Below are 55,659 nucleotides of genomic sequence, written 5' to 3'. Positions count from 1 at the left end.
TCGCCAACTTCATGTGCACGCGCCGAAACCTTCATGCCGAAATCCAGCATCACCCTTTGCCGAGGAGTGATGTCTGCCTTGCGATAATTGACAGCGACTTGATCCGCAATGAAAGGATTTTTCGCTCGAATGCGCAAGATGGCACCGTGGGCAACAACGCAGTATTGGCACTGGTTCACGCTGCTGGTCGCAACGATGATCATCTCTCGCTCGGCTTTTGTGAGGTTGCCCTCCTTTTCCATTAACGCGTCGTGGTAGGCGAAGAACGCACGGAATTCACTGGGGCGGTAAGCAAGCACCAAGAAAACATTGGGGACAAACCCTGCTTTTTCTTGAACCGCAACAATCCGATCGCGGATATCTTGTGGCAGATTGTCGAGTTCAGGAATAGGAAAACGCCCGATGGGGTTCATTGCAGTCATGTAAAAGCTCCTATGCACAGTAAATTGACAAGCTATTTATTCTGGGGAAGCGATTCGTACGACCAGTCGACCGCGAACCTGACCTGCTAGCAGATCGGCCGCGACATTTTGAACATCGTCGAGGCCAACCTCCTGGATCAAGGTTTCAAGTAGCGCAGGATCAAGGTCGACTGCCAGGCGTCGCCAAGCCTCTAAGCGCTCGGCTAGCGGGGCCATCACGCTGTCAATGCCTACCAGCGTGACGCCACGCAGAATGAACGGTGCCACTGTGGCGGGTAGCTCCATGCCGGAGGTCAGGCCACATGCAGCAACGACTCCGCGGTACTGCAATGACGCGCAAAGGTTGGCCAGAATCTGTCCTCCCGCGACATCAATGGCAGCAGCCCAGCGCTCTTTCTCCAAAGGACGGCCAGGCTGCTCCAGCTCTTCGCGGTGAATCACTTCGCTTGCGCCCAACGCCATCAGGAATTCACGCTCTTCTAACCTTCCGGTGACCGCCACTACCGAGTAACCGCGCTTGGCGAGCATCGCTACTGCCACACTGCCTACCCCGCCAGCCGCGCCGGTGACTACGACTGGCCCGTTGTCCGGAGCAATACCGTGACGCTCCAAGGCCATAACGCACAGCGCAGCTGTGTAACCTGCGGTGCCAACTCCCATTGCCTGGCGCGCATCAAAAGCCTGGTGCATCGGTATGAGCATGTGGCTTTTTACACGCGCGAACTCCGCCAGCCCACCCCAATGCACTTCGCCGACGCCCCAACCATTAAGCACAACTCGATCGCCAATTTTGAAATCTGGGCTATGAGAAGCTTCGACCGTGCCAGCAAAGTCGATGCCCGGGATCATAGGGAAACGTCGGACAACAGGCGAGCGTCCGGTGATCGCCAAAGCATCCTTGTAATTCAAAGTTGAGTAAGCGATACGGACGGTAACATCGCCGTCCGGCAGATCAGCCTTCGACATCTGTTGCAGCGTAACAGAGTGTTGGCCGTCTTTCTTATCAATGAGCAAACCTTGAAACATTAATTTTCTCCCTGCTCGATAGAATCGATCCGCGGGCGCGGCCGCTCGTTGGCGTTTATGGATCTATGGCTTCATTACGTCACCGTCATACAGCATTTGGTAATGCTGTTGGTTACTCGCTTTAAAGGGAGCGAAACCGTTTTGCAAAAATGCGGATAGTAGGTTTGCCACTCCTACTACGAAAAAGAGTGCAATTGCCAATCGTCTCAGCCTACCGGCTGATTCATTCCTCGATTGCTCCCCGGACCCGTTGGACGTCAACGCAAGGGCCAACATACAATAAGCGATAGCACCCGTAAAAAATATGAACGTCCAACTGTACATATGCAAACCCAAAATGGCAGACCCTGTTGGTGGCGTGCCCGGTGGCGCTTTTACGAATAAGAACAGCAAACTGATCAGGCTACCAATGAGGGCGCCTGATAAAATGTAGTTCCAAGGATTAGTAACGAAGCGGATATTTAGGAATAGCCCGGCACCGAATACCAACAAGGCCGCACGTATAAGATTACACAGGGCACAAGGCAGCTCGCCAAGAACTATCTGAAAATAGAAGGCGCCCAAAAGCATGCCGCCTACTGCAAACAGCCCTGTCAAATCCGTGCATTGAAGAAAATCTTTACGTTCAAGCTTGATCACCATGAACTCAGCTCCTGCAATTGGGCCAGATGATGGCTACCATGCCATGTAGCCCAAACGACTACCAATAGAGCACACACAGCCCATAGTAAACGCGCACGAACTGCGCTATTGCGTCCAAGCACCATCGCCACGACGGCGAACAGCACCGGAATGAATCCATAAAACATGAGCACTCTCCGTGTTGGTTTCGAGTAAGAGAGCGTTTCACATTGTGAAAGATAATACTATGGACGACGCGCCAACTTGCGTTGACGACTGGCCAGATACCCTTGCACAAGTAACAATCATCGGCACTTCACATTCCGCTCCTCGAAACCAGTTTACCCCCATTCGAAATGGTTGTTTCCAGCATGACGCCCAGCTGTAGCATTTGCAAAAAAATATTGCCCACGCGGAGCCTGCGCTGCAAGGCCACCACACCGTTGTGGCCGGTAACCGCCTAAACGTTAATACGCCAGGGCTGGGCGACTTGCAAATTCAGCCAACATAAATAATATTTTAGATAACCCGTCTAATGCACAGACGACAAGAACAACCGCCACAGGCCCTGGTGCTAGACATATAATCTAATCAGGACTTTGACCACCCTGCAAGTATCCGGCCCGCTCAGTTCGATGGGAATCAGAGTTACGTTGCTTAACTATACATATTGCGACAGCCGCTATAACCCCGGCGAAGCTGATCACCATGAAATTTTGCTGGAATGGGAGGCTCATGGAAACCACCCAACCAATGACTACGGGTGAAATGATGGCCCCAACGCGACCCACGCCCGATGCGAACCCCACACCGGACGATCTAATATGAGACGGATAGAAATCACTAGCATATGCATAGGCTAACAGCTGGCTTCCTAAAGTCGACGCCCCCACTGCGTACACCATCACGTACAAGTATTTCTCTGAAGAATTAAAGGGCAAGGCGGTCAACGCGAGAGCGCCCAATGAGTAACTAGCAATTAACACGAACTTTATATTGATTTTCGAAGACAACCAGCCGCCTATTGAACCAGTAATGGCGCCAAGATTGTATATTACAACGAAGTTCAATGCTGAGCCCAAGCTATATCCAGCCATGGCCATTAGCTTGGTTAACCACGAGCTAAGCGCGTACACCATGAAGAGCCCTGCGGTAAATGCCACCCAGATCATTGCTGTGCTCAAACCACGACCATCATTGAACAATTCTTTTGCAACTGTTGTACCTTCTGAACGCTTTTTACGATCGCTTTCGAAAATGGTGCTGGACCTGCATTCATGCCAGGAGCCAAACGCCGCAATAATGAAACCATCTTTTTATGATCGCCTGACTTGACAATTTAAGCGATGGAATCGGGCATTTTACGTAGCACGAGCGGGCTTAGAATCAACGGCACAATTGAAGAAAAGAAGACGGTCTGCCAGCCGTACTTTTCAATCAATGCCTTAGATGTGAGAGCAACGAGAATACCTCCTACTGAATACCCTGCAAACACGATAGTTATCAGCCGGGTCCGTAACCTCGCCGGAGAAAACTCGGCGACTTGCGCCGCACAGATAGGAAGCACTCCACCGATTCCTAGGCCAGAGATGAAACGACATACACTAAATAAAATTGGCCCCTCAGCAAGTCCAGCTGCGGCTGTAAAAACGCTAAACAGTACAATGCAAAAAGCTATAACTTTTGGACGTCCAATGCGGTCAGCGCTCGCGCCTAAAAATATAGCTCCCAGCATCGTTCCAAACAACGCAGAACTCGCCATAAAGCCAGCCATTTTCGCATCAACGCTCATGTCATTCATAATTGCGGGTAAAGCCGCGCCCGTAATGGCTAAATCATAGCCATCAATAACTGAAATCAGAACGCACCAGGCTAATGTCTGCGCATGAAATCTATTGAACGTCGACGTGGCTGCAACAGCATGCAGATTGATAGTATTCATGACTTCCGCTTCCTTTATTTTATTTTATTTTATTTTAAAAAGTACATTAAAATCACGTCACCCACCCAACGTACATATCAAGGAACTTTAAAATCTATATTCTGCAGGGTCAATTTCCACTACGGCAAAAGAAGCAAACGGGAAATTCTTACTTAATGGTAAAAAAGCCTGGGTCACTAATGGATCCCATGCCGACTTCTTACTCACGTTCTGTCAAGTGAATGAAGATGCGGGTAACAAAGGAATCGCAGGGTTTGTGGTCGATCGGGACCAAGCAGGTATTCAGGCGTACCGTGAGTTGAAGAAGATGATACGTGCCATACACCGCCCCCTTAGACTTATTTTTGGCGGGCGCTTTTAAGCAGAGCCCGAGCAACGATCATATTTTGTATTTCAGTGGTCCCATCCATGAATTCGCAGGCGCGCGCTGCTGACATTTGTCTGTGGATGCCGTAGCTGTCTTTCAGGCCATTCGCTCCCATAACTTGCAGGCAGGCACTTATTGACTGGAATGCGTGCTTTGTGGCGAACTTTTTAGCGTGGCTTGCGGCCAAGGTTGCATCTTGGCCGTAATCAATGAGCTGAGCGGCTTTTTGAGTCAGGTTTCTACTCGCTTCAAGGTACGTAGACACATCTGCTAGTGAGAAACTAGTACCTTGATTGTCGAAAATCTTGCTTCCAAAAGCGGTTCTTGAGTTTGCATATTCGATGGCGGCGCGTAACGCTCCCTCTACTGCGCCATTACACATTGCGGCCACGCCAGTGCGGGCCACATTCAAGCCTGCCATAGCCGCTGCAAAGCCAACTCCCTTGGGAAAGCAGGGCGTATCAACTATGACGTTCATTAACTCGAGGTCTGTTGTACCCATTGCGTGGGACCCTAACAGTGACAGCTGCGCGGTAAAGTGCACACACACGCGTCCGCTAAGGGTAATGATTCAATTTACTTTGAAAGCTGCCATGCTTGCCATAGCCCCTCCTTTAGTCTCCTTCGTATGGGCAGATCGTTAAGATAAGAAGATGGATATTGTTTATCATACGCAGGTTTTCGTGTCGGTGGCTAACGCTGGCAGTTTTACCGAAGCCTCGAAAACCCTCAGCACTAGCCCCGCTAACATTTCTAGAGCCGTACGCAATTTAGAGCATTTTCTCAAAACCAAGCTGATTAATAGAACAACTCGAAATTCTTCATTAACCGAAGCTGGCCATCGCTATCTCGAAAGATGCGTCAAGATCTTAGACGCGATAAGTGCTGCTCAGGAGGAAGCCACAGCTAATCAGTCCAAGCCGGGCGGAAAATTACGAGTTCACGCCATGACCAGCATTGTCCAGTACTTCCTCATCGATGCCGCTGCTAAGTATCACACCCTCTTTCCAGACGTACAACTTGAACTCAGCTTGAGCAATACCGTTCCAGACACTACGAAATATGGTTACGACGTGTCAATTATCGTCGCCGACAGCTTGAGAAGTCAGGGTGCTTTGCGACAAAACTAGGCATTACATACAGTGTCCTTTGCGCATCTCCGCACTATATTCGGAAGCACGGCATCCCCATCCATCCAAGCGATTTGATTGAACATAGTTGCTTGCGCTTATCTACTCCCGCCTGCGCCCTTGAGAAGTGGCGTTTCAAAGCCCCCGACGGCGAACAGGTCATCCATATACCCGACCCCGTCTTAGAACTCAGCCGACGCCATGATTGCAGCGATAAAAACCGGTATAGGCGTTGGCGCTGTCCCGGTTTACGCAGCCCAAGAAGCGCTCAGTAATGGCGCGCTTACCCGTCTCCTACCAGAATTCAAGCTGCAAGAGCTAAGCATATACGCTATCTACTCTTCTCGCAGGTATTTGCACACCAAAACACGAAAATGGATAGAGCTATTGAAAGCATTTCTGCCCGAAATCATTGTCGCTGAAGACCCTACAACCGAAAGCATACCCAGTGCGACACCCTTGTGAAAACCGTCTGACCCTTAAGAAATAGTTGCTGGTGATAGCTTAAATCTATGTGCACCGACAGTGTTGATTATAGCATCCGCCTAACGACACAGCCGTCATACTGTTGCATCAACATGACTGGCCAGAAGACTTCGGGGGAGATTATTTAAATCTAGCATGCGAACGCAAAGCAGCGGAATGGGCGGAGGTATTAAAAATTTCCAAACGAGCGCTGACACTCCATTTCGAGCGAGGTACGGGATTACTCATGGGAGTTTGAGCACAGCCTAGGACTGCTGCTAATACTTTCCCCTCTCGCACACGGCCACTAATAACCCTCGCGCGCCCTTATTGTCTTCCGTCAACCGTCTCGAGTTGACGGTGATGCAAAGACCATTTTAGGCAAAGCGCCAACCACGCTGACGCTTTGCCTAGGTCTTCATGGCATCAGACGTATTGATTCAACCGATCGAAGCCATTTTCCAGGTCATTGATCAGGTCTTGGACGTCCTCAAGGCCGATCTGCAGACGCAGCGTATAACCACCCGGCTGCCACCTGGTTGCAGTACGATAATCAGTACAATTGAACGGAATGATGAGGCTTTCATATCCGCCCCACGAGAAGCCCATGCCGAAGATCGACATATTGTCGAGCATCCTAGCGACATCTGCCTTGGCAAAGTTTCCCTTGAGTACGATGGAAAATAGTCCTGACGAGCCAGTAAAGTCCCGCTTCCAATATTCATGACCTGGGCAGCTAGGAAAAGCCGGATGCAGCAAACGCGCAACCTCTGGACGAGACTCCAGCCATGTTGCAATTTGGAGTGCGCGCGCCTCTGCCTCTTTCAATCGAAGGTGCATTGTTCGCAACCCTCGCAATGCAAGAAAGCAATCTTCAGGGCCTGGCAGCATCGCCATGGCATCGTATGCTTGGCGCAAGGCAGGCCATGTTTCAGCATTGGCTGAAATCATACCTAGCAGCAAATCGGAATGACCGCCGAGGTACTTAGTGCCTGCTTCGAGGGAGATATCTACATGATGGGCATGGGCCTGGAAGAACAGCGGAGTTGCCCAGGTATTATCAATTATCGTCTTGATGTTGTGCTTGCGTGCAACGGCCACAATCGCGGGAACGTCCTGCACCTCGAAGCTCTGGGAGCCCGGCGCCTCCATAAAGATAACGCTGGTGTTGTCCTTGATCAGCAATTCAATATCGGCGCCAAGCATTGGATCGTAATAGCTGATTTCAATACCGTAGCGGGCCAATAAGTTGTTGCAGAAGTTTCGCGCCGGTCGGTAAGCGCAGTCGGCGATCAGTACATGATCACCTGCCTTGGTAGTTGCAAAAAAAGCTAACGCAATCGCCCCTAGACCCGATGGAGCCATCACTGTACCCGCCGCCCCCGCGAGCTCCGTCCAGGCATTCTCCATATTTTCTATGGTCGGCGAACCTGCTGTCCCATAAGAGAAGCGCGCCCTCTTATTTTCAATATCGTCGACAGAGCCATACACAATAGTTGACCCCCGATAGACAGGTGCATTAACGAATCCGGCTTGTTCATTGGGATTACGTCCAAGCATCGTAAGTTTAGTACTGATATGGTGACGATCTAAATTCATACTCATAACAACCACCTAAAAACTAAAAACCAAATATCATTTTTCGAGAAGCTTGAGAAATGGAGCAATACATAACATAACACCAAACAGCCCAATGTAGTATATCTTCCAACTCTTATAAACTCTCAATACTGGAACCTTGAACACCAAATAGCAAGGTATTAGGCATGACACCACTCCATAGACTGGAGCTCCGATTTGCTGAAGAAGCAAAATTGAAAACTTTGTCATCACCCAGCACCACAGCAGCGCAATAATAAAAACTGCAACGCCGAGTGTGATAAAACGCGGAGAAACTGCATCAACATTCATGAATCGCCCCATTACATTCAATGCCATGCCCTTTAAGGCCTCCTGAAACCCCAGGTAGATACCAAAGAATGCTGTCACTATCGCAAAAATGTTGAGCATGATTGACATCGTTGCCACGACCCTTCCTGGCAGCACCTTGGAAGCGATTGCTAGTGCAGAGATGTTGTTTTTTGCCGCCTCCACTGCCTGCTCATGGGTCAATGCAAAGGTGAAAGAAAGCGCGAAAAAAATGACTGTTACCGCCAAAATCACGTAGGCAATCCGATTGGCCCTAATAGCTTTAAAGGTAGCCACGCGACTATCGGCTTCTCTCTTCCTGTAAGCAATGTTCATCGGACTCAAAATCTGCACAAACAAAATTGAGAATAGCGTGAAGGGAAGCGTCAAGATCGCATCTCGTATGAGTGTAGAAATATCCGGAAGAATTCCTATATTCGAGATAGTCCACTTGGGAATCATTACAAACCCCAGAATTACAACTATCAACAACTTGACTGCCACCATCGGCCCGGAGATTTTGAACAGCACCTTCTCGCCTTGGGCGGCGATTGCCACCAGTACAATCAGCACCAACAACGCATACCAGGGCGCGCTTGCTAGGTTTTCACTGGATACACCATAGCTTTGCAGATATGACGCACTGTCAAAAGTCACAGCCAAGGAATAGGTCAGCATACCTTTCAACAGCATCAGGAAATAGGCGACGCTCAGCAAAAAACCCCAATTCGAGCCCAAATAGTGAGTGATAACTCCCGTATAATCATCACACTGCTCACTTTTTGAGAGAGTTTTCAAATAAAGCTCTTGAAGCATATAAAGCGCCGGATAAGCGAGCGCCAGGGAGAGCAAGAAAACCCACAATCCCTTGAGACCAATTTGCACCGGAAGAAAAACAATGCCTCCCCCGATCGCCATACCAATGCACAGAATTACCCATCCAGCATCATATCGGGTGAACGGTATGGGCGACTTGTCGACCACCTGAGTGCTCTCTGTTGTCATCACAGACATAGATATATCCATTGTTATTGTTTGATTTATTCATCCCTGGAAGCTTGCAGATAAATCCGCTCACTTGTTGGCCTCACTCCTGATAAACCTTATAATTTGTTCACATCTCAAAGGCCAGTGACATCATTTCATTTCAGTTTTGAGGATCAGTCAAAAATGCTTCCAAACAATCTCACGCTCAAGCAAATGACTATTTTTGTGAGGGTCGTGGAAAGTGGTGGGCTCACCGAAGCCGCTCAAAAAATAAATTTAACGCCATCGGCGGTTAGCAAAAGCCTGACATTACTCGAGGAAAGCTTGGGGTTAAAATTACTTCAACGAACGACTAGAAGTTTATTCCTCACAGACGAGGGAAAAATAATTTATCAACGTTTTAGCGAGATCATCAACTCCCTCGAATCCATGCTCGATAGCGTTTCATCTGCTCGATCGGAGCCGAAGGGGCTACTTAGAGTTTCAAGCCCAATGGCGCTGGGCGTGCGTCATTTGATGACGATATTTTCTGCCTACCGCGAGCGCTACCCAAAAATCAATCTGCAACTGGATATCAGCGATCAGCCGGTCAACCTGAACGATGGCACGTGCGATGTTGCACTAAGAATCGCGAGGCTCCCACCAGAAAATTACACTGCCAAAGAAATCTCGCTGATACCGTGGTTTTTTTGCGCCTCACCGCACTATCTCGAACTTGCGGGTACACCTAAGTGCATAGCGGACTTAAGAATGCATACATGCTTACTCTATCCAGATATTGACGAAGTATGGCACCACTACACAGAAGACGGTGAAAAGTCGTTGATCACCTACGGAGAGATCCTTATCAAAGCCAATAGCAGCTCGGTGTTACTGGAAGCAGCCTTGAAAGGAATGGGCGTGGCTTATTTGCCTTCGTACCTGATGGACGCCCATGTAAAAAAGCATGAATTAGTTCCGCTATTTGGAAATGTGACCAAAAACCTTTCGCGAAAACTGTTCGCATTACACCTTCCGGATCGAGGCAATAATCCAACCATCAGCTCGTTTGTGAATTTTCTGTTCGAATGGGCTTCCCCCGTAGCGCCATGGGACGAATGGATGGAAGACTATCCACGCCTGCTAATTCATTGAGCGTGCGGCGTAATCAATCAGAGGTTCACGCCAAGGCCCTTGAAGGTTTTTGCTCTCGTGTTAAACGTAATACAAATAGCAGAAATGTACCCACTGTTAACGCGATGGCTGTCAGCACCAGCGAGTCGCTATAACCACCATACTTCGCGGCCAAATATCCCGCCGCGGCAGGTGCGATGATCTGTGCAACACCATAGCTTATCGTAAGCTTGGCCATGGCTTTTGCAGGGTTCTCCGGAAAACTTCTGCCCACTAAAGCCAGCGTCAGGCTCACAATCCCGACAAACGTGCTACCGAACATAATCGCGCCTACAATATTGATCAGCGTATCCTCCGTAAGGCGCGGAATAATGATGGATACGGTTTCAAGTACATTAGCTATAATCAACACAGTAATAGTATTGGCTGATTTAGCAATTTTGTCCCAAAGAAAGCTGGAAGGAATAGCTGCCAAGCCCACCACGATCCAGACTAGGCTGCCGATGCCAGAAAAAAACTCAAATTTTGCCAGAATTGCAACGATGAACGTTGCACCGATTGCATAACCGAATCCGGTACAGAAGTAGAAGGCTATGAGTAGTTTCATCCAGGTAGCAGAAGGCTTAACGCCATTCGCCTGCAGTGCAACGTTACTATGCTTCGCCTTCAAAGGCTCAGGCATCCACAACCAGGCCGCAGGAAAAAACACTAGCCCGAGTGTGGCTAGCCAATACCAGTGCTGCGCCCAATTTAGGTAGTTAGCCATAACCAAGATTGCGACCCCGGACACCACGATTCCCGCGCCAATCCCGGTAAAGTGCAATCCCAGTTCCTGCTGTAAGCCCTTACGCATTGACCAGTTCAACACGAGCCCCGATGCAATGAGCATACCTGCGACACTGGTTATTCCACTAACAACCCTGAGCACCGACCACATGACAAAATCAGTGGTAGAACCCATCCCAGCGGTACTTGCTATACTTACGATCAAGCATATTTTGTAAAACTTATATTTTACACTTAAGTCGCTTAAACTGGCTGCAATCAAAGCCCCAACGATATAACCAATATAATTAAATGTTGCCAACCATCCGCCAGCGAAGAGAGATAGTCCCGCCTCCTTATTCATAATTGGCAAAAGTGGGGTGTAGGCAAATCGCGCTAAACCAACGGTTATTATCAACGCACACACTCCCGCCATAACGACCTGATATTTCTCCAGTGAGAGTGATTCATCCGAATTCTGCATTCAATAATTCCACGACAATTAATGAGTTTTCTGTGACAGCTAACCGGAGACCGAAAAAATTATAGTGACAGGCTGCTTGATTTATTTTAAGTTGCAAGGCCCGTGTCAATCTCTAGAGGTTTAGCCATATTATGTCGACGACACGCCATCCCATGCCTAAATTTTCGGAAAGCTGGCAGCTTCTGCCTCGCCTAGGGGTAGCTGTAGATGACACACCTGCACCCGTGCGACTGCGTTCTCAAACGATGCCTGCGCGAAGCAAGTTTGTGCCTCATACCCATGACTGGCACCAGCTTACCTATGCGACTGAGGGTGTTCTGAGCGTGATGATCGGGAACGATTGTTATGTTATCGCCCCCGGTCAAGCGTTATGGATACCAAAAGGAGTCTTACATACTACAGGGTCTGCATTGGGAGCGACTTTATCAAGCCTCTACGTCGATGACATAATCGCCCCCGCAACAATCAAGGCATTCCTAGTTTCTAATCTTTTACGGGCACTCATAGTCGAAGTGAGCAGTTTCGACGAAAACACAGAAAAAGATTATTCAAACCTGGTGACCGAACTAATAATCAAGCAATTGAAAAGAATGACACCAATTCAAACCGCCCTTCCTTGGCCGAACGATGGCGTCACACTAAAGATATGTGAAGAGCTGTACCAAAACCCAACACTAGAACGGGATGCAGAATCTTGGGCTGAACAATTCAGAATGTCAAAAAGAACTTTGGCACGTCATTTTGAACGTGAAACAGGATTATCAATGCGAGTTTGGACACAGAAATTACGTTCAATTAAAGCGCTGGAGCTTTTGGCTGATGGATGCAATATCACTCAAACATCCTTATCCCTCGGATACTCTTCCACCTCAGCATTCACCTATATGTTTAGATCTGAATTCGGACTAAGCCCTAGCGCATACATCAAAAGACCCTAGATAGCAATAAAACTCAAAAAACAGCATTTCACAAACAGAAAAAGCGTTTAATAAAAAAGAGGATTTACAATGCTAGCCATACAAGACCTTTACCCTACGGAATTTGCTCACTGCTACGGTTGCGGCACAAAAAACCCTAATGGCCACAAACTTAAAAGTTATCTTATCGATGACCGTGTAGAAGCTCGATTTACCGCAGATCCGACTTACACCGGAGGTTTCCCAAAACATGTTTATGGCGGTCTACTGGCCTCGCTGTTGGATTGCCACGGAGCCGCAAGCGCTGCTGCTTTCGCTTATCAAGCCAGAGGAAGAACACAAAGCGACGGGATAGGTGTATTACGCTTCGTCACCGGAACCCTCACAATCGTATTCCATAAGCCGACACCACTCGGTACCGAGCTTTTCCTGCAGGGCAAGCTCAAATCTCTCGATAATCGAAAGGCTATCATTGACCTTTCACTTAGTGCTGGCGATGTGGTTTGTGTCAGCGCTGAAATGATTGCAATCCAGCTACCAGAGGACATTTAATCAAACATCAACCACTCACATCTTAAATTTTATACTTTATCAAATTTGCGCTAATTGAGTAAGTGTTCGCACAACCCAATTAGCGGTGCGCATATCTTTATGCTCGACACTAATGACCACCACGCTTCGTCATTATTTATGATGTGCCGCTTCATACTCCGCTTTAATCAGCCTTTTCATTAGCTTTCCCGTAGGTTCTCGTTGGAGGTCAAAAACGTTCCAAAAAGCGCCTCCCTTATGATCAATAGAGGGAGCTTGGCCTCAGTTTGCCCTTTCAGCAATTAAGGCTTATCCCTTTATGGCCGACAGTCATCCCGCATGAATACAGCATGTCTGAGCCAGCGGTGATGCGTCGCTGGGTCGTCGCTACACGTTCTTACTCATAAACGCTTCGGGTGCCTCCACCGGCGTCCTTCCCCAATGCAGAGATCGCTCCCGAAGGGACTGCTTTCCCAAGGCCTCATTTAGCGTACGGGAAAGCATCAATGGAGCACGCGGAGCAATACTAGCCGGGATGAATCTCGCATTCTGATGATGTCAAATTTTCGAAGAGTATTAGAATGGCTGAACCAGACGGTCGTCGATTTTGGCCGGGTCTGGCAAAATCGACAGTATAACTTCACTGAACAGTCTTGACCCATATGTCATTACGCGCGCTTCGTACCCTGCTTGCAATCGCTCAACACGGCTCGTTTGTGCAAGCTGCGCAGAGTATTCATCTCACGCAATCGGCGGTCAGCCTTCACATTAAGTCACTCGAAGAAGAGTTTAATGCTTCGTTATTCGACCGTTCACGCCGGCTGCCCGTACTGACGGACGCAGGTCATGTCGCAGTGGAGCGAGCGCGCGAGATTGTCGCGCTTTACGACAGCATCGCTTCGGAAATTGGCGGCGATAATGAACTGCGCGGCCGGCTAAAAATTGGAGTAATCCAAACGGCACTAGCAAGCGTCTTGCCCCAGGCTCTTGCTGCTCTGGGCTTAAAACATCCCCATCTTCGCATAACAGTAACTTCCGGCATGTCCGCGGATTTGGCGATACGGTTGGAAGCCGGCGAGTTGGATGTGGCGATTACTACCGAGCCTGTCAAACCTCATCCCTACGGTCTCGTCAGTACACCATTGTACGAAGAAGGGTTTTGGATAATCGCTCCTGCCGCATGCGCCGGGATAGAAGTAAGGCAATTGCTGGAGCAGCAGCCTTTCATTCGTTTTGACCGTAGAGCCTGGGCGGGACGCACCATAGAGCGGGAGCTTCGACGGATGCGACTGCGCGTGCAGACCAACATGGAGCTGGATAGCCAGGAAGCCATTATCCAAATGGTCACCCAGGGGCTGGGCGTGTCAGTGATACCTCTCTCGAGCCGAAACCTCGAACAACTGAGTCACCTTGAGCTCCATCCGTTTGGTTCGCCGCAAAGAATACGTCGCGTCGTGCTGCTGGAACGTGAAGATCGTCCACGCGGTAGACTTGCAGTTGCCCTAGCCAATGTTATTCAGATGCAGGCGCCAGGCTACTGATCAATGAGAAATACTTGTTGATCACTGAATTTTTTATCGTTTTTATTATAACGTTCCAGTAATTATCGTAGCGCCCATCCAAACGCTTTCCGGAGGGTGCCATGTTCGCTTCGAAAAACCTAAACAGCTTTCAATTGTCGTTGATGATCGAATTTTCAAAGCGGATCAGGTGGGTCGATAGCTTGATACACGCCATAGGGGCATCCTCGTGACTGCGGAGCTTCTACTCGCCCTCGTGCCCATAGCAATCTTAATCGGTATCGGTGCTTGGCTAAGGCACAGCAAGTTTCTGGCAGACTCGTTTTGGGCTCAAGCCGAGCGTTTGGGCTATTACGTTCTCTTGCCCGCGTTGTTTCTGCATGGGCTAGCAACTGCCAAATTAGGTAACGTGCCCGTCCAGAGCATGATCGCTGCACTTGTGTTTTCGACTGTCACCGTTGCAGTGCTGCTCGTCGGCGCACGCCCAATACTCAAAGGTAACGACCAGGCTTTCACCTCCGTTTTTCAAGGGGGGGTGCGCTTCAACAACTATGTAGGGGTTTCAGCTGCGGTTGGTCTGTTCGGCGCTCAAGGAGTCGCGTTAGCTGCGGTGGCCAATGCTGCAATAGTGCCGACAGTGAATATCTTATGTGTATTGATATTTGCGCGTTATGGCGCAGGCGGCAGGATGTCTGTTGGAAAGGTTGCCAAGCAACTGGCACTGAACCCATTGGTTCTCGCTTGTTTCGGGGGAATACTGTTTCAGGCGCTAAAATTGGGTCTACCCATCGGAATTGAACCTGTGATCAAGGTGCTGGGTCAGGCATCTTTACCGCTGGGATTGCTCTGCGTGGGAGCCGCCCTGGAGCTAGGTTCGGTGCGTAGCTGGGCGCGACCGGTGGCCTACTCATCCCTATTCAAATTCTTGATCATGCCTGTTGTAACGTTGGCCGCATGTAATATAGCTGGACTGGAGGGCAAAGCGGCAATCGCCGCATTGCTTTTTCAAGCACTCCCCACAGCGTCATCATCTTACATAATGGCGCGACAGCTAGGCGGCGATGCCCCTCTAATGGCGGGCATAATTGCATGCCAAACCTTACTGGCTGCTGTCGCGCTACCAGTTGCCGTTGTAGTTTTGACTCCGTGGCTCTGATGCCTTTATCCCGCCAAGTGGCTTCAAATATAGAGATCAGACGGTCGCGGTAGGGACGGCAGTTATCTGCCGCCCCCCCGCCCCCCCCCACCCGCACATACATGGACGCCCCCGGGTTGCCAAGCTTTCAATCTGTGACGGCTCGATGGTAGAGATTGCACTCATACATCTGGACTTTCGGTGCGGCGTTGCCGCTGTCCCTGATGGAATCCGCTGGCCGAGTTCTCAATAGATCCGTGTGCTCATGGCACGCTGTGCGGGTCAGATTTTCTTGGCCACGGTCTTACCAGTTTTGCCATCAATTCATGATCACCTGAGCAATCATTTGAGTTAGTCCGCTACAGGGTTGCGTTGACGTCGTCAAGCCGCTTCGATTACGCGACGACGGTCGTGTAATCGGAGCGGAACTCGCGGTCACCGGCCAACAAGGCCCATATAATTCGGGCGATTTTATTCGCCAGTGCAACGGCTGCCACATTGGCGTTACGCCGCTTGAGTAGCCGGCCGAGCCAGCTATCAGAGATCTCTTTTCGCTGTGCTGCGCAGATCATCGACCGTGCCCCCTGGATCAGTAGAGTCCGTAAATAGGAGTCCCCCCGCTTACTCATCCCCAACAGCACCGTCTTACCTCCAGTGGAATTCTGCTTCGGCACCAGCCCAAGCCAAGCACTCACCTGTCGGTCATTCTTGAAACTCTTGGCATCGTCAAGAGAGGCTACCATCGCACTCGCCGTGATCGGCCCGATGCCTGGCATCTTGGCCAGCTTGCGGCTGCTTTCGTTCGCGCGATGCCAGGCGACAATTTGATTCTCGATCTCATGAACCTGATGATCGAACCCCTTCAATTGTTCCAGTAGACGCCGCACAAGCAGACGAAACGAGCCCGGCAACTCGTTGCGCTCATCCTCAATAAACTCCGGTACGCGCTTGGCGATATGTGCGATGCCCTGTGGGATTACAAGACCAAACTCGGCTAGCAGCCCACGGATCTGATTAGCCTGCGCTGTCCGAGCCTTCACGACTCCTTGACGAACCCGATGCAGCGACAGCACGGCCTGTTGCTCAATGTCCTTGATCGGCACAAAACGCATGTTTGGCCGACCCACCGCTTCGCAGATAGCCTCAGCATTAGCTACATCGTTTTTGTTCGTTTTCACGTATGGCTTTACGAATTGCGGGGCCATCAGCCTCACATCGTGACCCAAGCTGCGCAACTTGCGAGCCCAATGGTGGGCGCTTCCACAGGCCTCCATACCGATCAGGCATCGCGGCATGATGGCAAATTGAAGTAACCGCTCACCACCCAAGTGAGCCATTGCCCTTGAGCCCGGATGGGTTCATGACGTCGACGTTTCAGCTCATCCCGAATGGCCCGCAGCGTCGCACACATTCGCTTCTTGACCGTCAGGCGCAGTATTTGAAACCCCACCGCGGTTTCCACGGTAGAAAAGTACGCGTCTGAGATAGAAATCTTTACCTTCGGCAGAGGCTACCGGGCTTGGATTTCACGTAGCAGCGTGCAGAATAGGCGTTTCCACCGATCAATAAGCGGCCAGTCCATCCCCGGTGAAGACCGAATCATTCTTGAACGTCTATGCCGACAACCGAGTTGGGATACGGTGTGACCAACTTATCGGATGTAACTACCGCCGTTGACGTCGAGCGTCGCTCCGTTGAGAGACACTTGGGAAGGCCTCAAGGTGAAAGCAACCAGTTCGGCGATTTCGGATGGGCTGGCCATGCGCCCTATAGGTATATCGGCCACTGCCGCTGCCTCACCGTGCTGGACGACAAACTGTTCGGCCATGTCTGTCCGGACCCAGCCAGGCGCAATCGCTACCGCCACTATGCCGTCGCCCGCCACACTGCGGGCCAAAGACTTGGTGAGATTGATCAATGCTGCCTTGCTTGACCCGTAGGGCAAAGCGTCAGCTGCATACCCTCGTTGAGCGGCACGGCTTGCCATGTTGATAATGCGCCCACCCCCGTTGGCGCGAAAATGCGCGACAGCTTCACGACACAGGTCGGTGGCAGCGAAGAAGTTCACCTGGAACTCACGACGCCAGGCTGCGCGCCACTGTGAAGTGGGCGTCTCCAGCGGGATCTCTGTACGGATACCAGCGTTGTTAACCAAGCCGTGGATGTGTCCACCCGCCAGTTCCAACGCGTTTCGCCACAGCTGTTCAGGCCCGGTGTCTTCACTCAGGTCGCCCTGAACGATCCAGCCTTGACCACCCATGCGATCCAGCAAGCGCTGCGCGCCCTGAGCATCACGACTGTAATGGATCAGCGTTCTGGCACCTTCGGCGACAAGCTGCTCAACGATGGCAGCGCCGATGCCACCCGAGCCCCCCGTTACCAAAACGACCTTTCCGGCGAGGGGACGCGTGAAGTCACTCATCAATGAACACCTTTCTTTGTTGAGATTAGAGAAAGGCAGCCTGTTTGGACTCAAACAGGCTGCAGACATGCGACAGGCCGCTACTTCGTAGCGTTGGCCGCGAGAGACGCTTTGTCGACCAGTTGTTGGATTTCACCCGTGTCCCGACGTTGCGTCAGGTAAATATTCAGCACTTGCAGATCCGCCGTCGAGATGTCCCTACGCACGCCGAATGAAACACCCTGCTTGGCCAATGCTGGCTTGGGCAGGATCTCGCGGGTCCAGCCCGGGTTGGCAAGGGCAAACAAGTGGTTGGTATCGCTGGCGTCGACCAGGATATCGGCGCGCTTGGACATGACCGCCAGGCGGGCTTCGTCCATACCTGGAAGGCGCATGATCTTGCCGTTGTGAACCACCGACGAGATGGCCTTGTCCTGCGCTGTGCCCGACATGACGGCATAGGTAACATCTGGCTTGTCCAGCGCGGCTATATCGTCCTTCACCTCAGCGAACTTGGGGTTCTCCTTGCTCACCAGCAGCGACACCTGATAGTCCGTCGCGGGCACGGTGAAAGCGACCGCCAACGCACGCTCCGGTGTCTGATTGAGGGCCATGGCTAGATCCCACTTATTGCTCTGCAATCCGGCCACAAGGTTGTCCCAGTTGGTATCAACAAAGGTCACCTTGACCTTGAGCACCTTCTCGCCGAAATCGCGGCACAGGTCGACGAAGTAGCCGCTGTAGTCACCGGATTTGGCATCACGCATCACATAAGGCGCTGCAACGGCGGCTCCGCAGCGCAGCACGCCAGCTTTTTGCACGTCTTGCCAGACTGAGGTTTCAGCCGCCTGGGCAGTGGATTGAGCCAGTAAGGCACCACAGAGACTGGCACCCACGAAAAGAGCTTTAAGGGAAGACGGGACTGGGAGAACCATTTTTGACCTCACTGATATCGTTGTTTTTGGCAGGAAGGTAAAACTCTCATCTGCATGCTTTATTGTGTGCATGACTGCATTCAAAATAAGAAGTCAGCGGAATACTGTCAACAGCCATTTGACGCAGTTGATCACCGGGCAAAAAAATTCGATGTGTGCTTGGCATTGAGCGGGCGTTGCAGGCACGTTGATGCACGAACCTCTGCTGCGTTACGCAACTAAAAACAAAACCTAATGCAGGTATATATGGCTGTAACTCATCAATTGTTTCGACTGAAGCTGTCTGGATCAGTGATAACCGGGCGGATAGAAGGAAGTCGAAATGAGCCTGAAAGACGATCTGGCACTATTGATTCACCAGGAAGAGACCCTTCAATTTCTGCGCTTTGACGAACAGACGGCCTGGCAAATGGGTTCTTGTTTGTATGAGCGGGCGGCAGCCGAGTCGTGGCCACTTGTGATCGACGTGAGGCGCTTTGACCGCCCCTGCTTTTCGCTGCCCACCCCGGCATAACGTCCGGCAACCACGATTGGGTGAGGCGCAAGACGAATACAGTCCAGCGCTTTCTGCGCAGCTCTTATCGGATCAGGTACCAACTCGCCCTGGAAAACCAGGATATCACCCAGCGCTATTACCTCTCCCCCGCTGACTACGCCGGTGTGGGGGGAGGCTTTCCGATCATCGTGAAGGGTGCCGGCGTGATCGGCTCCGTTACGGTTTCCGGCCTGCCGGATCGGCAAGACCACCAGATCATTGTCGACGCACTCTGCCAATTGCTCGGCCATGACCGCGATGCACTCGCGCTTGCCCTTCCAGGCATGAAGCAAGCGCCCTCGGCCTGCTTCCTGTAGGCCCCAGCGACGCCCTTCCCTTATGAAGCAATTTGATTGGCCAGAACCGGCACGAAAAAAAGGCCGCCAGTGTGGTAGCGGCCAGGTCTAAGCCAGAGCTTTAGACGAAGGGGGTACATGTGAGGAGCCCGCCAACCTGAATGGTTAGCGGGTAAACCGCAGCAACGCTACGGGTGCGAGCGACAGCGCCATCGGGGATCCCAGTCTGACCAACGGATGACGCTGCCACTCGAACAGGGTGCCTTTAGCTATTGCTTGGGAAGGCGAATTGGGCAGCTTCGTGGCTGGTGCGCTTCGGCCAGCGCTGGGTGATGGCTTTCTTGCGGGTATAGAAGCGCACGCCGTCAGGGCCGTAGGCATGCAGGTCGCCGAACAGGGAGCGCTTCCAGCCGCCGAAGCTGTGGTAGCTCACCGGCACCGGCAGCGGCACGTTGACGCCGACCATGCCCACTTCAATTTCGTCGCAGAACAGGCGTGCCGCTTCACCGTCTCGGGTGAAGATGCATGTGCCGTTACCGTACTCATGATCGTTGATCAATTGCATGGCTTCTTCCAGGCTGCTGACACGCACGATGCACAGAACAGGGCCGAAGATCTCTTCCTTATACATGCGCATTTGTGGAGTGACGCGGTCGAACAAGGTGCCACCGACGAAGTAACCCTCTTCGTTGCCAGCTACTTTGAAGCCGCGGCCATCAACGACCACTTTGGCACCTGCGGCGACGCCGTCTTCGATGTAGCCAAGCACCTTGTCGCGCGCCGCAGCGGTGACCAATGGACCCATGTCCAGGCCGCACGAAGTACCGGCACCGATCTTCAGCGCCTTGATCTGCGGCTCCAGTTTCGCGACCAGTGTGTCGGCGACCTGGTCACCGACACAAACGGCCACGGAGATCGCCATGCAACGTTCGCCACAAGATCCGTAAGCAGCTCCCATCAAGGCATTAACCGCGTTGTCCAGATCGGCGTCGGGCATCAGTACGGCATGGTTTTTTGCCCCGCCCAATGCCTGTACGCGCTTGCCGCGCTTGGTGCCTTCGCTATAGATGTACTCCGCGATCGGGGTGGAGCCGACAAAACTTAGGGCTTTGACTTCAGGTGCCTCAATCAGTGCATCCACTGCTTCCTTGTCACCGTGTACCACGTTCATCACGCCCTTGGGCAAGCCAGCCTCGTGCAGCAACTCGGCGATCAGCAATGTCGAGCTTGGGTCGCGCTCGGATGGTTTGAGGATGAAGCAGTTACCGCAGGCAATCGCCAGCGGGTACATCCACAGCGGCACCATGGCCGGGAAGTTGAACGGGGTGATGCCGGCAACGACACCGATGGGTTGCAGGTCGCTCCAGGCGTCGATGTTCGGGCCGACGTTGCGGCTGTATTCGCCCTTGAGAATTTCGGGGGCTGCCGAAGCAAATTCGACGTTCTCGATACCGCGCTTGAGTTCACCCACTGCGTCTTCAAGGGTCTTGCCGTGCTCTTCACTGATCAGTTGGGCGATGCGTTGCTCATTGGCTTCGAGCAACTGCTTGAAGCGGAACATCACCTGGGCACGCTTGGCCGGTGGCGTGTTGCGCCAGGCCGGGAATGCGGCCTTGGCGGCGTCGATGGCCCGTTGCACGGTCGCCCGGCTGGCGAGGCTCAATTTATGGATGGCCTGTCCGGTGGACGGGTTGAAGACATCCGTGGTGCTGGCATCGTCGGTAATGTACTCACCGTTGATCAAGTGTTTGATGGTCGTCATCGTGGTTCCTCGAGCGGTAAACGGATGCCGTCTAGCTTGTGCTGAAGGGTTATGTACGATAAATCTATATTTTCTTGACATCAGTTATCGGAACTCTCACCTATGGCAAAAAAGACGCCCCTGAACCAAGTCAGTGATTTCGATCTGCGGCTACTGCGCGTGTTCAAGACGGTCACAGAATGCGGAAGCTTTTCAGCCGCCGAGAGCGTCCTTGGCATTACCCGATCGGCCATCAGCCTGCACATGAGCGATTTGGAAAAACGCTTGGGCATGCGCCTCTGCCAGCGGGGGCGTGCAGGGTTCGCATTGACGGACGAAGGCAGTGAGGTGCTGCGTGCTAGTGAAACCGTATTGGTCGCCATCGAGGGATTTCGCAGTGAAGTCAATCAGATGCACCAACAACTGCGTGGCGACCTCAACGTGGCCATTGTGAACAACCTGGTCACTCAGCCGAAAATGCGCATCACCCACGCGCTCAAGGCGGTGCGGGCCGAGGGGGCCGGTGTGCGCATCAACCTGAGCATGAGCACACCCGGTGAAATCGAGCGCGGCCTGCTGGACGGACGGCTGCATGTGGGCGCCGTGCCACTGATCTCACCCTTGTCAGGGCTCGACTACAGCCTGCTTTACGAAGAACGCTCGAACCTTTACTGCAGTCACGAACATCCTCTGTTCGCCAATGCATCCAACGTCAGCGACGAAAGCCTGAGCTTGGCCGATGCCGTGGTACCTACATACAGGATGACGGCGGAAGCCATCGGACTGCACCAACTACTGAACTTCGCCGCCTCCGCGACAGACAGGGAAGGCATTGCCTTTCTGATCCTGACAGGCAGCTACATTGGCTTCCTGCCGGATCATTACGCCGCCACGTGGGTAGAAAAAGGACTGATGGCGCCCCTGAACCCCGACAGGCTGTACTTCGATTCCAAATTGGCGATCGCGACCCGAAAAGGACGTCGCCAGAACCTGATCCTCGAACGTTTTCTCAACGAATTGCAGCTCAACCACAGCCCCCGCTAACGTCCGCGCACCACCCTCCCCGCTTGAATGCCGCCTCACCCACTTTGCTGGGTGAGCGTTCGTCTGCGCGCCAAAAAGTAATTTCTCCTGTGTGTTGACAGAAGTCGGAAGCCGGGAATAGTCTGAATGCATTGCTGCACACAATGCAGCATCCATAAAAGTTCAATGTTGGTTTTTTGCTTGCTCTTCTGCCTACAAAAACAAATTACCGGAGAGATTCAAAATGGCTCGTTTCCTTTCCCGCAACGCCTGTACTGGCATCGCCTGCCTCACCGCAGCGGTAGCCTTGCTCACTCAGACTCCCGCCCAGGCTGACGTGCAAAACTGGCAAACCATTCAGAAGGCCGGCGTATTGCGCTGTGGCGCCGCGGTTGCAGCGCCTTATGTCATGCGCGACGCCGCTTCCGGGCAGTACAGCGGCTACTTCGTCGACCTGTGCCGCGACTTCGCCGAGAAGGTGCTCAAGATCAAGGCGCAGTTCGTCGACACAAGCTGGGATAACCAGGTTGCCGGCCTGCAGAGTGGCAAGTGGGACATGGCCATGGCCCTCAACCAGACGCCGGAACGTGCCCTGGCGGTGGCCTTCTCGGTGCCCGCCACCGACTACCAGATCTCCTTGCTGGTCAATAAGGAAAACCCCAAGTTCAACGGCGCCGGTAACAGCCTCGCCGATTACGACAAGCCCGGCGTGACCATCGCGGTGATTTCCGGTACTGCCGCCGACAAGGCCGTTTCCACCGTCATCAAGAACGCCACGCTGATGCGCCTGCCAGGTTCCGACGAGACTCGCATGGCCCTGATGTCGCGCCGTGCTGACGTGCTCGCCGACGCCAGTGACACCAACCACTTGTTCGCCCTCGCTAACGACTGGACCAAGGAAGTGCTGCCAAAACCTGCCCTGGCCAAGCAAGGCGTCTCTTTTGCCGTACCGCGCGATATCTCCGCTGCAGACCTGGCGGTGCTCAATGTCTACCTGACCCAACGCCGCGAGTCGGGTGAGATCGACAAATTGGTGGACAAGGCGTCCACCGAGATCAACGCGGGCAAAAGCGCTCAGTAACCCCTGCTGACATGCCGAGGGCACCTGCACTGGACGCCCTCGTGGAGAGAACTGCAATGAACACCCCTCATTTGGTGGCTTCTCAGCCACAGGCTTCGCTCATCCCGGATTCCGCCTGCGGTGGCGATTTCATCCAGCTGCGCGACGTGCGCAAGGCCTATGGCGAGCAGCTGGTGGTGATGGACAAGATGAACCTGGACATGCGCGCAGACGACCGCCTGGTCATCATCGGTCCGTCCGGCAGCGGCAAAAGCTCGCTGCTGCGCGTGCTGATGGGGCTGGAAGGTATCCAGGGCGGCACCATCGCGTTTCAAGGCAAGCCCTACATCGATGGCAGCCGCAAGCAGGGCAAACCCCTGGATGAAGCCCTGCACAAACAGATCGGTATGGTGTTCCAGCACTACACCCTGTTCCCCCACCTGTCGGTGCTGGGCAACCTGATCCTTGCACCGGTCAAGGTGCATGGCTTGAGCAAGGCCGAGGCCACCGAAAAGGCCCGCGCCTATCTCGCCCGCCTGGGCCTGGAAAGCAAGCTGCACGCCTACCCCAGCCAGCTCTCCGGCGGACAGAAACAGCGCGTAGCGATCGCCCGGGCCCTGATGCTCGAACCGCGCCTGATGCTGTTCGATGAAGTCACCTCGGCCCTCGACCCGGAAATGGTCATCGAAGTACAGAACGTGATGCTGCAGCTGGCGGAACAGAAAATGGCCATGGTCATTGTCACCCACGACATGCACTTCGCCCGCCACATCGCCACCCGCGTGGTGTTCTGTGCCAACGGCAAGGTGGTCGAGCAAGGCCATCCCGACCAGCTCTTTACCAGCCCACGCGAACCGCGTACCCGCGAGTTCCTGGAAAAGGTTCTGCACCTGGATTGAGGGCGAGACGATGAACTACCAATTTGATTTTCACTTTCTGAGCGGCACCCTGCCGGCGTTGTTCGACGGGCTCAAGGTCACGCTGGAGCTTGCTCTGGTGTCCAACCTGATCGGCCTGACCTGCGGCTTCGTGCTGTGCCTGATGACCCTGAGCCGCTGGTTCTTCATCCGCTGGCCGGCGCAGTTGTTCATTGAGTTCTTCCGCTGCACCCCGGCGTTGCTGCAGATCGTCTGGTTCTTCTACTGCGTGCCGATGCTGTTCAACGTGTTCATCGACCCGATCGCCATGGGCTTCCTGGCGCTGGGCCTGAACCTCACAGCGTTCAACGCCGAAGCCTACCGCGCCGGAGTCCAGGCGGTACCGCGCGAACACCTGGATGCTTGCGTGGCGCTGAGCCTCAAAGCCTGGCAGCGCACCCTGTACGTGGTGTTGCCGCAGTCGTTGCGCAGCGCCCTGCCGGTACTGATCACCAACGGCATTGGCACCCTGCAACAGAGCGCGCTGGTGGCGATTGTCGCCGTTGCCGACCTGATGTACGTGGGCAAAAGCCTGGCCACTGAGGCCTACCGTCCGCTGGAAACCTACACCCTGATCGCCCTGATCTACTTCGCCCTGTCGCTGCCCATCGCGCAGCTGGTGCAGTGGTTCGAACGCCGTCAGGACCTGGCCGGCCAGCGCTGAGGAGATAGCCATGCCACTCGATTTCTCGGTTGTTCTGAACTACTGGCCGGTGCTGCTCAAAGGCCTGGCCCTGACCCTGGCGTTCACCGGTATCTGCGCCGTGCTCGGCAGCCTGTTCGGCTTCGTGGTCAGCCTGCTGCGCCAGGTCAAGACCCCGCTGCTGCGCCTGCCCCTGACGCTGTACGTGGAGTTCTTCCGCGGCACGCCGCTGCTGATCCAGCTGTTCTGGGTGTTCTTCTGCTTCCCGGTGGTGTTCGGCCTGGACATCCCGCCCTACGTCTCGGTGCTGATTGCCCTGACCCTGTACATGGCGGCGATCACCAGCGAAACCTTCCGCGGCGCACTCAAGTCCATCGCCAGCGAACAGCACGACGCCTGTACCGCACTGGGTCTGACCCCGCGGGTCAAGGTGCTCTATGTGGTGTTCCCGCAGGCCTTGCTGCGGGCTGTACCGCCACTGCTGTCGAACGTGGTCAGCCTGTTCAAGGAGAGCGCGCTGATCTCTTCGGTCGGGGTCGCCGACCTGATGTTCGTCGGCCAGAACATTTCCAACAGCACCGCGCGCCCGGTCGAGTTCCTCTCGGCGGTCGCGGTCATCTACTTCCTCGTGGCCTTCCCGCTGACCCGCCTGGTCGGCGTGGTCGAAGGGCGCCTGCTGCGCCGCTACGCCTACTGAACGCAAACCACCCCTCGGAGACATCATCATGCAATTGAAAGGCATTCTTCCCGCACTGGTCACCCCGTTCGACGCCGCAGGCAAGGTCGATCACGACACCCTGGCCTCGATTCTCGAGCACCAACTGGCTGCGGGTGTCAGCGGTTTCGTGCCGCTGGGCTCGACCGGCGAATACTATGCGCTGGCCAACGACGAGCGCCGCCAGATCCTGGCCACCGTCAAGGAAGTGGTTGGCGAGCGCGGTACCCTGATCGCCGGTGCCAACGGCTCCTGCACCCGTGAAGTGCTGGAGCAGATCAAGCAGACCGTCGACGCCGGTTACACCAACCTGCTGATCGCCCCGCCGTACTACGCCCTGCCTTCCCAGGAAGAGTTGCTGGCCCACTACAACACCATTCTCGAGACCTTCCCCGAGATCAACGTGGTGCTCTACAACTACCCGATCCGCACCAACGTCGAAGTGGGCATGGACGTGATCGCCGCGCTCAACGACCACCCACGCGTCATCGGCATCAAGGAAAGCAGCGGCAACCTGCTGCGCGCCATCGAGATCGGTGAGAAATACAAGGGCATCCAGCTGTCCTGTGGCTCGGACGACCAGGCGCTGGACTTCTACCTGTGGGGCGCCAACAGCTGGATCTGCGGCCCGGCCAACATCTTCCCGGAGAAGGTCGTGGCCTTCCACAAGGCCTTCACCAGCGGCGACATCCACGGTGCTCAGCAAGTGATGCGCAGCTTGTTCCCGGCCATGGCCAACCTGGAAAGCGGCAAGTTCGTGCAGAAGGTCAAGTACGGCGCCGAGCTGGCGGGCTTCAAGGTCGGCAATGCGCGTGCACCGCTGCTGCCACTGACCGATGATGAAAAGGCCGAGTTCCGCAAGGTATTCGAAGCATCGCAGGCCTGACACGGTAGCTCTTCGGAGTACCTTGTAGTGGGGGGCGCGGCTCCATGAGTCTGCCCTCCCACATTTGCGCCTCATCCCGTCTACCTATTTATTGAGCATCGCAACCATGAACAACCCGCAAACGTCATCGCAACAGGCTGTGGTCATCGGCGGCGGCATCGTCGGCGTGTGCTGCGCGCTTTACCTGCAACGCGACGGCCACCGGGTCACGCTCATCGACCCCGCTGCCCCAGGCGACAGTACCGCCAAGTGGAGCTGCGGTCAGATGGCGGTGAGCGAGGTCATCCCGCTGTCCAAGCCCGGCATCCTGATGAAGATCCCTGGCTGGCTGCTCGATCAAAAAGGCCCCTTGGCCCTGCGTCCCAGTGCGCTGCCGGGGATCCTGCCCTGGTTCATGCGTTTCTTGGCCTGTGCGCGACCGTCGAAGATCAAAGAGATCGCCCAGGACATGGCACGCCTGACCCAGCACGTCTACGAAGACTATGCCCCGCTGCTCGACGCCTGCCCGGACAAGACCCTGCTCGGCGACCGGCCAATCCTGGAGGTATTCGACTCCCCTGCTGGCCTGGCCCATGAGCGGCCACATCTGGAGTTGCGCAAACAACTGGGCTTTCGCTCCGAAGAGTTGGATGGCGCGGCAATCGCCGACCTCGAACCGGCCCTGGCTGGCAAGTTCCAGCATGGCCTGATGTTCCCCGACTGGCGCGCGGTGAACGACACCGAAGGTTTTATCGCCGCCCTGACCGAAAGCTTCATCGCCCAGGGCGGCAAGCGAGTGCGCCAGCGCGTGTTGAAGATCGATGAAAGCCACGACAAGGCGACCGGCGTGACCCTTGCCGACGGTGCGCGCGTGTCGGCTGACCTGCTGGTGGTTGCCGCCGGCACCGGCTCGCGCCCCTTCTTCGATGCACTCGGCGTGAACATCCCGCTGGCGGGCATCGCCGGTTACCAGGCTGTGCTGCCGCAACCGGGCGTAGAGATCCGCCACTCGGTGATCTATGCCGACGGTGGCTTCTGCTTCGCCCCCATGACCCGCGGCCTGCAGATTGGCGGCACCATCGAGTTCGCCGGCCCCAATGCCGAACCGAACTTCAAGCGCGCCGAAATCATCATGGAAAAAGCCCGTCGAGTGCTGCCGCAACTCAATACCCAGGGCATGGAATTCGGCGTCGGTTACCGCCCCTTCCTGCCCGATACCAAACCGGTGATCGACCGCTCACCGCGACTGAAGAACGCCATCCTGGCCTTCGGTCACGGCCAGCTCGGTCTCACCCTGGGCGCCACCACCGGCCGTCTGGTCAGCGAACTCGCCGCCCAGCGCACCCCAACCCAGAATCTATCCGCATTCAGTGCCCGACGCTTCGCCGTCTCAGGAGGAAACGCATGAACCGCTACGACCAGTTCTACATCAATGGCCAGTGGGTCACCCCCGTCAACGGCGGTACTTTCGAGTCCTTCGACCCGAGTGACGAAAGCCTGATCGCCACGGTAGCGTCCGGAACGGCCGAAGACATCGACGCCGCCGTAAAAGCTGCCCGCGCCGCCTTCGACGAGGGGCCCTGGCCACGCCTGAGCGGTGCCGAACGTGGCGCGTACCTGCGCAAGATCGCCGATGGCATCCGCGCCCGCCAGGAAGAGCTGGCAACCCTTGAAGTGCGCGATAACGGCAAGCCGTTCCCGGAAGCCATGTGGGACATCGGCGACACCGCCGGCTGCTTCGATTTCTACGCCAACCTGGCCGAAGAACTGGATGAGAAGCGCGAGAAACCCGTAGCGCTCTCCGACGACCGCTTCAGCTCCCTGGCGCGCAAGGAGCCGATCGGTGTGGCCGGGGCCATCGTGCCCTGGAACTTCCCGATGCTGATGGCTTCGTGGAAGATCGCTCCGGCGCTGGCCGCAGGCTGCTGCATCATCCTCAAGCCTGCGGAGCAAACCTCGCTGACCGCGCTGGAACTGGCGCGCATTGCCGATGAGGCGGGCCTGCCGGCCGGCGTGCTGAACATCGTCACCGGACCAGGCACCGTCGTTGGCGCCGCACTGACCGCACACCCGGGCGTAGACAAACTGGCCTTCACCGGCAGCGTGCCGGTGGGCAGCCGCATCATGCAGGCCGCCGCACAGGACATCAAAAATGTCACCCTGGAACTGGGCGGCAAGTCGCCCTTCGTGATCTTCGCCGACAGCGATATCGAAGCCGCCGTCGAGTGGATCATGTTCGGGATTTTCTGGAACAAGGGCGAAGTCTGCTCGGCTACGTCAAGGGTATTGGTAGAACGTTCGGCGTACGAACCCCTGCTGGCTCGTCTGGCCGAGGAAGCGCGCAAGATCAAGATCGGCAATGGCATGGAAGAAGGCGTGCTGCTCGGCCCGCTGGTCAACCGCAACCAGTACGACGGTACCCTGCGCGCCATCTCCCGCGGCCTGGAGGAAGGTGCGCGCCTGGTCTCGGGCGGCGAGCGCCCGGCACACCTGGACAAAGGCTTCTATCTGCAACCGACGGTGTTTGCCGACGTGCCGGAAGACAGCTGGATCTGGAATGAAGAAATCTTCGGCCCTGTGGTCTGCATCCGTCCGTTCGATACTGAAGAAGAAGCCGTAAAATCGGCCAACAACTCGCGCTTCGGCCTTGGCGCGGCGGTCATGTCGGCCGACCTTGAGCGCTGCGACCGCGTCGCGCGTAAATTCCGTGCCGGCATCGTCTGGATCAACTGCTCGCAACCGACCTTTACCGAAGCGCCATGGGGCGGTTACAAGCAGAGCGGGATCGGTCGTGAACTGGGTGAATGGGGCCTGAACAACTACCTGGAAACCAAGCAGATCACCCGCTACAACAGCGAGCAGCCTTGGGGCTGGTACATCAAGTGAGGTAACACCCATGCGTTGGAAACAGACCCTGCAATTGGCTGAAGTGCACTGCGAGGGCGAGATCGGCAAGGTTATCACCGGCGGCGTGCTGGGCATCCCCGGCGCGACCATGCTGGACAAGATGAACCACATCAACGAAGTCGACGACAGCCTGCGCCGCCTGGTGACCCTGGAACCCCGTGGCTGCCTGCAGATGTCCGTCAACCTGCTGCTGCCGCCCACGCGGCCCGAGGCGCATGCCGGCTTCATCGTGCTACAGGCGGACAAGGCGCATCCGATGTCCGGCAGCAATTGCATCTGCGTCGTCACCGCGTTGCTCGAGCTGGGCATGGTGCCGATGCAGGAGCCGCAAACCACCGTGGTCCTCGACACCCCGGCCGGACTGGTCACCGCCCGTGCCCAGTGCGCGGACGGGCGCTGCCTGAGCGTGTCGCTGGACATGGTGCCGGCATTCGTCGAACACCTGGATCTGGCGATCGAGACCGAGGCGTTCGGCACGCTCAAGGTCGATGTGGCCTTTGGTGGCGTGTACTACGCACTGATCGACGTGGCGCAGACCGGCCTGTCGATTGTTCCGGAAAATGCCCGCGCGCTCGCCGATGCCGGTGTTGCGCTCAAGGACGTGATCAACAGTCAGTTGAACATCCAGCACCCGTTGCTGCCGTCGGTCAACGAAGTGGCCTACGTGATGTTCCGCAATCGGCTGGATGATCGCACCTATCAGACCTGCACCACCCTGCCTCCCGGCCGGGTGGACCGTTCACCCTGCGGTACCGGCAGTTCGGCCAACCTCGCGACCCTCGCGGCGCGCGGCCTGGTGCAGCCGGGTGATCGGCTGGTGTCACGTTCGACCATCGGCGGGCAGTTCCAGGTCGACCTGCTCGGCCACGCCGAAGTCGCGGGCCGGCCGGCGGTGTTGCCTCGGGTCACGGGCCGGGCCTGGCTGTACGGGTTGCAGCAGATGGGCATCGACCCGGACGATCCGCTGGCGACCGGGTTCATGCTCAGTGATACCTGGGGTGCGGGTTTGCGCCAGTGACCTCCCTTGCACCGTGCCTGGAGCGATTCCGGGCGCGGCGCACTCGGTTGCAGCAAAGTTTGACGTAATAGCGATCCCCGCCCCATGCTGCCGGTTACACAGTCGGCCACGACTGCAATAAATGTGGGGCTGAGCTGTATGATACGGACCAGACCAACCGAGACCTGATGATGGCTAAAGATAACGACAAAGAAAGCGGCGTTCGTCGCCATAGCGGTCGCTACATTTACGAAGAGCTGCGTAAACAGATACTGACCCTCAAACTGAAGCCGGGCGAGCAACTCGATGAAGTTTCCCTTGCCGCACAGTTCGGCCTGTCCCGCTCGCCGGTGCGTGATGCCCTGGCGCGCCTGATCACTGAAGGCCTGGTGGTGATTCTTCCCAATCGCACCACGCTGGTCACTCCGTTCGAGATCGAGGAGTTCCCCAACTACATCTCCGCCCTGGATCTGATTCAGCGCGCCGTCACCCGTCTGGCAGCGACCCAGCACCGCCCGGAAGACCTCGAGGCGATCCGCAAGGCAGACGCGGCTTACCTCCAGGCGGTGACCAGTGGGGACTTTCAGGCCATGTCCGAATTGAACAAGGCGTTCCACATGGCAATCGCCCATGCCGGGCGCAACCCCTACTTCATCAATTACTACGAACGCCTGTTGGGTGAAGGCCAGCGCCTGTTGCACCTGCACTTCGACCACATCGTCAGCACGGCCAGCACCCATCGGCTGGGACGCGACCACGACGAAATGATCGAGGCCATCGCCGCGCGTAATGCCGATGCTGCCGAAGCGGCGGCCCATGAACACACCATGCTGTTCCAGCGTCGATTCCTCGACTACATGCAACAGAACCTCACCGCCAGAATGTCGGTGGCTTGACGCCCATCATGGGCTGTCTTTCATCTCGCCATACCGACCGGACACAACAACGGGGCCTGCGCATTCGTGGACGCAGGCCCCATCGTTCGATGGTCGAACTACACAGGCAAACTCAGGCGGACGACCTCCGAAAAATAGCGCGCCCCGATGGGCAGGATCGCGTCGTTGAAGTCATAACCGGCGTTGTGCAACGGGGTCGCTCCCTCCTGCCCTTGCGATCCATTGCCGATGAACACGAAATTGCCCGGCACCTTCTGAATGAAAGCGCCGAAATCCTCCGAGATCATCATCGGCGACACTTCAGGGTCGACGGCTTGTTCGCCCACGATATTTCGCGCCGCGGCAATGGCGATCCGGGTATTGGCGGCCCAGTTCACCGTGGGTGCAAACTCGTGGCTGTACTCGAACTCGCAGACCGCGCCATGCATGCGGCAGATGCCTTCACTGATGTCGCGCATACGCGTCTCGAGCAAGCGCTGGACATCAGGGCTGTAACTGCGGGTGTCGCCCTTGATCGTGACATTGCTCGCAATCGCATTGCGGATGCCGTCGGTAATGAACTCGGTGCATGAAATCACCGCCGGCAAACCAGGGTCCAGATTTCGCGAAACGATGGTCTGCAAGGCCAGAACGATTTCGGCGCCGATCACCATGGGGTCAATCCCCATGTGCGGTCGAGCGGCATGCGTGCCCTTGCCCCGGATGCGGATGACGAAGTTGTCTTCGCTGGCCATGATGGGACCTGCAGCCGTGGCAATGTGACCGGCGGGCATACCCGGCATGTTGTGCGCGCCATAAATGGCATCGACCGGGAAACGCTCGAACAGACCGTCGGCCATCATCGCCTTAGCGCCGCGACCATGCTCCTCCGCAGGCTGGAAGATGAATCGCACGGTACCGTTGAAGTTGCGCTGCTCGCACAGCAGCTGCGCCGCCCCCAGGACCATGGCCATGTGTCCGTCATGACCGCACGCATGCATCTTGCCGGGCGTGCAGGAAGCATGATGCCGTCCATGTGCCTGCTCGGTGATGTCCAGCGCATCCATGTCGGCACGCAGCCCGATCACGCCTTGGCCATCGCCGACCGTCAGGCTCGCCATCAGACCGGTGCCGCCAATCCCTCTATGAACCTCCAGGCCAAGACTTTCGAGAATCCTGGCAACTTCATCCGAGGTATCGAACTCTTCGAATCCGGTTTCCGGGTGGCGGTGAAAGGTATGGCGCCATTGGGTCAGACGTTGTTCGAAACCGGGTTTATCGATCACGGTTCATTGCTCCTTTGAGATGGCCTGGGACGGCGACGGGTGTGAAATCGGGTTCGGCGGGTTCGGCGCTCTGCCATACAACGCTTTCCCCCAGGTAGGGTGTTCGGTAGCCACTGCGCACGCCCATTCGGTAGAACATGAAGGCGACCGCTGCAACCACGGCCATGTCCACACCCTCGGGCAGGATGCCGATGCCGCCAAAAGCCTCGCTCCCGACCCACGAAATGAGCGCCATCGCGGGCAGGTAGCCGATCAGCCAGAGCGCCGCGCGAAGCTCCTGCGCAAACCCCGACCAGCCGCTTTTCGCCTGATAGTAGAAATAGATGGGCAACGCACCGATCACCAGGAGAATGACCTGGCCGGTCAACGGCCAACGTGCCCAGTACAACACCAGCGACGCGCAGATGAAGGCGAAGGGTGCGACCACGCCCATGCCCCTGAGTCGTAGTGGGCGACGGACGTCGGCCGCATGGATGCGCAAGGACATCAGGCTGATGGGGCCGGTCAGGAACGAAATGATCACGGCAACCGAGATCACGGCCGCCAGCGTGCCCCAGCCCCGGAAGAAGAACAGGAAGACAAAGCTCACTGCCAGGTTCAACCACATGGCTTGGCGAGGTACGCTATACAGTGGGTGGAGGTTGCCGAAGATCCTCGGAAGCGTGTTGTTTTTCTCCATGGCGTAGATCATGCGTGCAGTGGTCGCGGTATAGATCGACCCTGTACCCGATGGGCTTACAAACGCATCCAGGTAAAGCAGCATGGCGAGCCAGTTCAGGTTGAGTGCCAAGGCAAGCTGCGCCAGAGGCGAATCGAAGTGAAGGTTGTGCCAGCCTGCAGCGATGCTTTGCGGGCTCACAGCGCCGATAAAGGCGATTTGCAGCAATACATAAATGACCAGCGCGATCACCACCGACCCTATCAATGCGATCGGGATGCTACGACCGGGATTGCGAGCCTCACCCGCCAGGCTCACCGGACTCTGGAAGCCGTTGTAGCTGAACACGATCCCGCTGGCGGCCACGGCCGTGAACACCGCTGACCAGCCATAAGGCGCAAAGCTGGAAAGTGAGCCATCGCCGAAGTTTTCCGTATTGAAGCTCGTCGACATCAGCGCCACTGCCGTCAGGGCGGGCACCACCAGTTTGAACACCGTGATTGCCGTATTGGTTTTCACGAAGAGCTTCACGCCCCAGTAGTTGAGTGCGAAGTACACCATCACCAACGCTGCACTGCCCGCCAGGCCGGTAGTCGTCAATTCACCCTGGTACGCCAGCGCCCTGGCCCAGGGAAACGGCCAGGAAGCCATGTACTGGACCGATGCAATCGCTTCGATGGGAATGACCGATACGATGGAGATCCAGTTAGCCCAGGCCGCGAGGAAACCGACCAGCGATCCGTGCGAGTACCGGGCGTAACGCACCATGCCACCGGACTCCGGGAACATGGCGCCCATTTCCGCGTAGGTCAGGGCAATCGCCAGTACCACCACTGCGCCTATGACCCAGGCGAAAATCGCAGCCGGCCCGGCAATCGCCGACGCATGCCAGGCGCCGAAAAGCCAGCCTGAACCGATAATGGAGCCGAGACCGGTCAACATCAGCGACCAGGGGCTGATGTCTCGTTTTATTTTGTTCATGGAATCTCCGATTGTTGTTTTTCTGTGGAGCAGCCCAAAGGCTGTATCGCGCAGCCCTTGGGGGTTATGGCATGCCGGATCAGACGCCAGCCAGCCAGGCCTTCTGACGGCCCAGGACCGATGCATCGGACTCGTCCAGGAGTTCGGCGTAGACACCTGGCGCGGTGGCGCCTTCGGTGCTGATGAACAGGACACGGGCGTTGGCGTCGATACCCATTTCAGCGGCCGTGCCTGTTTCCTTGACCAGACGGGCGAGACCCGCCAGCCCTGCGACGCTGGACTCACCCGCCACCAAAGGAATATCCCGGGCACTGCCAGCGGCAAGGCGACGCATGGCGGCGACGGCCTCGTCGTCCTCGATGGTCATGAAGAAATCGACACTGGATTCGAGGAAACGCCAGGCCAAAGGAGAGGTCTCGCCGCACGCCAGACCGGCCATGACCGAATCCACCGAACCTGTGGCCTTTGCCGGTTTTCCGAGCAGCGCGCTCTGGTACAGGCAGTCAGCCTGTCGCGGCTCCACCATGACAAAAGTGGGCCGCTGTTCGCCGTAGTGCTCCCACAGGTAGCTTGCGATTCCAGCTGCAAGACCGCCTACGCCGCCCTGAAGGAAGACATGAGTAAAAGCAGGTTTGGCGGCATTGCCTGTGGTCGCCTCAATGATTTCCGCCGCAATCGTGCCGTAACCCTGCATGACATCGCGGGGGATGACCTCATAACCCTCGTAAGAGGTATCGGAAACGACAATCCAATCGTTGGCCGTGGCCAGCGAAGCCGCTTGCTCGACCGACTCGTCATAGTTGCCAGTGATCCGCACGATCTTGGCACCATAGGCTGCGATGGCCTCTTCACGCTCGACGCTGACATTGGCATGCAACACGATGACGCACTGGCAACCAATGCTTTGAGCCGCAGCGGCCAGGCCTTTGCCGTGGTTGCCATCCGTTGCGCTGATGACGGTGAAGTCCGCCAAGGCATCGGCGTATTGACCTTGGAGCAATCCACGGGGGTCGAACTGTTGCTCGGGGAACGTACGCAGGATCAGGCGAACCAGAGCGATTGGAGCGCCAAGGGCTTTGAAGCTGCCCAACTTCGAACGCACGGACTCGTCTTTTACCAGGATCTGGGCGACACCCAGCTCCTCGGCCAAGTCAGGCAAAGAGTACAGCGGGGTGGCCCCGGCATTAAGGCCCGACCACCGGGACAGCCACTGGCGGCTCTCATTGGCCTGGGCGATGCTCATGACCGATTGCAGGGATGGCGGATACGGCTGGCGGCTCGCCTTGGGGTTAACGATAAACATTGGACACTCCTTTCTACAGACAACAGCAAACCCGTACCGCCGGGAATGGACCTCGGCGGATCGGGATAAACAATGGAAATCAGGAAGCGCTGAGGCGACGACTCACAACGTCGAGCAATACCCGAGCGCCCTGGATCAGTTGATTGTCGTCGGTGTGTTCACGGGGGTTGTGACTGATACCGCCGCGGCTGGGGACGAAGATCATTGCAGCCGGCGCGATGCGGGCAATCATTTGCGCATCGTGACCCGCACCCGACGTCATGCGGTGGCTGCTCAAACCGAATCGCTGTGCAGAAGCTTCGATTTCATCGGCCAGGCCAGCGTCAAAATTCACCGGCTGGAATCGCACCAGACGCTCAGCGGTGATGCTCACCCCTTCTCGCTCGGCAATCTCGCCAAGGAATTGGCTGAGCCGATTTTCTGCGTTGACCAGTTTCGCTTCATCGGGATCGCGCAGGTCGACCGTCAGGGTGGCTTTGCGCGGGATGACATTGATCACGTTCGGCTCGAATTTCATGCAGCCGACCGTCGCGAGTGTCGACCCCGTTTCGACAGCAATCGCCCGAAGTGCTGTAACGATAGAGCTGGCCACAAAACCTGCGTCGTGTCGCAGACGCGTCGGCGTGGTGCCTGCATGGTTGGCATTGCCTTTGATTTCAACCTGCTGCCAGGAAATCCCTTGCAGATTCTCGACAACACCAATCGACTTGCCCTCGGCCTCGAGGATTGGCCCCTGTTCAATATGAAGCTCGATGTACTCGTGGGGAGCGATTGCGCCTGGCTCAAGCGAGCCAGCGTAACCGATGCGCTCGAGTTCGGCGCCCAGGCGCGTACCGTCGGTGCCGATCTTGTCCAGCGCTTCTTCCACCGGCATGCCGCCGGCGTAGACGAGCGAGCCCATCATGTCGGGTTGATACCTGACCCCCTCTTCGTTGGTAAACGCCCCCACCGTGATCGAACGTTGCGGCAAGACGCCCGCATCACGGAAAGCCCGAATGACCGCCAGGCCGGCCAGAACCCCATAGCAACCATCAAGGGCTCCGGCGTTGGTGACGGTGTCGATGTGCGATCCCATCATGAGCGGGCGCTGATCGCCAGAGTCATTTGGCGAGCGCAAGGTGCCGAAAATATTACCGATACGGTCAACCTGAATTTCCAGATCGAGGTCACGCATCCAATCGACCACCAGGTTGCGGCCAGCCTTTTCTGTGTCTGTCAGGGCGATTCGGGTTCTCCCGCCGTTTTCAGCGTCGGCTCCAAGCCGTCCGAGTGCCTGGATCTGCTCAAGTAACAGCAAGCCGTTGAGTTGCAATTCCGTACCCGCGTTCATCAGACCTTCCTCCACGGCGAGCAGCCAAGCTAAGCACGCACACATTAAGTTGATGAAGGAATTTTATTCGCTCGACCCGTACGAAAAACTTGATTTTCAGCTTGAACATGAAATTTCATTGCGTATTCATCCGACTTTTCTTCATTTGCTTACGGGGCTCCCAATGAACCTGGATCACTTCGACTTGGCATTACTGAGCGCCGTCCAACGGGATGCGAGCACCTCACAGCTCGACCTAGGGGAGAGGGTCAATCTCTCCTCGGCTGCGGTGAACAGGCGTCTGAAGAAAATGTCGGCCGAGGGGGTCATTCAGGGGACCGTTGCCAGGGTGAATGCAGAACTGTTGGGCTACACGCTTACGGTGATCACGGAGGTGGAAGTCGAAAATGAGCGACTGGACTTGCTCGATGAAATGAAGAAAGCCTTCCTCGATTGCCCCCAGGTCCAGCAGTGCTACTACGTCGCCGGAGAGTGTGACTTTGTACTGATCATGCTGGTAAAAAACATGGAGCAATACACTCAGCTCACCCGCCAGTTGTTCTTCGAGAACAACAATGTGAAGCGCTTCAAAACCCTGGTATCCATGAGCAATGTCAAAACCGGCCTGTTCGTACCGACACCCACCGACTGACTCCCTCTGAATCAAAAAGCGCAACATCCGCAGCTCTCACACCGCCTCTGAAACAGGGCTCGCTGATGCGCGCCCTCCCCTCATTTGAATGCTCCGTGCATGACATGTTTGCAGGCCTGATGGCGCCCGTTGACACTCTGGTCATTCCCGGCTAGCTTGCATGCATCACTGCACACATACAAACGTACAGCAACTCTGTTATGCCTGCCTGCAAAGAACAACAAAGCACCAACTGGAACCTGAAAGGTTGCATCTGTGTCCCCTAACCCCAGGAGTCAACGATGAACAGATTTGAGAACAAAGTGGCGATCGTGACCGGTGGCGCCGGCGGTATCGGCTCGGCAATCGCCGCACGGCTCGCGAGCGAAGGCGCGACGGTGGTTATCAGCGACGTCAACCTAGAGGCGGCACAGGCAGTCGCCGACACCATTCAGAACGATGGCGGCAAGGCGCTGGCGATCGCCGCGGATATTGCCAGCGGCTCGGCCTGCCACGGGTTGGTGGCAAAGGTCGTGGATGAGCTGGGACGTATAGATATCCTGGTCAACAACGCCGGGATCAACCGTCGCGGCAACCTACTGGCGTTGAGCGAGGACGATTGGCACAGCAGTTTCGCGGTCAATCTGGACTCGATGTTTCATCTGTGCCGCGCAGTTCTGCCGATCATGATCGAGGCAGGTGCCGGTGCAATCGTTAATACCGCTTCGCAGTGGGGCCTGTACCCAGCGCCCGGGCATATCGCCTACAACGTTACCAAGGCAGCGGTCGCATCGTTCACCCAGAACCTGGCAAGGGACTATGCGCCACAGAACATCCGGGTTAACGCTGTATGCCCGGGCGAAATCCACACACCGATGCTCGAAGCCGGCGTGCGTCGCTCGGGCAGAACCATCGCCGATCTGGATCAAATGGTACCGTTCGGACGTATCGGCAAACCCCAGGAAGTGGCAGCGCTGGTGGCGTTCCTGGCCTCGGACGAGGCGGCTTTCATGTGCGGATCACTGGTGGAGATTACCGGGGCTCAAGCAGTGGCCTGAATGAATGGGCCTGTCGCGGAGCCAGTCAGGCACTGCGACAGGCCCGTAAGCCCGGCAAGTGTTCGCCTAACGCCCGGCGACCTCGAATAACCAATCGCGAAATGCCTTGAGCCTCGGCAGGCTCGCACAGCCTGGGCGGTAAACGACGTAGTAAGCCAGGGCCGATTCGAACGTTATCTGCGGGAACAACCTGACCAGTCGACCGGCCGCCACATCATCACGAGCCATTACACTACGGGCCAAAGCGACGCCCTGCCCATCGATCGCCGCCTGCAGAACGGCCGCGGAGTTATTGATCTTCATTCCGCGCGAAGTGAGAACGCCACTGATTCCCGAGTTCTGGACCCATGCTGCCCATGTTGGGAAGTCGGTATGGCTATCCATGGACAGGTCATGGATGAGGGTTTCCCTGGCAAGATCGTCCGGCGTGCGCAGCCTCGCAGCGTCGAGCAACAGACTGGGTGAGCAGACCGGGTAGACCTCCTCTTCCATCAACTTTTCCGCCACCAGCCCCGGCCAGCTTCCTGGCCCGTAGCGCACGCCGATATCGATCCTTTGGGCAACGAAATCAACCGCCCGCAGGTTGGTGTCCAGTCGTACATCCATGTCGGGCCAGGCGGCATGAAAGCTCTCGATACGGGGCAACAGCCACTTGGCAGCGAACGCAGGGCTGACCGTTACCGTCAACACGCCGGCGCTCGAACCTTCCTTCAACCGTTCCAGGCCTAATGTGAGTCTGTCAAAGCCGGCTCGAATATCAGGCAATGCAAGTTCGGCCGCTTCGGTTGCGACTAGCCTCGATCGGCCAGTAGAGGCGCGGTGAAAGAGCGGCGTGCCCAGCCAGTCCTCCAGAGAGCGCACCAGTTGGCCCACGGCGGCGGGCGTGACATTGAGCTCGGAAGCGGCCGCGGAAAAGCTTTGATGGCGAGCACTGGCTTCAAAGGCGCGTAAGGCATTGAGATGAATGGGGGTCTTCATGACGATAAACTTTTTCTTTCTCGGACTGACATTTTATATGGTTTGTCGCTGCGTTCGCACGCAGCGAATAATCGACTCCAAGGTAGAAACAGCGTCATGTGGAGATCCACGAATCAGTGTCTAGCCCCAATGAAAAAGTTTGTCTTGCGACTCGGAACAGCCCGGATTTTCCACTACCTCTGACACTACTGGATACAGGCGCTGCACAGCGTTTGACTGGCCACCCACCGGCAAGCGCTTAGCGTCCTGTCACACTTTTACATCAACCATTGTCTGCTAATCATAAGCTGCAAAGAGGTCCGATATGAGCAATCAATTCAAAGGAAAAAAACTGCTGGTCGTCGGTGGCACCAGTGGAATGGGCCTGGAAGCTGCACGCATGGTACTCGCCGAAGGCGGCAGCGCAGTCATTGTCGGCAGCCGACCTGAAAAGACTGAAGAGGCCCGTAAAGAACTCTCCAGCCTGGGTCCGGTGACCGCGCTGATCGCCGATCTGACCAGCGAAGACGGCCTGGCCAAACTGATCAGCACCCTCGATGAACAGCACCCGGACATCGACCTGTTGGTCAACGCCGCCGGCGTCTTCTTCCCCAAACCGTTTCTGGAACACCAGGGTGCCGATTATGACCAGTACATGAAGCTGAACAAGGCCTTCTTCTTCATCACTCAGAAGGTCGCGGCGAACATGGTTGCCAAAAACCGTCCTGGCTCCATCGTCAACATCGGTTCAATGTGGGCCAGGCAGGCTATCGCTGCAACACCCTCCTCGGCCTACTCCATGGCCAAGGCCGGCCTGCACTCGCTAACTCAGCATCTGGCCATGGAACTGGCGTCACAGCAGATCCGCGTCAACGCCGTTTCGCCCGCTGTTGTACAGACGCCGATCTACGAAGGTTTCATCCCGAAAGCCGAAGTGCATGGCGCTTTGCAAGGCTTCAACAGTTTCCACCCAATCGGCCGTGTTGGCACCCCTCAGGAAGTGGCCGAAGTCGTTGCCTTCCTACTGTCCGACAAAGCCAGCTGGGTCACCGGCGCGATCTGGGATGTAGACGGCGGCGTGATGGCCGGCCGCAACTGATACACGGCACTCGCACGTCATTGCATCCACATCCGATGCCCGGTTGGATGATTCACCTGACTAACCTGGAGAAACGCAAATGGTTTATCTGCAAATCACACTCAAGATCGCCGTAGCCAATCGCGCCGCTGCAGCAGACGTCTACGTGAAGTACAAGGCTGCGTTCCTGGACACCATCGCGGGTGCGAAATCCAAAGCCCTCCTGGTGCGCGACGAAGACGTCCAGGTGCTGCACGGTTTCGACAGCACCCAGAATGCTAACGCCTACCTGCAAAGCGAGCTCTTCACCGCCGACGTGGTCAGCGGTCTGAAACCCTTACTGGACGCTGCGCCTGAAGTGCGCATCTACCAGGTCGCCTAACCACCCTAGTGCCGAGCGCCATCACGGATCTCGGCCACCTGCCTGCAAGGTAAATACCCATGATGAAAGACTGGAACGCCTATCGTACAGACTTGCTGGAGCGCATCGGTGATGTCGCCAGGCAAAGCCCGGATATCGTCCGCGGCCTGAACACCATCGATGGCGCTGCCACAAAAACCGGACACTTGGAGCCGAAGATTCACGAGTTGATCGCTCTGGCTGTCGCGGTGACCACGCGCTGCGACGGTTGCATCACTGTGCACACGAAAAAGGCGGTTGAGTGCGGTGCCACCAGGGAGGAGATCACCGAAGCGCTGGGCGTTGCCATCGCCCTGAACGCAGGCGCCGCACTCGTCTACTCGGCCCGTGTTCTCGATGCACACGCTCAACTTCCCGACGCTTGAGTATCAGAGGGGGGCGACAACGGCCCCCTTCACCGACTTCTGGAGTGACGCACATGTTTGTCAATGCAGACTTTTCCCGGCGCGCCATCGTTACACCTGACGACTACCAATGGGTGCCTTCACCGCAAAGTGGCGTCAAACGCGTCATGCTGGATCGGCTCGGCGGCGAGAAAGCCCGCGCGACCAGCATTGTGCGCTATGCCCCTGAATCCGATTTTCCGGAGCATCCCCACCCTGGGGGCGAAGAAATCTTCGTTCTGTCCGGGACGTTCTCCGAAAGTGATCAGCACTACCCTGCCGGATCGTATCTACGTAACCCGCCCGGGTCCGTTCACCAGCCCTCCAGCCAGGAAGGCGCAACAATCTTCGTCAAGCTGTGGCAAATGAAACCCGACGAAAAAGAGCGGGTACATATCGATACTCGAGACCCGTCAAACTGGCAGCAGTGCGGCCGCCGCGACATTTGCCCGCTGTTCTACAGCGGCACCGAGCACGTGACCCTGCAACGTCTGCAACCGGGTGAGTCACTGTTTGCCACTGAGGTTACCAGTGCAGAATGGTTGTTGGTTTGCGGACAGCTGGAAACCACGGATCGGTCATTCGAGCCCGGCACCTGGATGCGCCTGCCCCAAGGTTGCTATCTCGACATCACCGCCGGCAGCCAAGGCGCCGTGGTTTATCTCAAGACCGGACACCTGCCTGAAAAGCCCGAGGAGGCATGACATGCAAAAAGCGCGAATCGCGATCATCGGGGCTGGCTTGAGTGGCCTGTTTGCTGCTTATGTGTTGCAAAAAAAGGGCATCACGGACTACGTCATCCTCGAGGCCCGGGACGTTCCAGGCGGACGCATCGTATCCGTTCCTCTTTTCCCCGAAAGCCCGAAAATGAGCGCCGGGCAGCCTGGTACCGCAGACCGCTTCGACCTTGGCCCCTCGTGGTTCTGGCCCGGCTATCAACGGCAACTGGATCAACTCGTTGACGAATTGGGATTGCATCGATTCGCGCAGCACGAGACCGGCGAAACGGTGCTCGAACGCTCACATGACACGCCTGCGGTTCGCGTGCGCGGCTATGTAAATTCGCCGCCCTCAATGCGTCTGGTGGGCGGCATGGGCGCACTCATCGACGCCCTGTCTGACCAGCTGGATTCCAAACGAGTCCTCACTGGGCAGGTCGTGCGCAATGTGCGTCGCACAGCGCACCGCGTAGAAGTCGATAGCACGGATTCCGCAGACCAGCTCACGACTTGGAGCGTCGAGCAAGTGTTCCTGGCCATGCCACCGCGCCTGGCACAGGCCACCATCGATTTTTCGCCGGCCTTGCCGCCGGAGCTCTCGCTGAGCTGGCAAGCGACCGCCACCTGGATGGCGCCCCATGCCAAGTACTTCGCCATCTTCGATAGACCTTTCTGGCGCGAGCAAGGGTTGTCTGGCGAGGGGCGCAGTGGCGTCGGTCCTTTGGTGGAAATCCATGACGCCTCGATTCCACTAGGCAGCGCCGCACTGTTCGGCTTCATCGGTGTTCCTGCGACGCTTCGCAAAACGCTGCCTGACAGCGATCTGCGAGCACTTTGCCGTGCTCAGTTAGTCCGGATGTTTGGTTCGCAGGCTGGCACTGCGAAAGCCGAGTTCTTAAAGGACTGGGCAGCCGAACCATTCACCGCCATTGCCGCGGACCTGATGGGCGCGAGTCAGCATGCAGTGGCGCCTGCGGCCACGGCAGACAGCGGGCCGTGGCGTGGCTGTCTGGTCGGCATCGGCAGTGAATGGTCGCTGCAGTTTCCCGGGTATGTCGCAGGCGCGATCGATGCCGTCAGTCGAGGGATACAGATATTGAGCATGCCTGCATAGGCGTCACAGCGCCAACTGCCCGGCTCCAAGGCTGCTGCTTTCCTTCTTCGTTGAGCGAAATCAGACTTGAAACTTGCCTAGCAACAGCGTGAGGTCGGACACCTGCCGCTGCAATTCAGCACAGGCTTGCACAGTGGTGCGCATCTGCTCTGCACCCGACTGGTTGAGCAGGTCAATATCGCTAATGTCCTGGTTGATTGTCTCCACCACCGCACTCTGTTCCTCGGTGGCCGCTGCAACTGATTGGTTCATCCCATCCATCTGCTCGATACCATCGGTAACCCCGGTCAGCCGATGGCCTGCCTGGCGGGCGATTTCGACGCTCTGGCCACTCTGTCGCTGGCTCTCCTGCATGGTATCCACCACCACCGCGGATTCTGCCTGAAGCTCTTCGATCAGCTGCTGAACCTCAATTGCCGATTGCTGAGTTCGGTGGGCCAGGTTACGCACTTCATCGGCAACAACCGCAAAGCCCCGGCCCGCCTCCCCTGCCCTTGCTGCCTCGATAGCGGCATTGAGGGCAAGCAGGTTTGTCTGCTGGGAGATGCTGCTGATTACCTCGAGTATCTGGCCGATATCCTCGGTCTTGCCGTTGAGCTGGCTGATGTGTGAGCTGGAGGTGTGTATCAGTGAAGAGAGTTGCGTCATCGCGTCGATATTGCGTTCAACCACGTTACGCCCCTCATGTGCCTCTATCAGTGCGGTACTGGCACGATGCGAGGCCATCGCGGCATTGCCCGCGATCTCTAGCGCTGCAGCGCCTAGCTGATTGATCGCTGCGGCTACACTGCCCGTGCGACTCGCCTGGACCTGTGTGTTGTCGAGGGTGATCGTGGTCGATGCAATCACCTGACTGGCGACTTGGTCGACCTGCCCCATCGCCCGGTTCACTTCACGAATGGAGTCGTGAATGCGCTCGACGAATCGGTTGAACGCCATGGCCAGCAGTCCAAGCTCATCTTTGCTTTTCACAGGCAGACGTCGGGTCAGATCGCCCTGGCCCTGAGCGATGTCTTCCATTGCGTGTTTCATCGCATGCAATGGGCGTAATAACAGACGAATCAGCATCCCCATCAAGATCAGCAAACCGCTGACGGTGACCGTGGTTGCCGTCAGTGCTGACCATCTGAAGTCTTCCAGAACAGCGAACACCCTGTTCTTGTCCAGTGAGATGCCCAGGTACCAGTTCACGCCCGGCAAACCCTGTACTGGCATGAACGTGACAATCCGCTCACCTTCCTGACTCTGCACCTGGCTGAGCTTTCCTTCCTCAAGCGTGGGCATGCCGGCGGCGAAGAGTTTCTGCGCTGGCTGCATCATGAATTGGCGATCCGGATGAACCAAAACCTTGCCATCGCCACTGACCAGAAATGCATACCCCATCCCATCGAAGTTGAGGGCATCGATCAGCTTCACCAGCCCCTGCAATTCGAGATCAGCGCCCACCACGCCAACGCCGGCAACAGGCGTGGCGATGGTCATGGTCAGTTGGTTGGTGTTGGCGTCCAGATAAGGTTCAGTCAGTTGGCTGCCAGTTGCCTGTCGCGCCTGCTTAAACCACGGGCGGGAACGCGGGTCGTAATCTTTCGGCATCGGCGTATCAGGAAACACATGGAAGCTGCCCTGGTCAGTACCGAGATACACGAAGGCCAGGGCTTCTTTGAAAGTCTGCTGTCGTAGCCACTGCTCGCGCCCCTTTTCATCGGCATGGGCCAATACCTCGGCCAGACTCTCCAGCAGCAGGCGTCTACCGCCCAACCAGTTGCGGATGTTATCCGCCGTGACTTGCGCGATGCCGCGCAAATTGCGTTGCAGGTCCCTGCTGATCGCATTGCTTTGCTGATAATCGTTGTACAGGGCGAACAGCCCGAAGGCTGACACTACCAGCAATGAAGCCGCCAACAGGATCTTGTGGCTGAATCCGAGTCGCTTGATCACGTCAAGTCCACCTTATGTCCAGTTCCGTCTACAGATTCTTGGTCAGGCCGAGGATCACGAAACCCGCGAGTGCAATACCTGCTGCCGTCAAGCAATAGGGAAGTTGGGTCTTGATGTGATCCATGAGGTTGTTGCCAGTTGCAGTCGCCGTGACGATCCCGGTGTCGCTGATCGGCGAGGTGGTATCACCGAATATGGCGCCCGAGATAGCGGCACCGATCACCAGGTAGGGATCGGCTCCCGACGACACGGCCAACTGGATACCGATGGGAATCATGATCGAGAAGGTGCCCCACGAAGTACCCGTGGATAGGGAAATCAGCGCAGCCACCAGAAATACGAACGCGGCCACGAGGCTCACCGGCATCAGTACACTGAAATGCTGTGCCAGGAACTGGCCGATCTGTAGTTGGCTGGATAGGTCACCGATCAGGAATGCCAGGGTGAGCACGACCACCAGCGGCAGCATGGCCTGGTAGCCTTCGACCAGACGGTTGAAATACGTCTCGATGTTCATGACCCGCTTGATCAGCACGTAATGCACAAAGCCGACGCACTGCCCAAAGAGCACGGCCCAGAGAATGGCGGTCGAGGCTGATCCGTTGCCCATCTCGCCGTTACCTGTGATGTACAGCCCGATCGGCACAAACAGGAAAATCGACAGCAGCGGCACCAGCAGATTGGAAACACTGGCGCCCGAAATTTGCTCCTGCTCGCCCAAGGCCGCTAGCGGCGCGGCGCCTTCTCTGAGTTCCGCGCCCGCTGCCGCTCGCTGTTTGGCACGGCGCATGGCCGGAAAGGCAAAACGGGTGAAGATGCTCACCAGCACCATGGCAATGCTGGCCCAGGCGAACAGGTTGTAGGCGATGGCGTGAGCAAGGATATTGAACGGGTTGCCCTGGATACTGCCGTTTTCTACCTGGACGGCGATAATGCCCAGCATCATTGCGCCCCAGCCGTTGAAGATGACAGATGACCACGCGCTAATACCGACGTTCTTTACCACGTAGGCTACCTGCTCCCGAGCTACGCCATAGCGGCGTACGAGTTCAGAAGTAGCCGCGCCCGAGGTGAGCATCGCCAGATAACTGTCGATGAATACCACTGCAGCCAATGCACCGGCCAGCAACTGAATACTGATCGGCCCCTTGACGATACGCAGGCGTCCGGAGATCAGGTTGACCAACCCCTGCATGCCGCCGGTGAGCCTGGCCAGGTGAATCACGCCGCTGATCATCACAGTGAAGATCAGTGTCCGCACGACGCCGTCGGACTTGAACACGTCGACCACGCCTTGCACGGCACTTTGCAGTCCATGACCGATGTGGAAGTTTGAAAGGACCATGAACCCCGCTACACAGCCCACCACCAATGACAAAATCACCTGACGGGTAAAAATCGCCAGGCATATCGTTACCGCCGGGGACAATAGCGCCCAGACACCTACTTCGTACATAGCAAAGACCTCGAGTTTTGTTTTTATTCGAAAAGTGCTGTTGCAGCGATCGATCGATCGCTTGTGCGCCTGGTTATCCGGCGCAAATGTCAGGTATCGGCACTCCGGTATGAAAGGAGATATCCGGCAAGACCGAGTACTGGTCCGGGGACGAGCAGCCATAGCGCGTCGATACCGACGCGTTCGAACAGCCAGGTGGTGCCAGCAATCGACACCACCGTGATTGCGAAACCGATGCTGTTCTGTATGGCCAGCGCGCTGCCCACTGCATCACGCGGACAGGCCTTGGCCGCCAGAGCGGAAAACTGTGGAGAATCGGCAACAACCGACGCCCCCCAAACAGCCAATAAAAGAAGCAGCGCCCATGCCGGCAATGCGCTAGCGACCAGCACGAAGAGCAATCCACAAAGACCGGACAAGCCCAGCGAGCCGAGTGCCACCCGCGCACTACCCATACGCTGGGAAAGCAGACCACCAATCAGCGAGCCCAGGGCACCGATGGCCATCACGCCGAATGACAGCCCGGCGACACCCGCAGCGGGGTACGCCGAGGCCAGGGAGGTGCGGCTTACGATCAACGGGACAACTGTCCAGAACGCATAGAGCTCCCACATGTGGCCGAAATAGCCGAGTGCAGCAGCACGAAAACGGTGGATCCTGAAGGCCTCGAGGATGCCTCCGCCTCGTTTGGTTGGAGCGCCAGCCGCCCCGCTGCGTGCGTGTGGCCCATCACCGAGTACTCCGATCAGCATGGCACCCGCCAGCGCAAGAACCGAAGACGCAGTGATGATGACCTGCCAGGGTAAATTGGCACCCACGAGCCTGAGGCCGTGGGGCAAGGCGGTGCCCAGGGTCAACATCGCTACCAACTGCGCCAGCGCCAGCCCCGTGCGCTCAGGCGCCCAGCCGACAATCAACTTCATACCCATGGGATAGATCCCCGCGAGCGTGACGCCGACGCAAAAGCGCAGCACGGCACCGCTGAACAGCCCGTCAGCCAGCCAGGCGAAACCTAGATTGAACAGACCGCCTGCGATCGAGCTATAGACAAACAGCGTACTGGCCTGAAAGCGATCAGCTGCACCACTGAGCGACAGGCTCAAGGTCCCCAGGATGAAACCCAACTGCACGGCATTGGTCAGCCAGCCGATATCGGCGGCGGAGGCATGCCAGGTGCTCATCAACGAGTCGGCGGCGCCATTCGCGCTGAACCACAGCGAGGTGCCGAACAATTGGGCGATGGCAATGATCGCCACTGGGCCTATCAGACACAGAAGCAAACCACGTAAACCTGCCGGACGGGCAGTCAGGGCAAGACGCATGTCAGGTATCCCCTTCCAGGCATTGCGCGAAGGTGCAGACGAGCCGGCCGACCTGTCGCCAGGTCAGCCAGTCTCGAAAGGCACCGAAGGATTTAGCTGAATATCAGCCTACGGCGAGGCCGGTCAGCCAGCGACTGTCGCGCGGCGAAGGACGACGGTGCAGTCTGCGATCGAGCAACGCCCTGGCCTTTTCCGCTTCGCCTGCGCGCATCAGCGAGACCAGCAAAGTGTCCTGGACGATTTCACGCTGGGCACCGCTACCGCCGATGCGTACCACTTCGTGAGCGACAGGTTCGAGAATCCGCACACAATCCGCATAGTTGCCATTGGCAAAGGCTTGCAATGCGTGGCAAACCGCAGGAACAACGGCCCCCGCGCGCAGAGTGCCATCACTGACCAGGGTGCTCAGCACGTTCGCACGCTGCTCGAGTGCGAGCTGGTCGCCGGTAGCGGCAGCCAGCATGGCCATGTGGACGTCCGCGAAGGGGAAACCCGGCTGCTGGAAGTAGTCGGCAGCGTAACGCGCGGCCTCGTCCCACAATCCTGCCGGCACTTCATGACCGTAAGCCTGCATACGCCACAGGAAGGAAGCACTGTCGCTGACCACGTTGATTGGTACGCCTGTGGAAACCGATGGTGCGACCTGCTGGGCGTAGGTGCTCAGTGCTGTTTCGAGATCACCACGCTCCAGTGCCACCAGCGCGCCGTGCCAGGCGATGTGGCCGTGCAAGGTTCCGCTGCGGTCGTAGCCCGGCAACCAGTCCTTGATGATTTCAGCCGCCTCGTCGTTTGCGCCAGCCTCATAAAGCACATGCGCCACCGCATGGACCGCATTGACGTTATTGCGTCGCAGCTCCAGCGAGCGCTGAGTCATTGCCCGGCCGAGCGCCACGTTGCCGTTCTCGCCGTGGGCCCAGCCACGGTAATTGAGGAACCACCAATCATCCTCGGGGAAGTGACGGGCGTGCCGTTCGCACAACTCGACACGCGCTTGGTCGTGGTCGGCCATACCGGAAAACGCGAACAGACCGAACGCCCCCAGCGGCATCGACAGGATCACGATATCCAGTGGCCAGCGATCGGTATGCTCCAGCGCGCCAGCTAGCGCCTTGGCCGGCTGCCCGTTGATCGCCAAGGACAACACTTGCACGTGGCTGCGCTCGCGTTCGGTGCCATTGATCTGCACGAGCTCCATGGCCTTGGCGATCTTGGCCTTGGCCTGCGTCACTTCGGCACGTACGGCATGGAAGCGGGCACGCGCAGCGAGTGGCAGAGCAAAATCCGGGTCGGCGGCTATCGCTTCATCGAGGGTTTGCGCGACACCCGGCCAGAGCGAGAGCAGCAGATCCACGCCCGTCCGGTAGCGCTCGGCGGCAACTTCGGAAGAGGTCGACAGGGGTAGGCTGTAACGGTCAAGACAGGCCATGTTGCGGGCAACTCCTATATTGTTCTAAGCAGAAATAGTACGAGGTGACCGCTTGATAAAGATGCCCAGTGCGCGGTCGGGTGGGTCACCTCGTACTCACATTAGAACCCAATCAGTCTTGGCCAGCTCTCGACTATCAGTCATATGATGTAGAGCACAAGACATCTGCCTGAACAACATGAATAAACCGGCGACACGCATGAAATCGGCTCCGGTTGCTGTGCCTGATGTTTTGTCATCATGCTCTTCACAACCACTATTAGCTCGGATCATCAGATGAACTGGGACATCATCGAAGCGCCTCACGACATAGCTTCGCCGCAACCATTGAAAGTCCGTGCCCAGTCCATTCCGGCTCGGCACAGCTTTCCCGAACATGCCCATGAATGGCACCAGATGGTCTACGCGATTTCCGGAGTCCTGACGGTCAACACTGAAGCAGGTTCTTTCGTCATCTCGCCAGAACAAGCGGCCTGGCTCCCCACCGGACTGAGTCACAAGGTCGGTTCGATGTACGGCGCCGAATTTCGCAGTCTGTGGATCAGCGACCGGATCCCCTCGGGTTTGCCAGCGGATCAACCGACGTTGTTCGGTGTTTCACCCCTGCTCAAGGCACTGATCATCGAAGCGACGCGTATCGAAGATGAACAGGAAGAAGCCGGTTACGCGGGCCGCATCACCCAGTTGATTCTGGACCAACTGCGTCGTGCCACGCCCATTTCTACCGCTTTACCCTGGCCGCGAAGCCAAGGCCTGATGAGATTGTGCGAAACGCTGTACGCCGACCCGGCGGATACGACAGAGATGGAGACCTGGGCGAAAACGCTGGGCATGTCGGAGCGTACGCTGGCGCGCCGTTTCCTGAACGAAACCGGATTTAGCCTGCGTACCTGGCGCAGGCGCCTGAGATTGTTCCGCGCGATTGAACTCCTGGGGAGTGGGCTGGATGTCACCCGCACAGCGCTGGAACTGGGCTACGGTTCGACCTCGGCGTTCATTTATGCATTCCGCCAAGAACTGGGCAGTACCCCGCAAGCCTATATACGCGGTGATACAGCGAGCGACCCGAGCAACTGAACAGAAACAAGTTTTTCTTTACCGACCACAAAGCATTCCTGCGTTGCAGCCATCTCTTGAGGGGCAAAGAATGGAGGCAGTGCGCGCTTCAGAACCTGCGGAACCCAAATGCATATTTTCAAAATCGATTCGAACGTGGCGCGCCTGGCAATCGCCCAGGCGCTGGCCGGTGCCAATTCGACGGTGGTCTACGCCACCGGGGCCATCATCGGTAACATGCTTGCCCCCCGCCCTTCCCTGGCGACCTTGCCCATCTCGGTGTTCGTCATTGGCATGGCGCTGGCGACTCTGCCGATCGGCTACGTCGGGCGTCGCTTCGGGCGCCGGGTCGCGTTCCTCATCGGCAATGCCTGCGGCGTGATCGTCGGTTTGCTTGCCGCCTATGCGCTCTGGACGGCTTCATTTGGCCTGTTCTGCATCGCCATGCTGTTTGGAGGTGCCTATGCCGCTGTCGTGCTGACCTTCCGCTTTGCCGCCGCCGAATGCGTTGACGAGCAAAGCCGCGCCAGGGCGCTGTCCATGGTGCTGGCCGGAGGTGTGGCCGCCGGTGTATTGGGGCCGCAACTGGTAAACGCGACCATGGACGTTTCACCCCACACCTTTGCCATCACCTATATCGCCGCCGCTGGATTTGCGCTGCTTTCGGCGTGGGTTCTGCTGGGCGTGCGCTTCATCCGGCCAGCACCGACGTCCGTGTCGCTGCAAACGCGCCCGGTGGGCGCGGTGATTCGTCAGCCGCGCTTCATCGTCGCGATGCTGTGCGGTGTGGTCAGCTACATGATGATGAATTTCATAATGACGTCTGCACCGCTGGCCATGGACCTGTGCGGCATCACCAGGGTGAACTCAAATTTCGGTATAGAAATGCACGTGATCGCCATGTATGCACCGAGCTTCTTCACGGGGCGACTGATCAATCGATTCGGCGCTCCCTTCATCATCCAGTGTGGACTGGTCCTGATCGGTGCTGCCGCGTTGGCGGGCATGGCCGGCATGAGCATCGGCCATTTTTGGCTGGCGCTGGTACTGCTCGGCATCGGCTGGAACTTCGGCTTCCTCGGTGCTTCCGCTCTGGTACTGACCTGTCACGCCCGCGAAGACGGTCCACGGGTCCAGGCCATCAATGACTTCGTGGTGTTCGGCACCATGGTGGTCGGCTCCTTCCTGTCCGGCGGCTTGCTCGACATCTTTGGCTGGTCGACTGTGTCCGGAATGATTTTGCCGCCGGTCCTGATTGCCATGGGCGGCTTGTTTTGGCTGCAAAGCCGGCAACGCAACTTGGCCTGTGAGCCTAGGGCCTGATGCTCGATGACAAACGCTCGTCCCGGTCGCCCGGGACGAACTCAGAAAATCAACACCTTGTCGGCCTGCATAGTCCAGTCAGCCAGCTCTCCCGGTGCGGCACGCCGTATCCCGTCAACCAGCTCCACGTCCTTCATGCCTCGCGCATCCATGCCGTCCCCACACAGCGCCACTTCGCCCTTGCGCAGGATCTTTGTCAGTACCAGTTCGAGGTTGTAGTGCCCGGTTGGTACCTTCTGCCCGGCCCTCGCACAACCCACTGCATCCGACTGAAGAAATACGCGGACCTGCGCCTGTTTCTGTGCCGACAACGAACCGGCCAGCCGCAACGCATTGAAGGTTCGCTCAGACCCGTAGCAGCCATCGTTGATGATGAATAGAAATGCGCCCACAACGACTCCTCATACGTCATAAAAAAAGAGGAGAGGGTCTGGCCCATCTCCTCAAAGGTTGCCGCAAGAGATTCAGGATTCTCAGTGACGCAGAATCTGACTCAGGAACGCCTTCGAGCGCTCGGACTGCGGATTGCTGAAGAACGCAGCCGGTTCGTTCTGCTCGACGATCTGTCCCTGGTCCATGAAGATCACCCGGTTCGCCACTGCCTGGGCAAAGCCCATTTCATGGGTGACGCAGAGCATGGTCATGCCCTCCTCGGCCAGCTGGATCATGGTGTCGAGCACTTCCTTGATCATTTCCGGGTCCAGCGCCGAGGTCGGCTCGTCGAACAGCATGACCCGCGGGTTCATGCACAGCGCCCGGGCGATGGCCACGCGTTGCTGCTGGCCGCCGGAAAGCTGACCGGGAAACTTGTGTGCATGCTCGGGGATCCTGACCTTGGTCAGGTAATGCATGGCCATTTCCTCAGCCTGCCGGCGTGGTACCTGACGTACCCAGATCGGCGCCAGGGTGCAGTTCTCCAGGATGGTCAGGTGCGGAAACAGATTGAAGTGCTGGAACACCATGCCGACTTCCTGACGGACTTCATCGATCTTGCGCAGATCGCTGGTCAGTTCGGTGCCATCGACGACGATACGGCCTTGCTGGAATTCCTCCAGCCGGTTGATGCAACGAATCATCGTCGATTTCCCCGACCCCGAAGGACCGCAGATGACAATCCGCTCTCCCCGGGTAACGGTCAGGTTGATATCGCGCAACGCGTGGTAATTGCCATACCACTTGTTGACGCCGGTGATCTGGATCGCGACTTCCTGGACAGGTGCCGGGGAGACATTTGAATGCTCGCGGTTCATTGTTTTTGACTCCTTAGCGGTGATCGGTTTTGAGCCTGCGCTCCAAGTGGATCGAGTAACGCGACATGCCAAAGCAGAAGAGGAAGAACACGCCGCCGATGAACAGGAACAGCTCCCAGTAGATGCCCTGCCATTGGGTGCTCGCACGAATGGCGGTGGACAGCGCGATGGGGTCAAGCAGACCGATGAACACCACCAGCGTGGTGTCCTTGAACAGGCCGATGAAGGTGCTGACGATCATCGGGATCGAGATCTTCAGGGCCTGGGGCATGATCACCAGGCGCTGCGCCTTCCAGTAGTCAAGGCCCAGGGCTTGCGCAGCCTCGGTCTGCCCGCCGGGCAACGCCGCCAGCCCGCCCCTGATCACCTCAGCCATGTATGCGGTGGAGAAGATCGTCACCATGATGATCACCCGCAGGATCAGGTCGAACGAGGTACCGGGCGGCAGGAAGTAGTTGAGCAGCAGCGAGGCGGTGAACAACAGGGTAATCAGCGGCACGCCACGGACGAACTCGATGAAGGTCACGCTCATCAGCCGGATCAGCGGCATCGACGAACGCCGGCCCAATGCGAGCAGAATGCCCAGTGGCAGGGACATGGCGATACCGCTCACCCCGACTACGAAGGACAACAGGAACCCGCCGAGATCACGGGATGAAACGGGTGTCAGCACCAGGGGGAGCACATCCTGAAGGTGCGCAGCTATCGGCCCCACGGCCCGCGCCCACCAGAGTGTCGAGACCGCCATTGCGCCGATCAGGGCAACACCAAGTCCGAAACGCCGGCCCTGGGAGAACACCCATGCAGCCATTGCCAACCCGGCATAGACCATGCCCGGCGCCCACAACGAACCACCCCAGATCAGCCAGAACGCCAGACCTGGATAAGCAACGCTGAACCAGAGCATTTTTATCGGCATGCGTTTGAACAGGATCGGCCCCAACGCGACAAACAACAGCACGAAGGCAGCCAGGGGGCGCCAGTAAGACGCCGCTGGATAGAAGCCGAACACCAACTGTGGCCAGCGTTCACGAATCACACCCCAACAGGCTCCCGGTTCGCCGGCCAGCATGCGTCGACACTCACCCAGGGAGTCGGCATTCCACACCGAATTCGCCAGCCAAGGGAACACAGCCTGTATCAGCGCTGCAATCGCCAGTAGTGCAGCGACTGTCAGCAGGCTACTCCACCAGCCGTTGAACAACCTCGAGCGCACCCAATGAACGATGCCCCCTTGCCCGGCAGGCGGCTCGGCCTGTGCCAGCAACTGCTGGCGGGTCCAGGCGATGGATTGTTGTGTCATGTCAGCGCCCCTGCAATTTCACGCGGTTGTTGTACAGATTCATGAGGCCGGAGATCACCAGACTGATGGTCAGGTAGATGATCATCATCAGCAGGATGCCCTCCAGCTCACGGCCGGTCTGGTTGATGGTGATCCCGCCCAGTGTCGAGCGCAGGTCCATGTAGCCGACCGCCAGGCCGAGGGAGGTGTGTTTGGTGATGTCCAGGTATTGCGAAGTCAGTGGTGGCACGATTACCCGCAAAGCCTGAGGCAGGATGACCAGGCGCATGGTGCGCCCCGGACGCAGGCCCAGCGCATGCGCTGCCTCGGTCTGCCCACGGCTGATGGACTGGATGCCACTGCGCACGATTTCCGCGATGAAGGCGCCGGTGTAAACGCTCAGCCCGATCCACATCGCAATCAGCGCGTTGCCCAGTTGCAGGCCGCCCTGGAAGTTGAAACCACGTAGCTGCGGATAGCCCAGGTGAAAGCCCAAGGCATACAGCAGAACCACCATCGGCAATACCAACACCGCCAGTCGCTTCCACCAGAGCACGGGGCGCTTGCCGGTGCGGCTTTGTACGCTATCGGCGTGGCGGCGCAGCTGACGATCGAGCAACAGGCAGAGGATCAACAGGCCGATGATTGCCAGAGTGTTGACAGCAGGCTGCACCACGCCGAGATTCAGTACCCCCAGGTCGTGGAAAAACAGCGGCTCGGGAACGTAGATGCCGCGGTTGGTGACGGCAATCGCCGTTTCGCTGATCCCGGCGCTTCGATAGCTGCTCGGCGTCGGCATTGCTTGCGCCATGACTGCACCGATGATCAGGATGCACAGCAGCGCAGGCACGTTGCGGAACAGCTCGATGTACCAGCCCATCAGGCGCGATACGATCCAGTTGCCCGATAGGCGCAGCACGCCGGCCAGGACCCCGATCACCGTTGCCGTCACGCAGGCCAACACAGCCAGAATCAGGGTATTGAGCAGACCGACCAGCGCTGCCCGGCCGTGGGTCATCTGACTGTCGTAGGCAATCGGTTGCTGGTTGATGTCGTAGCCGGCGGCACTCCACAGAAAGCTGAAGGAAAAGTCCTTGCCCAGTGCTGCGAGGTTGCGCACGGTGTTGTCCAGCAGCCAGGCAGCCGCGAGCATCAGACACATCAGGGCAATGATCTGGATGGTGTAGGAACGGTAACGCTTGTCATGCAGCAGCATGCCCAGCGAGAAGGACGTCTGGTCGTCCTTCTTGCGGGTCATCGTGAGGGTGGACATCGTGAATCTCTCCCATAGGGGTGGGCAGGCTGTGGCCTCTTGGATGCCATCATCCTGCCCTTTTGCGGCAAGGGTCGAACGACGCGCCGGGCGGCGCGCTGACTCAGCGGAACGGTGCGGCGTACAACAGACCGCCCTGATTCCACTGGGCGTTCAAGCCCCGCTCAAGGCCGATGGACGTGTGCTTGCCCA

At 57.0% G+C, this 55,659-nt stretch carries 55 protein-coding genes and 3 pseudogenes (2 of these 58 cut by a window edge); 30 read left to right on the top strand and 28 right to left on the bottom strand.

Features of this window, described 5'->3' with window-relative positions:
- The 4 genes from PSEUDOMOFG3G_RS13340 to PSEUDOMOFG3G_RS28075 form a co-directional block, all read right to left on the bottom strand.
- A protein-coding gene (locus PSEUDOMOFG3G_RS13340; protein WP_139050243.1) for a peroxidase-related enzyme crosses the window boundary here: on the bottom strand, positions 1-422 show its 5' portion. 151 nt of this gene lie to the left of the window's left edge; only the first 422 of its 573 coding nucleotides appear in the window; the start codon lies at positions 420-422; the stop codon falls past the left edge of the window.
- A gap of 36 nt (positions 423-458) precedes the next feature.
- Positions 459-1,448: an MDR family oxidoreductase gene (locus PSEUDOMOFG3G_RS13335; RefSeq protein ID WP_139050242.1), complete on the bottom strand. Its 990-nt coding sequence runs from the start codon at positions 1,446-1,448 to the stop codon at positions 459-461.
- A 63-nt stretch (positions 1,449-1,511) separates the two neighbouring features.
- Positions 1,512-2,090, bottom strand: coding sequence for a disulfide bond formation protein B (locus PSEUDOMOFG3G_RS13330; protein ID WP_139050241.1), 579 nt, complete (start codon positions 2,088-2,090; stop codon positions 1,512-1,514).
- 566 nt (positions 2,091-2,656) lie between these two features.
- Positions 2,657-3,166: an MFS transporter gene (locus PSEUDOMOFG3G_RS28075; protein ID WP_257220805.1), complete on the bottom strand. Its 510-nt coding sequence runs from the start codon at positions 3,164-3,166 to the stop codon at positions 2,657-2,659.
- Between PSEUDOMOFG3G_RS28075 and PSEUDOMOFG3G_RS28070 the strand changes: the two genes are divergently transcribed.
- Positions 3,066-3,404, top strand: a complete 339-nt coding sequence (locus PSEUDOMOFG3G_RS28070; RefSeq protein ID WP_257220808.1) for a hypothetical protein — start codon at positions 3,066-3,068, stop codon at positions 3,402-3,404. The two genes, PSEUDOMOFG3G_RS28075 and PSEUDOMOFG3G_RS28070, sit on opposite strands and share 101 nt — an antisense overlap.
- Positions 3,405-3,408: 4 nt before the next feature.
- Here the strand turns inward: PSEUDOMOFG3G_RS28070 and PSEUDOMOFG3G_RS28065 are convergent, their stop codons facing one another.
- A complete protein-coding gene (locus tag PSEUDOMOFG3G_RS28065; protein ID WP_257220762.1) occupies positions 3,409-4,011 on the bottom strand; it encodes an MFS transporter in 603 nt (200 codons plus the stop codon).
- A gap of 112 nt (positions 4,012-4,123) precedes the next feature.
- On the opposite strand from PSEUDOMOFG3G_RS28065, the gene PSEUDOMOFG3G_RS28400 reads away from it, so the two are divergent.
- The gene (locus PSEUDOMOFG3G_RS28400; protein ID WP_139050549.1) at positions 4,124-4,372 is read left to right on the top strand and encodes an acyl-CoA dehydrogenase family protein; all 249 of its coding nucleotides are present in this window, start codon (positions 4,124-4,126) and stop codon (positions 4,370-4,372) included.
- Here PSEUDOMOFG3G_RS28400 and PSEUDOMOFG3G_RS13315 read toward each other — a convergent pair.
- Positions 4,350-4,856: an acyl-CoA dehydrogenase family protein gene (locus PSEUDOMOFG3G_RS13315; protein ID WP_171061375.1), complete on the bottom strand. Its 507-nt coding sequence runs from the start codon at positions 4,854-4,856 to the stop codon at positions 4,350-4,352. The two genes, PSEUDOMOFG3G_RS28400 and PSEUDOMOFG3G_RS13315, sit on opposite strands and share 23 nt — an antisense overlap.
- A 175-nt stretch (positions 4,857-5,031) precedes the next feature.
- Between PSEUDOMOFG3G_RS13315 and PSEUDOMOFG3G_RS28060 the strand changes: the two genes are divergently transcribed.
- Positions 5,032-5,508, top strand: a complete 477-nt coding sequence (locus tag PSEUDOMOFG3G_RS28060; protein WP_257220761.1) for a LysR family transcriptional regulator — start codon at positions 5,032-5,034, stop codon at positions 5,506-5,508.
- A 198-nt stretch (positions 5,509-5,706) separates the two neighbouring features.
- Positions 5,707-5,973 (top strand): annotated as a pseudogene (locus PSEUDOMOFG3G_RS28055) (LysR substrate-binding domain-containing protein); the annotation flags it as partial.
- Between the two features lie 426 nt (positions 5,974-6,399).
- On the opposite strand, the gene metC reads toward PSEUDOMOFG3G_RS28055, so the two are convergent.
- Positions 6,400-7,578: a cystathionine beta-lyase gene (gene metC / locus PSEUDOMOFG3G_RS13305; RefSeq protein ID WP_139050239.1), complete on the bottom strand. Its 1,179-nt coding sequence runs from the start codon at positions 7,576-7,578 to the stop codon at positions 6,400-6,402.
- Positions 7,579-7,608: 30 nt separating this feature from the next.
- Positions 7,609-8,895, bottom strand: coding sequence for an amino acid permease (locus tag PSEUDOMOFG3G_RS13300; protein ID WP_139050238.1), 1,287 nt, complete (start codon positions 8,893-8,895; stop codon positions 7,609-7,611).
- 156 nt (positions 8,896-9,051) lie between these two features.
- Between PSEUDOMOFG3G_RS13300 and PSEUDOMOFG3G_RS13295 the strand changes: the two genes are divergently transcribed.
- Positions 9,052-10,002: a LysR family transcriptional regulator gene (locus PSEUDOMOFG3G_RS13295; protein WP_139050237.1), complete on the top strand. Its 951-nt coding sequence runs from the start codon at positions 9,052-9,054 to the stop codon at positions 10,000-10,002.
- Between the two features lie 25 nt (positions 10,003-10,027).
- Here PSEUDOMOFG3G_RS13295 and PSEUDOMOFG3G_RS13290 read toward each other — a convergent pair whose 3' ends face one another.
- Positions 10,028-11,230 (bottom strand): YbfB/YjiJ family MFS transporter, encoded by a 1,203-nt coding sequence (locus tag PSEUDOMOFG3G_RS13290; protein ID WP_139050236.1) that lies wholly within the window; start codon positions 11,228-11,230, stop codon positions 10,028-10,030.
- 152 nt (positions 11,231-11,382) lie between these two features.
- Between PSEUDOMOFG3G_RS13290 and PSEUDOMOFG3G_RS13285 the strand changes: the two genes are divergently transcribed.
- The 4 genes from PSEUDOMOFG3G_RS13285 (at position 11,383) to PSEUDOMOFG3G_RS13270 (ending at position 15,354) form a co-directional block, all read left to right on the top strand.
- Complete coding sequence (locus tag PSEUDOMOFG3G_RS13285; protein ID WP_171061374.1) at positions 11,383-12,168, top strand: helix-turn-helix domain-containing protein; 786 nt, start codon at positions 11,383-11,385, stop codon at positions 12,166-12,168.
- A 69-nt stretch (positions 12,169-12,237) separates the two neighbouring features.
- A complete protein-coding gene (locus PSEUDOMOFG3G_RS13280) occupies positions 12,238-12,699 on the top strand; it encodes a PaaI family thioesterase (protein WP_139050234.1) in 462 nt (153 codons plus the stop codon).
- A gap of 641 nt (positions 12,700-13,340) precedes the next feature.
- The gene (locus PSEUDOMOFG3G_RS13275; RefSeq protein WP_139050548.1) at positions 13,341-14,219 is read left to right on the top strand and encodes a LysR family transcriptional regulator; all 879 of its coding nucleotides are present in this window, start codon (positions 13,341-13,343) and stop codon (positions 14,217-14,219) included.
- A 208-nt stretch (positions 14,220-14,427) separates the two neighbouring features.
- Positions 14,428-15,354, top strand: a complete 927-nt coding sequence (locus PSEUDOMOFG3G_RS13270; protein ID WP_139050233.1) for an AEC family transporter — start codon at positions 14,428-14,430, stop codon at positions 15,352-15,354.
- 374 nt (positions 15,355-15,728) lie between these two features.
- On the opposite strand, the pseudogene PSEUDOMOFG3G_RS13265 reads toward PSEUDOMOFG3G_RS13270, so the two are convergent.
- The 3 genes and pseudogenes from PSEUDOMOFG3G_RS13265 to PSEUDOMOFG3G_RS13255 all read right to left on the bottom strand — a co-directional run.
- A pseudogene (locus PSEUDOMOFG3G_RS13265) lies at positions 15,729-16,637 on the bottom strand (IS110 family transposase); the annotation flags it as partial.
- A gap of 347 nt (positions 16,638-16,984) precedes the next feature.
- Positions 16,985-17,755, bottom strand: a complete 771-nt coding sequence (locus PSEUDOMOFG3G_RS13260; protein WP_139050232.1) for an SDR family NAD(P)-dependent oxidoreductase — start codon at positions 17,753-17,755, stop codon at positions 16,985-16,987.
- An 80-nt stretch (positions 17,756-17,835) separates the two neighbouring features.
- Complete coding sequence (locus PSEUDOMOFG3G_RS13255) at positions 17,836-18,741, bottom strand: transporter substrate-binding domain-containing protein (RefSeq protein WP_257220758.1); 906 nt, start codon at positions 18,739-18,741, stop codon at positions 17,836-17,838.
- A 250-nt stretch (positions 18,742-18,991) separates the two neighbouring features.
- Here PSEUDOMOFG3G_RS13255 and PSEUDOMOFG3G_RS28050 point away from each other — a divergent pair, with 250 nt between their 5' ends.
- Entirely contained in the window at positions 18,992-19,183 is a 192-nt protein-coding gene (locus tag PSEUDOMOFG3G_RS28050; RefSeq protein ID WP_257220756.1) for a hypothetical protein, read from the top strand.
- Between the two features lie 20 nt (positions 19,184-19,203).
- The gene (locus PSEUDOMOFG3G_RS28045; protein WP_257220755.1) at positions 19,204-19,521 is read left to right on the top strand and encodes a heme-binding protein; all 318 of its coding nucleotides are present in this window, start codon (positions 19,204-19,206) and stop codon (positions 19,519-19,521) included.
- Positions 19,522-19,765: 244 nt separating this feature from the next.
- On the opposite strand, the gene PSEUDOMOFG3G_RS13245 is transcribed toward PSEUDOMOFG3G_RS28045, so the two are convergent.
- Positions 19,766-21,262 carry a CoA-acylating methylmalonate-semialdehyde dehydrogenase gene (locus PSEUDOMOFG3G_RS13245; RefSeq protein ID WP_139050231.1) on the bottom strand — a complete coding sequence of 499 codons (1,497 nt, stop codon included), beginning with the start codon at positions 21,260-21,262 and terminating at the stop codon, positions 19,766-19,768.
- A gap of 102 nt (positions 21,263-21,364) precedes the next feature.
- Between PSEUDOMOFG3G_RS13245 and PSEUDOMOFG3G_RS13240 the strand changes: the two genes are divergently transcribed.
- The 10 genes from PSEUDOMOFG3G_RS13240 (at position 21,365) to PSEUDOMOFG3G_RS13195 (ending at position 31,264) form a co-directional block, all read left to right on the top strand.
- Complete coding sequence (locus PSEUDOMOFG3G_RS13240) at positions 21,365-22,285, top strand: LysR family transcriptional regulator (protein WP_139050230.1); 921 nt, start codon at positions 21,365-21,367, stop codon at positions 22,283-22,285.
- A gap of 223 nt (positions 22,286-22,508) precedes the next feature.
- A complete protein-coding gene (locus tag PSEUDOMOFG3G_RS13235) occupies positions 22,509-23,345 on the top strand; it encodes a transporter substrate-binding domain-containing protein (RefSeq protein WP_139050229.1) in 837 nt (278 codons plus the stop codon).
- A 56-nt stretch (positions 23,346-23,401) separates the two neighbouring features.
- Positions 23,402-24,223, top strand: a complete 822-nt coding sequence (locus tag PSEUDOMOFG3G_RS13230) for an amino acid ABC transporter ATP-binding protein (RefSeq protein WP_139050228.1) — start codon at positions 23,402-23,404, stop codon at positions 24,221-24,223.
- 10 nt (positions 24,224-24,233) lie between these two features.
- Positions 24,234-24,905, top strand: a complete 672-nt coding sequence (locus PSEUDOMOFG3G_RS13225; protein WP_139050227.1) for an amino acid ABC transporter permease — start codon at positions 24,234-24,236, stop codon at positions 24,903-24,905.
- 10 nt (positions 24,906-24,915) lie between these two features.
- Entirely contained in the window at positions 24,916-25,581 is a 666-nt protein-coding gene (locus PSEUDOMOFG3G_RS13220) for an amino acid ABC transporter permease (protein ID WP_139050226.1), read from the top strand.
- A 28-nt stretch (positions 25,582-25,609) separates the two neighbouring features.
- Positions 25,610-26,485 carry a dihydrodipicolinate synthase family protein gene (locus PSEUDOMOFG3G_RS13215; protein ID WP_139050225.1) on the top strand — a complete coding sequence of 292 codons (876 nt, stop codon included), beginning with the start codon at positions 25,610-25,612 and terminating at the stop codon, positions 26,483-26,485.
- Between the two features lie 106 nt (positions 26,486-26,591).
- Positions 26,592-27,872, top strand: coding sequence for an FAD-binding oxidoreductase (locus tag PSEUDOMOFG3G_RS13210; protein ID WP_139050224.1), 1,281 nt, complete (start codon positions 26,592-26,594; stop codon positions 27,870-27,872).
- Positions 27,869-29,350: an aldehyde dehydrogenase family protein gene (locus PSEUDOMOFG3G_RS13205; protein WP_139050223.1), complete on the top strand. Its 1,482-nt coding sequence runs from the start codon at positions 27,869-27,871 to the stop codon at positions 29,348-29,350. Before PSEUDOMOFG3G_RS13210 ends, PSEUDOMOFG3G_RS13205 begins: the two co-directional genes overlap by 4 nt.
- 10 nt (positions 29,351-29,360) lie before the next feature.
- Positions 29,361-30,389: a proline racemase family protein gene (locus tag PSEUDOMOFG3G_RS13200; protein ID WP_139050222.1), complete on the top strand. Its 1,029-nt coding sequence runs from the start codon at positions 29,361-29,363 to the stop codon at positions 30,387-30,389.
- A gap of 167 nt (positions 30,390-30,556) precedes the next feature.
- Positions 30,557-31,264, top strand: coding sequence for a GntR family transcriptional regulator (locus PSEUDOMOFG3G_RS13195; RefSeq protein ID WP_139050221.1), 708 nt, complete (start codon positions 30,557-30,559; stop codon positions 31,262-31,264).
- Between the two features lie 98 nt (positions 31,265-31,362).
- On the opposite strand, the gene PSEUDOMOFG3G_RS13190 is transcribed toward PSEUDOMOFG3G_RS13195, so the two are convergent.
- The 4 genes from PSEUDOMOFG3G_RS13190 to PSEUDOMOFG3G_RS13175 form a co-directional block, all read right to left on the bottom strand.
- Positions 31,363-32,529 (bottom strand): M20 aminoacylase family protein, encoded by a 1,167-nt coding sequence (locus PSEUDOMOFG3G_RS13190; protein WP_257220754.1) that lies wholly within the window; start codon positions 32,527-32,529, stop codon positions 31,363-31,365.
- Positions 32,519-34,168 (bottom strand): APC family permease, encoded by a 1,650-nt coding sequence (locus PSEUDOMOFG3G_RS13185; protein ID WP_139050220.1) that lies wholly within the window; start codon positions 34,166-34,168, stop codon positions 32,519-32,521. Before PSEUDOMOFG3G_RS13185 ends, PSEUDOMOFG3G_RS13190 begins: the two co-directional genes overlap by 11 nt.
- 79 nt (positions 34,169-34,247) lie before the next feature.
- Positions 34,248-35,471, bottom strand: a complete 1,224-nt coding sequence (locus tag PSEUDOMOFG3G_RS13180; RefSeq protein ID WP_139050219.1) for a diaminopropionate ammonia-lyase — start codon at positions 35,469-35,471, stop codon at positions 34,248-34,250.
- 79 nt (positions 35,472-35,550) lie between these two features.
- The gene (locus PSEUDOMOFG3G_RS13175) at positions 35,551-36,801 is read right to left on the bottom strand and encodes a Zn-dependent hydrolase (RefSeq protein ID WP_139050545.1); all 1,251 of its coding nucleotides are present in this window, start codon (positions 36,799-36,801) and stop codon (positions 35,551-35,553) included.
- Between the two features lie 163 nt (positions 36,802-36,964).
- Here PSEUDOMOFG3G_RS13175 and PSEUDOMOFG3G_RS13170 point away from each other — a divergent pair, with 163 nt between their 5' ends.
- Together PSEUDOMOFG3G_RS13170 and PSEUDOMOFG3G_RS13165 are read left to right on the top strand one after the other, a co-directional pair.
- Positions 36,965-37,432 (top strand): Lrp/AsnC family transcriptional regulator, encoded by a 468-nt coding sequence (locus PSEUDOMOFG3G_RS13170; protein WP_139050544.1) that lies wholly within the window; start codon positions 36,965-36,967, stop codon positions 37,430-37,432.
- A gap of 281 nt (positions 37,433-37,713) precedes the next feature.
- Positions 37,714-38,469, top strand: a complete 756-nt coding sequence (locus PSEUDOMOFG3G_RS13165; protein ID WP_139050218.1) for an SDR family NAD(P)-dependent oxidoreductase — start codon at positions 37,714-37,716, stop codon at positions 38,467-38,469.
- Between the two features lie 66 nt (positions 38,470-38,535).
- Here PSEUDOMOFG3G_RS13165 and gcvA read toward each other — a convergent pair whose 3' ends face one another.
- The gene (gene gcvA, locus PSEUDOMOFG3G_RS13160; protein WP_139050217.1) at positions 38,536-39,447 is read right to left on the bottom strand and encodes a transcriptional regulator GcvA; all 912 of its coding nucleotides are present in this window, start codon (positions 39,445-39,447) and stop codon (positions 38,536-38,538) included.
- Positions 39,448-39,751: 304 nt separating this feature from the next.
- Between gcvA and PSEUDOMOFG3G_RS13155 the strand changes: the two genes are divergently transcribed.
- The 5 genes from PSEUDOMOFG3G_RS13155 to PSEUDOMOFG3G_RS13135 all read left to right on the top strand — a co-directional run bounded on the left by PSEUDOMOFG3G_RS13155 (position 39,752) and on the right by PSEUDOMOFG3G_RS13135 (position 43,141).
- Positions 39,752-40,525: an SDR family NAD(P)-dependent oxidoreductase gene (locus PSEUDOMOFG3G_RS13155; protein WP_139050216.1), complete on the top strand. Its 774-nt coding sequence runs from the start codon at positions 39,752-39,754 to the stop codon at positions 40,523-40,525.
- A gap of 79 nt (positions 40,526-40,604) precedes the next feature.
- The gene (locus PSEUDOMOFG3G_RS13150; protein WP_139050215.1) at positions 40,605-40,886 is read left to right on the top strand and encodes a hypothetical protein; all 282 of its coding nucleotides are present in this window, start codon (positions 40,605-40,607) and stop codon (positions 40,884-40,886) included.
- A 62-nt stretch (positions 40,887-40,948) separates the two neighbouring features.
- Positions 40,949-41,290: a carboxymuconolactone decarboxylase family protein gene (locus tag PSEUDOMOFG3G_RS13145; RefSeq protein WP_218939015.1), complete on the top strand. Its 342-nt coding sequence runs from the start codon at positions 40,949-40,951 to the stop codon at positions 41,288-41,290.
- 53 nt (positions 41,291-41,343) lie between these two features.
- On the top strand, positions 41,344-42,012 hold the full coding sequence (locus tag PSEUDOMOFG3G_RS13140; protein WP_139050213.1) for a cupin domain-containing protein: 669 nt from the start codon (positions 41,344-41,346) through the stop codon (positions 42,010-42,012).
- A gap of 1 nt (position 42,013) precedes the next feature.
- Complete coding sequence (locus PSEUDOMOFG3G_RS13135; RefSeq protein ID WP_139050212.1) at positions 42,014-43,141, top strand: FAD-dependent oxidoreductase; 1,128 nt, start codon at positions 42,014-42,016, stop codon at positions 43,139-43,141.
- A 60-nt stretch (positions 43,142-43,201) separates the two neighbouring features.
- Here the strand turns inward: PSEUDOMOFG3G_RS13135 and PSEUDOMOFG3G_RS28395 are convergent, their stop codons facing one another.
- The 5 genes and pseudogenes from PSEUDOMOFG3G_RS28395 to PSEUDOMOFG3G_RS13115 form a co-directional block, all read right to left on the bottom strand.
- On the bottom strand, positions 43,202-44,020 hold the full coding sequence (locus PSEUDOMOFG3G_RS28395) for a methyl-accepting chemotaxis protein (RefSeq protein WP_373685083.1): 819 nt from the start codon (positions 44,018-44,020) through the stop codon (positions 43,202-43,204).
- A 36-nt stretch (positions 44,021-44,056) separates the two neighbouring features.
- Positions 44,057-45,022 (bottom strand): annotated as a pseudogene (locus PSEUDOMOFG3G_RS28390) (cache domain-containing protein); the annotation flags it as partial.
- 85 nt (positions 45,023-45,107) lie between these two features.
- Complete coding sequence (locus PSEUDOMOFG3G_RS13125; protein ID WP_139050210.1) at positions 45,108-46,535, bottom strand: Na+/H+ antiporter NhaC family protein; 1,428 nt, start codon at positions 46,533-46,535, stop codon at positions 45,108-45,110.
- Positions 46,536-46,624: 89 nt separating this feature from the next.
- The gene (locus tag PSEUDOMOFG3G_RS13120; protein WP_139050209.1) at positions 46,625-47,857 is read right to left on the bottom strand and encodes an MFS transporter; all 1,233 of its coding nucleotides are present in this window, start codon (positions 47,855-47,857) and stop codon (positions 46,625-46,627) included.
- 103 nt (positions 47,858-47,960) lie between these two features.
- The gene (locus PSEUDOMOFG3G_RS13115) at positions 47,961-49,283 is read right to left on the bottom strand and encodes a tetratricopeptide repeat protein (RefSeq protein WP_139050208.1); all 1,323 of its coding nucleotides are present in this window, start codon (positions 49,281-49,283) and stop codon (positions 47,961-47,963) included.
- A 276-nt stretch (positions 49,284-49,559) separates the two neighbouring features.
- On the opposite strand from PSEUDOMOFG3G_RS13115, the gene PSEUDOMOFG3G_RS13110 reads away from it, so the two are divergent.
- Both PSEUDOMOFG3G_RS13110 and PSEUDOMOFG3G_RS13105 read left to right on the top strand, forming a co-directional pair.
- Positions 49,560-50,360 carry a helix-turn-helix domain-containing protein gene (locus tag PSEUDOMOFG3G_RS13110; RefSeq protein WP_139050207.1) on the top strand — a complete coding sequence of 267 codons (801 nt, stop codon included), beginning with the start codon at positions 49,560-49,562 and terminating at the stop codon, positions 50,358-50,360.
- Positions 50,361-50,468: 108 nt separating this feature from the next.
- Positions 50,469-51,662, top strand: a complete 1,194-nt coding sequence (locus PSEUDOMOFG3G_RS13105; RefSeq protein ID WP_139050206.1) for an MFS transporter — start codon at positions 50,469-50,471, stop codon at positions 51,660-51,662.
- Between the two features lie 41 nt (positions 51,663-51,703).
- Here the strand turns inward: PSEUDOMOFG3G_RS13105 and PSEUDOMOFG3G_RS13100 are convergent, their stop codons facing one another.
- The 5 genes from PSEUDOMOFG3G_RS13100 to PSEUDOMOFG3G_RS13080 form a co-directional block, all read right to left on the bottom strand.
- Positions 51,704-52,054, bottom strand: a complete 351-nt coding sequence (locus PSEUDOMOFG3G_RS13100; protein ID WP_139050205.1) for a DsrE/DsrF/TusD sulfur relay family protein — start codon at positions 52,052-52,054, stop codon at positions 51,704-51,706.
- 81 nt (positions 52,055-52,135) lie between these two features.
- Positions 52,136-52,912, bottom strand: a complete 777-nt coding sequence (locus PSEUDOMOFG3G_RS13095) for an amino acid ABC transporter ATP-binding protein (RefSeq protein ID WP_139050204.1) — start codon at positions 52,910-52,912, stop codon at positions 52,136-52,138.
- Positions 52,913-52,925: 13 nt separating this feature from the next.
- On the bottom strand, positions 52,926-54,215 hold the full coding sequence (locus PSEUDOMOFG3G_RS13090; protein ID WP_139050203.1) for an amino acid ABC transporter permease: 1,290 nt from the start codon (positions 54,213-54,215) through the stop codon (positions 52,926-52,928).
- Position 54,216: 1 nt separating this feature from the next.
- On the bottom strand, positions 54,217-55,467 hold the full coding sequence (locus PSEUDOMOFG3G_RS13085) for an amino acid ABC transporter permease (protein WP_139050202.1): 1,251 nt from the start codon (positions 55,465-55,467) through the stop codon (positions 54,217-54,219).
- Between the two features lie 103 nt (positions 55,468-55,570).
- Positions 55,571-55,659, bottom strand: partial view of an amino acid ABC transporter substrate-binding protein gene (locus PSEUDOMOFG3G_RS13080; RefSeq protein WP_139050201.1) — the 3' portion only. 931 nt of this gene lie beyond the right edge of the window; 89 of the gene's 1,020 nt are visible here — the last part of the coding sequence; its start codon lies beyond the right edge, outside the window — the gene reads right to left on this strand; its stop codon occupies positions 55,571-55,573.

The sequence above is a fragment of the Pseudomonas sp. FG-3G genome (assembly GCF_901007645.1).
Taxonomy (GTDB): Bacteria; Pseudomonadota; Gammaproteobacteria; order Pseudomonadales; family Pseudomonadaceae; genus Aquipseudomonas; species Aquipseudomonas rhizophila.
This window is presented reverse-complemented; position numbering and strand designations above follow the sequence as displayed.

Bases quoted from the DNA above. Each gene is read 5' to 3' on its own strand.
- PSEUDOMOFG3G_RS13335 (WP_139050242.1), bottom strand. From the start codon at position 1,448: ATGTTTCAAGGTTTGCTCATTGATAAGAAAGACGGCCAACACTCTGTT.
- PSEUDOMOFG3G_RS13330 (WP_139050241.1), bottom strand. From the start codon at position 2,090: ATGGTGATCAAGCTTGAACGTAAAGATTTTCTTCAATGCACGGATTTG.
- PSEUDOMOFG3G_RS28075 (WP_257220805.1), bottom strand. From the start codon at position 3,166: ATGGCTGGATATAGCTTGGGCTCAGCATTGAACTTCGTTGTAATATAC.
- PSEUDOMOFG3G_RS28065 (WP_257220762.1), bottom strand. From the start codon at position 4,011: ATGAATACTATCAATCTGCATGCTGTTGCAGCCACGTCGACGTTCAAT.
- PSEUDOMOFG3G_RS13315 (WP_171061375.1), bottom strand. From the start codon at position 4,856: ATGAACGTCATAGTTGATACGCCCTGCTTTCCCAAGGGAGTTGGCTTT.
- PSEUDOMOFG3G_RS28060 (WP_257220761.1), top strand. From the start codon at position 5,032: ATGGATATTGTTTATCATACGCAGGTTTTCGTGTCGGTGGCTAACGCT.
- metC (WP_139050239.1), bottom strand. From the start codon at position 7,578: ATGAGTATGAATTTAGATCGTCACCATATCAGTACTAAACTTACGATG.
- PSEUDOMOFG3G_RS13300 (WP_139050238.1), bottom strand. From the start codon at position 8,895: ATGTCTGTGATGACAACAGAGAGCACTCAGGTGGTCGACAAGTCGCCC.
- PSEUDOMOFG3G_RS13295 (WP_139050237.1), top strand. From the start codon at position 9,052: ATGCTTCCAAACAATCTCACGCTCAAGCAAATGACTATTTTTGTGAGG.
- PSEUDOMOFG3G_RS13290 (WP_139050236.1), bottom strand. From the start codon at position 11,230: ATGCAGAATTCGGATGAATCACTCTCACTGGAGAAATATCAGGTCGTT.
- PSEUDOMOFG3G_RS13285 (WP_171061374.1), top strand. From the start codon at position 11,383: ATGCCTAAATTTTCGGAAAGCTGGCAGCTTCTGCCTCGCCTAGGGGTA.
- PSEUDOMOFG3G_RS13280 (WP_139050234.1), top strand. From the start codon at position 12,238: ATGCTAGCCATACAAGACCTTTACCCTACGGAATTTGCTCACTGCTAC.
- PSEUDOMOFG3G_RS13275 (WP_139050548.1), top strand. From the start codon at position 13,341: ATGTCATTACGCGCGCTTCGTACCCTGCTTGCAATCGCTCAACACGGC.
- PSEUDOMOFG3G_RS13260 (WP_139050232.1), bottom strand. From the start codon at position 17,755: ATGAGTGACTTCACGCGTCCCCTCGCCGGAAAGGTCGTTTTGGTAACG.
- PSEUDOMOFG3G_RS13255 (WP_257220758.1), bottom strand. From the start codon at position 18,741: ATGCACACAATAAAGCATGCAGATGAGAGTTTTACCTTCCTGCCAAAA.
- PSEUDOMOFG3G_RS28050 (WP_257220756.1), top strand. From the start codon at position 18,992: ATGAGCCTGAAAGACGATCTGGCACTATTGATTCACCAGGAAGAGACC.
- PSEUDOMOFG3G_RS13245 (WP_139050231.1), bottom strand. From the start codon at position 21,262: ATGACGACCATCAAACACTTGATCAACGGTGAGTACATTACCGACGAT.
- PSEUDOMOFG3G_RS13240 (WP_139050230.1), top strand. From the start codon at position 21,365: ATGGCAAAAAAGACGCCCCTGAACCAAGTCAGTGATTTCGATCTGCGG.
- PSEUDOMOFG3G_RS13235 (WP_139050229.1), top strand. From the start codon at position 22,509: ATGGCTCGTTTCCTTTCCCGCAACGCCTGTACTGGCATCGCCTGCCTC.
- PSEUDOMOFG3G_RS13230 (WP_139050228.1), top strand. From the start codon at position 23,402: ATGAACACCCCTCATTTGGTGGCTTCTCAGCCACAGGCTTCGCTCATC.
- PSEUDOMOFG3G_RS13225 (WP_139050227.1), top strand. From the start codon at position 24,234: ATGAACTACCAATTTGATTTTCACTTTCTGAGCGGCACCCTGCCGGCG.
- PSEUDOMOFG3G_RS13220 (WP_139050226.1), top strand. From the start codon at position 24,916: ATGCCACTCGATTTCTCGGTTGTTCTGAACTACTGGCCGGTGCTGCTC.
- PSEUDOMOFG3G_RS13215 (WP_139050225.1), top strand. From the start codon at position 25,610: ATGCAATTGAAAGGCATTCTTCCCGCACTGGTCACCCCGTTCGACGCC.
- PSEUDOMOFG3G_RS13210 (WP_139050224.1), top strand. From the start codon at position 26,592: ATGAACAACCCGCAAACGTCATCGCAACAGGCTGTGGTCATCGGCGGC.
- PSEUDOMOFG3G_RS13205 (WP_139050223.1), top strand. From the start codon at position 27,869: ATGAACCGCTACGACCAGTTCTACATCAATGGCCAGTGGGTCACCCCC.
- PSEUDOMOFG3G_RS13200 (WP_139050222.1), top strand. From the start codon at position 29,361: ATGCGTTGGAAACAGACCCTGCAATTGGCTGAAGTGCACTGCGAGGGC.
- PSEUDOMOFG3G_RS13195 (WP_139050221.1), top strand. From the start codon at position 30,557: ATGATGGCTAAAGATAACGACAAAGAAAGCGGCGTTCGTCGCCATAGC.
- PSEUDOMOFG3G_RS13185 (WP_139050220.1), bottom strand. From the start codon at position 34,168: ATGAACAAAATAAAACGAGACATCAGCCCCTGGTCGCTGATGTTGACC.
- PSEUDOMOFG3G_RS13180 (WP_139050219.1), bottom strand. From the start codon at position 35,471: ATGTTTATCGTTAACCCCAAGGCGAGCCGCCAGCCGTATCCGCCATCC.
- PSEUDOMOFG3G_RS13175 (WP_139050545.1), bottom strand. From the start codon at position 36,801: ATGAACGCGGGTACGGAATTGCAACTCAACGGCTTGCTGTTACTTGAG.
- PSEUDOMOFG3G_RS13170 (WP_139050544.1), top strand. From the start codon at position 36,965: ATGAACCTGGATCACTTCGACTTGGCATTACTGAGCGCCGTCCAACGG.
- PSEUDOMOFG3G_RS13165 (WP_139050218.1), top strand. From the start codon at position 37,714: ATGAACAGATTTGAGAACAAAGTGGCGATCGTGACCGGTGGCGCCGGC.
- gcvA (WP_139050217.1), bottom strand. From the start codon at position 39,447: ATGAAGACCCCCATTCATCTCAATGCCTTACGCGCCTTTGAAGCCAGT.
- PSEUDOMOFG3G_RS13155 (WP_139050216.1), top strand. From the start codon at position 39,752: ATGAGCAATCAATTCAAAGGAAAAAAACTGCTGGTCGTCGGTGGCACC.
- PSEUDOMOFG3G_RS13150 (WP_139050215.1), top strand. From the start codon at position 40,605: ATGGTTTATCTGCAAATCACACTCAAGATCGCCGTAGCCAATCGCGCC.
- PSEUDOMOFG3G_RS13145 (WP_218939015.1), top strand. From the start codon at position 40,949: ATGAAAGACTGGAACGCCTATCGTACAGACTTGCTGGAGCGCATCGGT.
- PSEUDOMOFG3G_RS13140 (WP_139050213.1), top strand. From the start codon at position 41,344: ATGTTTGTCAATGCAGACTTTTCCCGGCGCGCCATCGTTACACCTGAC.
- PSEUDOMOFG3G_RS13135 (WP_139050212.1), top strand. From the start codon at position 42,014: ATGCAAAAAGCGCGAATCGCGATCATCGGGGCTGGCTTGAGTGGCCTG.
- PSEUDOMOFG3G_RS28395 (WP_373685083.1), bottom strand. From the start codon at position 44,020: ATGGGGCAGGTCGACCAAGTCGCCAGTCAGGTGATTGCATCGACCACG.
- PSEUDOMOFG3G_RS13125 (WP_139050210.1), bottom strand. From the start codon at position 46,535: ATGTACGAAGTAGGTGTCTGGGCGCTATTGTCCCCGGCGGTAACGATA.
- PSEUDOMOFG3G_RS13120 (WP_139050209.1), bottom strand. From the start codon at position 47,857: ATGCGTCTTGCCCTGACTGCCCGTCCGGCAGGTTTACGTGGTTTGCTT.
- PSEUDOMOFG3G_RS13115 (WP_139050208.1), bottom strand. From the start codon at position 49,283: ATGGCCTGTCTTGACCGTTACAGCCTACCCCTGTCGACCTCTTCCGAA.
- PSEUDOMOFG3G_RS13110 (WP_139050207.1), top strand. From the start codon at position 49,560: ATGAACTGGGACATCATCGAAGCGCCTCACGACATAGCTTCGCCGCAA.
- PSEUDOMOFG3G_RS13105 (WP_139050206.1), top strand. From the start codon at position 50,469: ATGCATATTTTCAAAATCGATTCGAACGTGGCGCGCCTGGCAATCGCC.
- PSEUDOMOFG3G_RS13095 (WP_139050204.1), bottom strand. From the start codon at position 52,912: ATGAACCGCGAGCATTCAAATGTCTCCCCGGCACCTGTCCAGGAAGTC.
- PSEUDOMOFG3G_RS13090 (WP_139050203.1), bottom strand. From the start codon at position 54,215: ATGACACAACAATCCATCGCCTGGACCCGCCAGCAGTTGCTGGCACAG.
- PSEUDOMOFG3G_RS13085 (WP_139050202.1), bottom strand. From the start codon at position 55,467: ATGTCCACCCTCACGATGACCCGCAAGAAGGACGACCAGACGTCCTTC.